Source organism: Pseudoalteromonas sp. NFXS53, assembly GCF_056629255.1.
This window is the reverse complement of the sequence record NZ_JBWVBR010000017.1, coordinates 1-55,586: the sequence shown is the minus strand read 5'-3', so window position 1 is coordinate 55,586 and position 55,586 is coordinate 1. Positions and strand designations below refer to the sequence as shown.

Below are 55,586 nucleotides of genomic sequence, written 5' to 3'. Positions count from 1 at the left end.
ATACCAACCCTCAAAATGATTAAGTATTATTGAGGATTGGTATAACTTCTACCCAATAATAAAAAAGCCAAGCGAGTAGCTTGGCTTTTAAGATCTAGTGCTTAATTTTAGCGAAGCACAACAAAGCAGCCTTCAAACTTAGCAACCAGCTTATCGCCATCGTACACATTCACTGGTACATAGTATTTCGCTTTGCCTTCAGTTTCTAACTCAAGCAATTTGCCCGAACAATCTGCAATGGTCACAGTCGCACTTGGTGCCGTTGTGAGTGGCTTAAGGTATTTGATTTCAGCATCAGCCAACACAATGTTACCTTCAAGGTTGAGCTCTTTAAGCGCCAAATAGGTCGCGCCCCACCCTGTCAGGGTCGCCATGCTGTATACCGAGCCTGCAAACATTGAGTTATGTAAATTTAAATTCGCTTTTAAGTCTGCTTTAGTTGAAAACTGCCAGTCAGTGTAGCTTTCAACTTTAATGCCCATCGCATCACTGATTGGAATAGATTCACGCCATGTATTTTGCAGTACCTGCGTCCAGTCAGGGTGGCGGAACCAACCTGGCTCACAAGGCTTTTGCTTGACCATTTTCCAATGCTGTACGTCACCGTATGCAAGATGTGCTTTTTCTAAGACGGTATAACCATGCTTTTCATAAAAAGAGAGCGCTCGCTCACGGGCAAATAATACTAGTTCATCAGCATTTTGCTGCCAAGCTACCTTTTCAAGGTCATGCAGTAAGCGGCTACCTAAATGTTGACCTCGGTGCTTTTCATCTACCGCCATATAACGCACTTGTGCTTGCTGTTGGTTATTAAAGTGCAAACGTGCAACGGCTAATACATCTCCGTCGTTATTCTTAATATAACGATGCTCCGCTTCTTGCTCTAAATCGTCTTGTTCAGAGCCGCGAGGCTGATCCCACGGGGCGCGTAAAACTTGCCAACGTAATTGATAATAGGCTTGCCAGTCTTCGCTACTTTGTGGCGCACTTACCTGAAACATAGTTACTCCTGTTGAAATGCATCTCTGGCCGTCGATTTACTAACAAAGCAACGGCAACTTGGTGTCGTTTTTATAAACTCACCATACTAGAAAACCGCAAAATAAAACATAGTTTCGCGCTGCTTCAACAACAAACAATGTAAAACTTGGTGGACACACTGGCATTACAGAAAAGCTCAGCTATGATGATGTAATTATGGAAAAATTTTTCACAAGCTCTGACACTTTGAGCACCGACTTTGTTTTTCACTGCCACGATTTTGGACATTTAATTTATTGGCAGAAACATGGCCAGATCAGTATTCAAGTGCGCCAAGAAAAACAGTATCGATGGCTCTTAATCAACGACACTTTACAATCTGTGATTGATAGAGACGATGCCTCGCGCCTATTACTTCCACATTTACAGCAGCTTGCAACGCTTTGGCAACCATTAGCAGCGCCAAAAACCGTATTAGAGTTAGGGCTGGGTGCTGGGGCTATCCGTAACTACTTAGAATCTCAATACCCAGACGTACATGTCACCTCAATTGAAAAAGACCCTGAAGTTATCCGCTGTTATAAGAAGTATTTCGATGGTGATGCACTCAGTGCGCTGATCTGTGATGATGCTGAGCGATTTGTCCAGAAAAGTGCGTTATATGATTGGATTATTTTAGATTTATTTAGCCAAGAAGATGCGCCGAATTTTTTGTTCGACCATAAGTTTTATCAAAATATTCGCAATCGTTTAAATCAAGGCGGCTGGCTGTTTATTAACTTTCTCTCCAGCCACCCCTCACAGTTAGAGCAACTTCAGCACCGACTGATCACTAATTTTGGCAAGAAGCCCAAAGAAGTTGCCATACCTGAGTACTTGAATCACATCATTGCAGTAAGCCGCTAAACCGACAGGTTAAAGGTGACCGGCCCGTCATTACACAAACTCACTTGCATATCTGCTGCAAATTGCCCTGTTTGAACTTTAATACCCGCGGCTTTTGCCTGTGTCACAAAGTAGTCGTATAACGCTTCGGCTTGTGCTGGCGTGCCTGCGCTCGAAAAGCTTGGACGCATGCCCTTTTTAGTATCCGCGGCCAAAGTAAACTGCGATACCACTAAAAGCTCACCCTCAATGTCTTTTAGGCTGAGATTCATTTTGCCAGCGTCATCAGTGAATATACGGTAATTACTCACTTTGTGAAGTAACTTGTCTGCTGTAGACTCATCATCAAGCTTTTCAACGCCCAATAGCAATAAAATGCCTTTGCCTATCGCACCAACGCACTCACCCGACACGTCTACTTTTGCGTGAGTAACTCTTTGAATTAATCCCTGCATTTCATTCTCGAAACTTTATTTTTTAATGTGCTAAATATACCGAATTTAGCCGCTTTCTAAAACGAAAGTCTTTACAGCTTAGAATGTGTAACGCCTGATATAACGCAGACATTAATGCAAGCGACACAGCATTAAGTCAGAAGCACGAATAATGGCATCCATATAGTCACCTTCTCGCTGCGCGTGCCCCGCATTCTCCAATACATAAAATTGCGCTTTATGCTTTTGAGCAAAGCGTTGCACGGGTGCATAACGACACAATAAATCATCTCGACTATGAATAAACCAGCATGGCAAATGACAAAGCGACGCTTTAAATTGAGCGATATCACAGAGCTGGGAAAAATTTTGTTCTTGGAAAAAGTGACACATGATTTTTGCTTGCTGCACAGCGCAATGCGCTTGCTCGATATTGGCCAGCTTGGCTCTTGCGCCTAAAGCTAATTTTGACTCCCAGGCCATCCATAGCTGTGCTGCTTTGTGTTGCTCCAGCTCATCTGTGCCTGTCAAAGACTGATAATAATACTGTAAGATCTCAGATTCGCTCTTGAGGCCATGGCTAAAATCTGAATACAACTCAGGATAAAATTGCGCACCAGCCCCATGTGGTCCATACAACCAAGCGAGATCGGTGTTTTCAGCGAGGAAGCTTGCCCAAAGTATTAACCCTGACACCCTTTCTGGGTGAGATTGATAAAAAAGTAACGCCAATGTCGCCCCCCAAGATCCCCCTGCAATGACACTTTTTTCAATACCAAGATGATTAAGCAGCAAATGCATGTCATCCACCAAATGAGCTGGACTATTATGCGACAGTGAATCAGGGGAAGAGAGGCCGCAGCCCCGCTGACTAAATAAAATAATGCGGTATTTTCGTGGATTAAACAGGCAGCTCATCGCAGGCACAAGACCCGCTCCTGGGCCACCATGGCAAACGACCACAGGCACACCTTGCTCGCACCCATATTCTTCTACATGAATTTGTGCACCTTGCCCTACCGCAAGGTGAAAACTTTGACGCGCCGCTTTGAACTCGTAACCAAGAGACATAAGACCTCCAAGGTTATCGCTTTTCTCACTGCGCTATGTGCTGGCTATCCTCAGTGTGTTGTTCAGGTGCTTGTTGCTGCTCAAGCCTTTCGCTTAAACATACAGTAAACTCAGCGCCTAACAGCACCACAATCCAAGATAAATAGACCCAAACAAATAGGATCGGCACAGTTGCTAATGCACCATAAATCACTTCATAAGAAGGAAAGTGACTGATATACATAGCAAAGCCTTTCTTGGTTAGCTCGAACAGCAATGCCGCAAACAAAGCACCAGGGATCGCAGCTTGAAAAGCAACTCTCTTATTCGGAACTAAAGTATAGAGCATAATGAAGCCGGCCATGGAAATTGCGTAGGGTAAAAGTTTTAATAAAAAACCACTAAACCCTGGAATACCCTGATCGGCAAACGATACCAAAGACACTATATAAGAAGTCACACCAATACTTGCCCCTAGTAAAACCGGGCCCAGTGTTAATACCATCCAATAAATCGCAAAAGAGATCATAAATGGTCGCTTCTCTTTTACCCGCCAAATGCGATTTAAGGCAGTATCTACATTTCTGATCAGCAATAACGCCACAGCCGCTAAGAAGCTAATGCCCACGGCGGTCATTTGATTTGCATTACCCGTAAAGGCGCTGATATGAGACTTAATGGAATCTGTTGAAGTCGGGACAAAGTTAGTGAAAATGAAGTTTTCTATGGCTACTCGGGTATCTTCAAACCCAGGAAAGGCTGAAAATATTGCCACACCAACTGCAATTAATGGCACCAAAGACAAAAGCGTCACATAAGCCAAGTAACCTGCATTGATGGTAATTTGATCTTCTAGGCAGCGCTTAAAATAATGCTGCCACCAACTAGGTTGACGCGCTAAAAACTCTTTCGCTTTGGACTGTAATTGCTGATAGTGCAGTTGCATAGAAATAAAATAAACAGGAAACGTTTTGCACATCATAGCAATCCGCCCCATAATTTACATCAATATAGTTAATAAAATAGGTTGATTATGAAACATTTAGCTCTAGCAGCTGCACTGTGCCTAGGCCTCAGCGCGTGCCAAACCGTTTACTACTCTGCAATGGAAAAAGTCGGTGTCCACAAACGTGAGATATTAGTTGATAGAGTCGAAGCCACAAAAGAGTCACAACAGAATTCACAACAAGAGTTTCAATCAGCACTCGAAAGATTAACCACACTCGTTAATTTTGATGGTGGCGAATTGCAAACTGCCTATGAGCAATTGAATGATGATTATGAATCAAGCCTTTCAGCTGCGAGCGATGTCTCTAACAACATCGACAAAGTAGAAGATGTCGCCGAAGCGTTATTTGATGAATGGCAGGATGAACTTGGCCAATATTCGAATGCCAATTTAAAACGTGAAAGTGAGAAAAAATTAAAACAAACACAAAGGCAGTTCTCTAAGCTGCTTAAATCGATGCGTCGCAGTGAAGCTAAAATGCAGCCTGTTTTAGACTCATTGAAAGACAATGTGCTGTATTTGAAGCATAACCTGAATGCCCAAGCTGTCGCGGCGATCCGAGGTGAGTTTGACTCATTGAAAGTCGATATCCAAAACCTAATCAATGATATGAATCGTTCGATTGCCGATTCGAATGCCTTTATTGAGCAAATGAATCAGAATAAAGTGAACTAGTTTTTATACCTACTCCTCAAGTTAATCGCCTGCCATATAACATTTTTATGGCAGGCCACTCACCAAAAAAGCGTCAATCTCGGCATTTTGTAAATTCCTAAAGTATTTTCTACGCCTATTCTGTTAGGTTCCCCCTGAATGACGCATACTCTTCTACTCTTTATATGTGCAAAATCCAAGCGATGTACAAATTTAGCTAAAAAGGGTACATTCAGGGAAGCAATATTTAAAAACTAGCTGCAAATAATTAAAAATAAGAAAGTCACAATCAGGGGAGATTTTTACGGTGACAACTTTGTTGAACAATTATAAATATGAGCTGCTGTACACCTTTTTGATAGCCACCTATATCACACTAAGCGGCTCATCATCTTTCATACTCACACTATGGATCGTCTCAGTGCCTTTGCTGCTACTTGGTTTGAATTGCTTTTTGAAGCTCAAAACACTGCCAATCAGCAGGAGAAACCAATTAGCCTCGATCGCTTGTCATTTGATTATGTTAATAGTCACTATTTCATTGCACTTTGACATTGGCGGAGTCACTACAGGAAGTTCTACATCAGCAATTGCACTGGTGATGCTACCCATTTTATGTGCCGCAGGAGTGATTATGCTGGTAGCACTTCATTGGCTATTTAACTTTTTAAAACACAAAAATGTGACTTAATAAGTGAAAAATAGCTACTTAAGTAGCTATTTTTCATTCTCTCTTCTCAGCGTAATTAATGACGTGAAAACCAATCCAAAATACGATCTAAACGCTCTACTAAATTTGTTGGCGTACCAGTGCGAGACAGACCATGTGTCTCACCTTTAAAGATCACCATCTCTACAGGAACATCATTCGCTTTTAGCGCATAAAACCACTCTTGGCCCTGCCCGATTGGTGTCACCATATCTTGATCACTGTGGATGATCAGAGTCGGTGTTGAAACCTGATCAGCATACTTCAATGGTGAGCGATCCCAATATCCGGCAAAGTTCGTCCAAAGCGTACCACCAAACTCTTTCGTCATTTGCGCTGGCGTATACTCTTGCGTGCCCGCCTCAGAGATCCATGAGCTGACACTACGTTGCGTGACAGCAGCTTTAAAGCGATCGGTTTTGGTCGTGATCCAGTTAGTTAAAAAGCCACCATGACTGCCCCCTGTGATATACAGCGCATTTTTATTAATCCAGCTATTCTGTGCGATCACCTTATCTAAAAACTGCATATTATCTCTGTAATCTGCGCCACCATAATCCTTTCGAACAGCTTTACTATGTGCAATACCATAGCCGCTACTACCACGGTAATTCACATAAACGACACCATAGCCTTTGGCAGCATACATTTGGTTTTCATGGAACCACTGATGCCCCCACATACCACCTGGGCCGCCTTTAATATTCAATACCAATGGGTATGATTTATTCTTGTCGAAATTAATTGGTTTATGAACGAAACCCTGTACTTTCATTCCCAGCTCATTCTCAAACCAAAATGATTCTGCCGGTGAAAGGGCTTTGCTCGAAATCAATGCATCATTAAATTGTGTGAGCTTTTGCAGTTTTTTCGACTGAATTTCATATCGATATAGTTCTGGGAGTGCAGTTGAACTTTCTAAGGTAAAGACTAGAAACTTGCCGCTGGGTGCAATCGCTAAATTTCTAACCGATTTGTCTATGTCTAATAGTTTTTTGACCGATGCAGCCCCAGTGTCAACTGCGAATAAACGGTGGGCACCATGATCGCTGGTTGTAAAATAAAGCGACTTATTTGTCGGTGACCATAAAGCCCCTGAAGCGCGTCTGTCGAATGCTGCAGTTAAATTTTTTGGCTTACTATTTCCACGCTGTAAAAATAGATCTGCTTGCTCATAGGTGCCTTCTTGGTGGCTATACACGACCGATTTACCGTCATGCGAAACGCTTGCGCTATATTGACTGCCTTGATGTTGAGTCAACGCGACTTGTTGTTTTGTCTTAATGTTTAAGCGATAGATATCGCTATTATCATTACCCTCATACTCGAGCCCTGTTTTATTGGCATGAAAATAAACATATTGACCATCTTTAGACAAAGTTGGGCCATTCACATTCCAATCAGACCCTGCTGTCAGTTGAGTCAATGCTTGGCTTTCTAAATCATAGGTAAATAGATGGCGACGCTTATCACTTAAATAACCTGCACCATCTCCGATATACCTCGCGTTTTTGACAACCACAATATCTGGTTTAGCACGTTTATTTTCAGACTCGCTGTTTAATGCTTCATTTTCTTTCTCGGGACTCACAGTTAATGTGAGCAGCAACTGCTCGCCAGATGGCAACCATTGAAAACTCGACAGACTTTGCTCTAAGAAAGTCACTTGCTTTGCCTCACCGCCATTGGCTGGCATGACAAATACCTGAGATTTACCATTAACCGAACGGATAAAGGCCACGCGAGAAGCATCTGGTGACCACTGAGGCGCGCGATCGCCCGCACCTTGAGTAAACTCAGAAACAACACCCGCGTTGTCTATTTTGAAGATCTGACTATTTCTTCCGCTGGCATCCTCATTGACTGTTCGTTTAACAAATAAAATGTCTTCGTTATTAGGAGATACCTGAGGTGAATTTAAAAAGACAAAATCAAAGTAGTCTTCTGGCACCAAGCCTTTTGACTCTTTCTTTACAGCTGATGCTTCTGCTTGTGTCGTTGTAAATAGGGAAAATAATAATGCCCAAGTTAGTAAGCCACTCAAATGGCGCTTTTAATTCATATCCTTCATTCCAAAGCTCAAAGTCAAAGATCAGAAACAGTGGCATCAACACAATGAGGAAAGTCATTGTTAATGCATGTCCCGAAAGTGGTTTCAAATTGTAGAATACGTGAGCAACCAGTATAAGTCTTAATAAATCGATAAAAAGACGCTACTTAAATATAAAAGACGCTTCATTTCTGTGGTGTTCTCATGAATTGAAACAGGTTTAATACCCGGTTACCAATAGTGCGCTTGATGAATTTGTCATTTGAGTTAAATGAGCTTTAGCTTTATTTTGGAGACACTTCAAACTCTCATTTACTTATCCCCCAAACGACAAAAGCCCCAGCAGATGCCGGGGCTTTTAAGCAATTATAAACTTAGTCTAAGACTAAAATTAAGCTTGCTTAGGACGCTCGATTACGTCTACTAAAGTCCAAGATTTATTCTTAGAAATTGGCGCGCACTCACGAATAGTAACTACGTCACCTGCTTTAGCAGTGTTGCTCTCATCGTGTACTGACAGTTTTGTAGTACGCTTGATGAATTTACCGTAGATCGGGTGCTTAACCTGACGCTCGATAGCAACAACAATTGATTTGTCCATTTTATCGCTTACTACACGACCTTGAAGAGTACGGATCTTATCGCTCATTATGCACCTGCCTTCTGGTTAATAACCGTTTTAACACGCGCAATGTTGCGACGTACTTTTCTCAGTTCGTGAGTTTGAGCTAGCTGACCAGTGCTCGCTTGCATGCGCAGGTTAAACTGCTCACGAAGTAGCTCAAGAAGTTCAGCATTTAGCTCTTCTACGCTTTTGTCTTTTAATTCGCTAGCTTTCATTACATTACCGTCCGAGTTACGAAAGTTGTCTTGAATGGTAGTTTACGAGAAGCAAGGTTGAATGCTTCACGAGCAAGCTCTTCAGAAACACCTTCCATTTCGTAAAGCACTTTACCAGGCTGAATTTCAGCAACCCAGTATTCAACAGAACCTTTACCTTTACCCATACGAACTTCAAGCGGCTTGTTTGTGATTGGCTTGTCTGGGAACACACGGATCCAGATTTTACCTTGACGCTTGATGTGACGAGTCATAGCACGACGAGCTGCTTCGATTTGACGAGCAGTCATACGACCACGACCAGTTGCTTTCAAGCCGAATGAACCGAAGCTAACTTTGTTACCGTTGTTCGCAAGACCACGGTTGCGGCCTTTATGAACCTTACGGAATTTTGTACGTTTTGGCTGTAACATTAATCGCTACCTCTTACTTAGCACTTTTTTTGGCTTTCTTCGGAGCACGTTTAGCTGGCTTCTCTTGCTCTTGTTTCAGTGGAAGACCACCGATAACTTCGCCTTTGAAGATCCAAACTTTAACACCGATGATACCGTAAGTGGTTAAAGCTTCAGAAGTTGCGTAATCGATATCAGCACGTAGTGTATGTAGAGGTACACGACCTTCACGATACCACTCAGAACGTGCGATTTCAGCACCGCCTAGACGACCGCTAACTTCAACTTTGATACCCTTAGCACCTAGACGCATTGCGTTCTGTACTGCGCGCTTCATAGCACGACGGAACATAACACGACGCTCTAGCTGAGAAGAGATACCGTCAGCAACTAACTGTGCATCTAGCTCTGGCTTACGTACTTCTGCAATGTTGATTTGTGCAGGTACACCAGCAAGCTTAGTTACAGCTTGGCGAAGCTTTTCAACGTCTTCACCTTTTTTACCGATAACAACACCAGGACGAGCTGTGTGAATTGTTACACGGATTGATTTAGCTGGACGCTCGATAACGATTTTAGACACAGAAGCAGACTTCAATTCCTTAGTAAGGTATTGACGTACTTTGTGATCGCCAAAAAGCTGTTCAGAGAAATCTTTAGTATTCGCGTACCAAGTAGATACCCAAGGCTTTGAGATACCTAGGCGAATACCAGTAGGATGAACTTTTTGTCCCATTACTTATATCTCCTAGCTATCCGAAACCACAACAGTGATGTGGCTTGTACGCTTAAGGATGCGGTCTGCGCGTCCTTTAGCACGTGGCATAATACGCTTCATTGTAGGACCATCGTCCACAAAGATCGTAGCTACACGTAGCTCATCAATGTCAGCACCTTCGTTATGCTCCGCGTTCGCGATAGCAGACTCTAGTACTTTTTTAACTAATACAGCCGCTTTTTTAGGGCTGTACGCCAGGATTTCTAGTGCGCGATCAACCGGTAGTCCGCGGATCTGATCAGCAACTAGACGTGCTTTTTGCGCCGAACCAGAGGCGAATTTGTGTTTAGCTAATGCTTCCATCATATCCTCCGATTAACGCTTCTTCGCTTTCTTATCCGCAGCGTGGCCGCGGTAAGTGCGTGTAGGTGCAAACTCACCTAGTTTGTGACCGATCATTTCGTCCGAAACAAATACAGGGACGTGCTGACGACCATTATGGACTGCGATGGTCAATCCGATCATATTAGGGATGATCATTGAACGACGGCTCCAAGTCTTGATAGGCTTCTTGTCACCGCTTTCCAACGCCTTCTCTACCTTCTTCAGCAAGTGTAGGTCAATGAATGGACCCTTCTTGAGAGAACGTGGCATGGCAATTCCTCAACTATTACTTAGTACGACGACGTACGATTAATTTATCAGTACGCTTGTTTTTACGTGTCTTCTTACCTTTAGTAGGTACACCCCATGGAGATACAGGATGACGACCACCAGAAGTACGACCTTCACCACCACCGTGTGGGTGGTCTACTGGGTTCATGGCAACACCACGAACTGTAGGACGGATACCACGCCAACGAGTTGCACCAGCTTTACCTAGTGAACGTAGCATGTGTTCTGCGTTACCTACTTCACCTAAAGTTGCGCGACAATCCGCTTCAACTTTACGCATCTCGCCTGAACGTAGACGAAGTGTTACGTACTGACCTTCACGAGCAAGGATCTGAACGTATGCACCCGCTGAACGAGCGATTTGAGCACCTTTACCAGGCTTAAGCTCAACGTTGTGAACAGTAGAACCTACAGGCATGTTGCGCATTGGTAATGTATTACCAGCCTTGATTGGTGCATCAACACCAGACTGAATAGTATCACCAGCTTTTAAGCCTTTAGGTGCGATGATGTAACGACGCTCACCGTCTGCATATAATACAAGAGCGATGTTTGCGCTACGGTTTGGATCATATTCTAAACGCTCAACTTTAGCCGGAATACCGTCTTTAGTACGTTTAAAATCGATTACACGGTAGTGTTGCTTATGACCACCACCGATGTGACGAACCGTGATACGACCGTTGTTGTTACGACCACCTGATTTAGAGTTCTTCTCTAATAGCGGAGCGTATGGCTTACCCTTGTGTAGATCAGGGTTAACCACTTTAACGACGTGACGACGACCCGCAGAAGTTGGTTTACACTTTTGAAGTGCCATAATTCTAACTCCCCTTATTACTCGGCGCCGCCGACAAAGTCTAGCTCGCTACCTTCTTTAAGAGTAACGTAGGCTTTTTTCCAGTCTGAACGACGACCGAAACGCATGCCAGTACGCTTTGTTTTACCCTTAACGTTAAGTGTACGAACACCAGTTACTTCTACTTCAAAAAGCTTCTCAACTGCAGCTTTAACTTCAGCTTTAGTTGCGTCTGTTGCTACTTTGAAAACGATTGTGTTGTTTTCTTCAGCTGCAATAGTGCTCTTTTCAGAGATGTGTGGAGCAAGGATTACTTTTAAAAGACGTTCTTCACGGATCATGCTAGCGCCTCCTCAAGTTGCTTAACAGCACCTGCAGTAATTAATACCTTATCGAAAGCGATTAGGCTTACTGGGTCAATGCCAGCTACATCACGTGTATCAACCTTGTATAGGTTACGTGCAGAAAGGAATAGATTCTCATCTACTTCTTCAGTCACGATTAACACGTCTTTAAGCTCAAGCTCTTTAAGCTTACCAACAAGCTCTTTAGTTTTTGGTGCTTCTAAACCGAAGTTTTCAACAACAACTAAACGCTCTTGGCGTACAAGCTCAGATAAGATGCTTTTGATCGCACCGCGATACATCTTACGGTTAACTTTTTGGCTGTGATCTTGCGGCTTAGCTGCAAAGCTCACACCACCGCTGCGCCAGATTGGGCTGCGGATTGTACCAGCACGTGCACGGCCAGTACCTTTTTGAGCGAATGGTTTTTTACCACCGCCACGTACTTCAGAACGTGTCTTCTGAGCACGAGTACCTTGACGAGCACCTGCTGCGTATGCAACAACTACTTGGTGTACTAATGCTTCGTTAAACTCACGTCCAAAAGTAGCTTCGGAAACTTCAAGCGCACCAGCGCCTTTAATTGCTAATTCCATCACTAAATCTCCAGGACTTATGCTTTAACAGCTGGTTTAACGATAACGTCACCGCCGATAGCGCCAGGTACTGCACCTTTAACTAAAAGCAGGTTACGCTCTGCGTCAACACGAACTAGTTCAAGATTCTGAGTCGTTGAACGCTCAGCACCCATGTGACCGGCCATCTTCTTACCTTTAAACACCTTACCAGGTGATTGGTTTTGACCGATTGAACCAGGAGCACGGTGAGAGATAGAGTTACCGTGAGTAGCGTCTTGCATGCTGAAATTCCAGCGCTTAACACCACCTTGGAAACCTTTACCTTTTGAAGTGCCAGTAACGTCAACTTTGTTTACGTCATTGAATAGCTCAACTGTTAGTTCAGCACCAACTTCAAATTCACCTTCTCCGCCGTTAAGACGGAATTCCCACAGGCCACGACCCGCTTCAACGCCAGCTTTAGCGAAATGACCCGCTGCTGGTTTGTTTACACGGCTTGCTTTTTTCTCGCCTGCAGTAACTTGAAGCGCGTTATAACCGTCTGTAGCGTCAGATTTGATCTGCGTTACACGGTTAGGCGTCGCTTCGATAACTGTCACAGGGATAGATACACCATCTTCAGTGAAGACACGTGTCATACCCACTTTACGACCGACTAGACCTAATGCCATTTTCCTAAAACCTCTCTAATCTTCCGATTAACCCAGGCTGATTTGAACATCAACACCAGCAGCAAGGTCTAGGCGCATTAGAGCGTCTACAGTCTTGTCTGTTGGTTCTACGATGTCGATCAGACGTTTGTGGGTGCGGATTTCATACTGATCACGCGCATCTTTGTTTACGTGCGGTGAAACCAATACAGTGAAGCGCTCAAAACGTGTAGGAAGTGGGATTGGACCACGTACCTGTGCACCTGTGCGTTTCGCAGTTTCCACGATTTCCGCCGTTGATTGGTCAATCAAACGGTGGTCAAAAGCTTTTAGGCGAATACGAATGCGTTGATTTGACATTCTTTAACCTCAATAAAAAGAGCATTTAAAAAGAGCATAAAAAAACCTCCGAAACCACCTAAATAATAGGAAGTCGGGTGTTCTTCTATTTCTACCATTGAACTCCAAATCGGAGTTCCTATTTAATGGCTTGAGATCCAAGCCTTGTTTCTAACTTTCCAGCTAATAATGAGCGGAAAGTTTGCGTATTATATAGAGACTGGTGATAAATGCAACAGTTTATCTTAATAAATATCTTATCTAGCGTTACAGCGAATGAGTCGAGTTCTTTTTGAAAACATCTACACTTAATAGAAGCTTCTGAGATTGATGCTTTTTTGTAAATGGTCAGTCCAGTATTTCCTTGGTATTCTATAGCAAATTTTTTAGCTGGTTATGATATGAACATTTTGACTCGCAGCGCGAACGTAATTGCAGCTGCCGTAAACCGTATTTTGGTTAGGACAAAGCTGCTGCCGGAATCTCCTGTTTCGCAATTTGAACTCGACCCATCTGTGCCTACGTTTTACGTAACGCGTCTAAATTCAAAAGCAGATTTAGCTGCATTGGCAGCAGTATGTAAACAGCTAGGTTTGCCAGATCCAAGAGAGCAACAAACACTCTCAGGAAAACAGATCGACCGTTTTATCCCACTTGCTAACCCAACCCCGCTGTTTGGTGATAAAGCAAAACCCAGTGACGCACTTGAACTGGGTAAACAAATCTTCGATGCGTTTAGTCTCTCTCCTGAACAACGCGCACAAGTTGTGCCTGTTACTATTCTCTGGGGCAGAAACCCAGGCAAAGAAAAACCAGGAATCGGCACACTATTCTCTCACTCAATGACCCCGAGCTGGTTACGAAAGTTTTTTGTTTTGCTGTTCTCGGGTAGAGATAATCTTGTGCGTTTTAGTCAACCCATTGAACTCAATCAGTTGATGACGGATAAAGCGGATGTTGAAGAACTGCCACACAAATTACTTCGCGTGGCACGCGTACACTTCAAACGTCAAAAATTGGCTGCAACAGGTCCCAAGTTACCATCAAGAGAAGCACTGTTCTCGGGCTTACTTGCATCACCAAGTATTAAGAAGGCGATTGCAGACGAAGCGAAAGCAAAGGGGTTAAGTCATCAAGAAGCTAAGTTAAAAGCGAAAGAATTACTTGAGGAGATTGCTGCCAACTACTCTGATGCTATGATCCGAGTCGGTGACCGTATTTTAACTTGGTTGTGGAACAAGCTTTATAATGGCATCGAAGTAAAATACGCAGAGCGTGTTCATGAGCTAACCAATAAAGGCCACGAAATTATATATGTGCCTTGTCACCGCAGCCACATGGATTACCTGTTACTGACTTATGTTATCTATCACCAAGGGCTAGTGCCTCCACATATCGCAGCTGGAGTGAATTTAAACTTCTTCCCTGCAGGAGGGATCTTCCGTCGCTCTGGTGCTTTCTTTATTCGCCGCTCATTTGCCGGAAATAAACTTTACTCAGCCATTTTCAAAGAGTACTTAAGCCAGCTCTTTATGAAGGGCTACTCGGTTAAGTTTTATACTGAAGGTGGCCGCAGTAGAACAGGTCGTCTATTACCACCTAAAACAGGTATGTTAGCGATGACCATGCAAGCTATGCTTCGTGGTATTGAAAGACCAATCTCTATTGTGCCAGTTTATATTGGCTATGAGCATGTCATGGAGATCAATACTTACCTGAAAGAGCTCGCAGGTAATGACAAAAAGAACGAATCCATCTTCGCAGTTTTCAAAGCGATAAAAAATCTCAAAAACTATGGTCGCGGCTATCTGAACTTCGGTGAACCAATCGCACTTCAACAATACCTAAATGAACATCAACCTGATTGGCGTGCGCATATTGGCGATGATAGTGCGAAGCCACAATGGCTTAATACCCAAGTTGCAAATGTGGCACAAGACATCATGACCAATATAAACAGCGCCGCCGCACTAAATGCTGTTAACTTACTCGCCACAACTTTACTGAGTCGCAATCAATTTGCTTTAAGCAAACCAAAGCTACTAAAGCAACTGGATTTTTATTTAGCACTTCAGCAGCAAGCAAAATATAACGATCAAGTCACGCTTCCTTCAGATGGTGCACAATCATTACTAGAGCATGCTTTAAAGTTAAATAAGTTTGATGTGTTAACTGATGAAATGGGCGAAATTATCTCTATTAAAGAGAAAGAGCGCACACTATTTAATTACTATAGAAATAACATCATTCACCTTTTTGCTGTACCAAGTATACTTGCACAGCTAATTTATCAAAAAACAGAAGTCTCTATTGAGTCTGCAAATGAGACAGTGAATGCATTGTATCCACTGTTTGCGAAAGAATGGTTTTTAACAAAACTGTCTGAGGACTATATCGCGAATATCTTAAACTGCTTTGAACAACAGAATCTGATCAGCACGGATAATGGCGTCATCAAGATCACTGCCGACAAGCAAGCGCAAGCTCAATTAGAAATGCTTGGTAACGTGATGCATCTAACCCTTGAACGTTATGCAATTACGACGACGCAGATCATCAATTCAGATGCGATTAAGCGCCAGCAGCTTGAAGCGGATTGTGAAGTGTTAGCCAAACGCTTAGGTACTTTACATGGCATAAAAAGCCCAGAGTTCTTTGATAAGAAGGTGCTTACCAATCTGATATCTGGGTTAAAGGAGCAAAACTATATCAGTATTTGTGAGCAAAACACCATCCATGCCCAAGAGGCCATAGCTAATTTACAATCGCACCTTACTGAGTTATTGCCAGCAAGTATTTGGCAATCCATACATGAACACAGTAGTTGATATAAAGACTCTAAAAGCCGCTTTTAAATGCGGCTTTTCTTTTACTATTATCACGACCAATTTAATAGGTCATAGCCTACCAGTGATACTTCACCTAGCATCATGTCTACTTTCAGCACCAACATTCTTTGACCGAGTTAATCAGTTAATCAGTTAATCAGTTAATCAGTTAATCAGTTAATCAGTTAATCAGTTAATCAGTTAATCAAACTTAGTTTTTAGTAATCGGGAAACTTGAACACCAAAGGAAGGCTCAATTAATAGATATCGGACGGGGTTGAAAATGAAAATATTAGTTTGGGGGTTATTTTGTGGCTTCTACTGAAACTGAGATTGAAATAGGTGTACTTAAAAACAAAAAGGCCGAGCTAATGCCCGGCCTTTTCATGTCTTATAAAGACTTACTCTGCAGACTGTGCGTCTTCTTGAGTTTCTTCCGCAACTGGACGGTCTAGAAGCTCAATGTAAGCCATTGGTGCGTTATCACCAGCACGGAAACCACACTTAAGAATACGAGTGTAGCCACCAGGACGCTCTGAAAAACGAGGACCTAGTTCGCTGAATAACTTACCAACAACTTCATTATCACGCGTGCGAGCAAACGCTAAACGACGGTTTGCTACGCTGTCAGTCTTAGCCAGTGTGATTAAAGGTTCAATTACACGGCGCAACTCTTTCGCTTTAGGCAAAGTTGTTTTGATGATTTCGTGCTTCACCAAAGAACCAGCCATGTTGCTGAACATCGCTTTGCGATGGCTGCTGTTACGGTTTAATTGACGACCACTCTTACGATGGCGCATGACCCTATCCTTCTAACTAAACTAATATAGTAATCTGATTATTCAGCTAGACTTGCAGGTGGCCAGTTTTCTAGGCGCATACCTAGAGAAAGACCACGTGAAGCTAGCACGTCTTTGATCTCTGTTAGAGACTTTTTACCAAGGTTAGGCGTCTTAAGAAGCTCAACCTCAGTACGCTGTACCAGATCACCGATATATTGAATTTGCTCGGCTTTCAGACAGTTCGCTGAACGTACAGTTAGCTCTAAGTCATCAACAGGACGAAGTAGAATCGGATCAAACTCCGGCTTCTCTTCTTTCGCTTCTGGCTCAGAAACATCACGTAAATCTACGAATGCTTCAAGCTGTTCAGCTAGGATAGTCGACGCACGACGGATCGCTTCTTCAGGATCTAGTGTGCCGTTCGTTTCCATATCGATGATTAGTTTATCTAAGTCTGTACGCTGTTCAACACGTGCTGACTCAACCGAGTACGCAATACGCTCAACCGGGCTGAATGATGCATCAAGCAACAAACGACCGATTGGACGCTCATCGTCATCAGAGGATAAACGACTTGACGCCGGTACATAACCACGACCACGCTCAACACGAATACGCATGCTGATCTCGCTATTGTCAGCCGTTAGGTGACAAATCACGTGCTCAGGATTAGCAATTGTTACATCGCCATCATGTTGAATATCTGCCGCAGTCACAGGGCCTACACCAGATTTAGTCAGGGTAAGGAAAACTTCATCTTTACCTTCTAGAGATACTGCTAAGCCTTTAAGGTTTAACAAAATTTCAATGATGTCTTCTTGAACGCCTTCTTTCGCGCTGTACTCGTGTAATACACCGTCAATTTCAACTTCAGTCACTGCACAACCTGGCATAGATGACAGAAGAATACGACGTAAAGCATTACCCAAAGTGTGACCAAAACCACGCTCAAGTGGTTCTAAAACAACTTTAGAACGTGATGGGTTGATAGCGTCGATATCGACTAACCTTGGCTTTAGGAATTCGGTTACAGAACCCTGCATTTTATCCTCTCTTAACTCTTAACTTTACTTCGAGTAAAGTTCGACGATTAGTTGTTCGTTAATGTCCGCAGACAGATCAGAACGCTCTGGTAGGCGCTTGAAGCTACCTTCCATTTTCTTACCGTCAACTTCAATCCAAGTTGGCTTTTCACGTTGCTCAGCCAACTCTAGAGCAGCGATGATACGCGCTTGCTTTTTAGACTTCTCACGAATTACTACTACATCTTCAGGAGTAACTACGAAAGAAGGGATATTAACAACAGTACCATTAACCATAATCGCTTTGTGGCTAACTAGCTGACGTGCTTCAGCACGTGTGCTTGCAAAACCCATGCGATATACAACATTGTCTAAACGTTGCTCTAGAAGCTGTAGTAGGTTTTCACCTGTGTTACCTTTAAGGCGAGCAGCTTCTTTATAGTAGTTACGGAATTGCTTTTCTAGTACACCGTAAATACGACGAACTTTTTGCTTTTCACGTAATTGTAGACCGTAATCAGATAGACGACCTTTACGAGCACCGTGCTGACCAGGTGCTGTTTCAAGCTTACACTTAGAGTCGATTGCTCTAACGCCGCTCTTAAGGAACAGGTCAGTACCTTCACGACGACTTAGCTTGAGCTTAGGGCCCAAATATCTTGCCATGTTCTTTCTCCTAACCTATTGTTATACGCGACGTTTCTTCGGTGGACGACAACCATTATGAGGGATTGGCGTCACGTCAGTGATGTTTGTGATACGGTAACCAAGTGCATTTAATGCACGAACTGAAGATTCACGACCTGGACCTGGGCCCTTGATGAATACTTCTAGGTTCTTAAGACCGTACTCTTGTGCAGCAGTACCTGCGCGCTCAGCAGCAACCTGTGCAGCGAACGGAGTAGACTTACGAGAACCACGGAAACCAGAACCACCTGCAGTCGCCCAAGAAAGAGCATTACCTTGACGGTCAGTGATGGTCACAATAGTGTTGTTGAATGATGCATGAACGTGTGCCATACCATCAGCAACTTGCTTTTTGACCTTTTTACGACGAATTGGTGCTTTAGCCATAACTTACCCCACCTTATTTCTTGATAGGCTTGCGTGGACCCTTACGAGTACGCGCGTTAGTCTTAGTACGCTGACCACGTAGTGGTAGCGAACGACGATGACGTAAGCCACGGAAACAACCAAGGTCCATTAGGCGCTTGATGTTTAGTGTAACTTCACGACGAAGGTCACCTTCAACAGTGTACTTACCTACTTCTTCACGAAGTACGTCAAGTGTTTCGTCAGAAAGATCACCGATTTTAGTAGTTTCGGCGATACCAGTCGCTGCTAAGATCGCCTTAGCGCGAGTTTTACCTACACCATAGATGCTTGTTAAACCGATAACAGCATGCTTATGATCAGGAACGTTAATGCCTGCGATACGGGCCACTAACATATCTCCTATAATTAAACTTGATCATCATCTTGCTGGAAAGCCCGTATAGGATACCCAGCCGATATTCAAGTTTTACCAATGAAACAGGCTAAGTAATATTACTTAGCCTGCATGACTTTTATTAGCCTTGCCTTTGCTTGTGCTTTGGCTCACTGCAAATCACACGTACAACGCCTGCACGCTTGATTACTTTACAGTTACGGCAAATTTTCTTAACGGAAGCACGTACTTTCATTGCTCAACTCCGTAAACTAGCCTTAACGACCGTAGCCCTTAAGGTTTGCTTTTTTCAGCACAGAATCATACTGATGAGACATCATATGAGTCTGTACTTGTGCCATAAAGTCCATGATTACTACAACGATAATCAAGATTGATGTACCGCCGAAGTAGAATGGCGTTTGCCACGCCATAGTCATAAACTCGGGCACTAGACAGATAAAGGTTATATACAACGCGCCCGCAAGGGTTAAGCGTGTCATCACTTTATCAATGTATTTTGATGTCTGTTCACCCGGACGAATGCCTGGAATAAAAGCGCCAGACTTTTTAAGGTTATCTGCTGTCTCACGCGGGTTAAATACCAACGCAGTGTAGAAGAAGCAGAAGAAGATAATAGCCGCAGCTAATACCATCGCATACAGAGGCTGACCAGGAGTCAACACTGCAGAGATAGCTTGAAGCACATCAGCGACCGGACCTTCACCTTGGCCGAACCAGCTTGCAATTGTACCAGGGAACAAAATGATACTGCTAGCAAAGATTGGTGGAATAACACCCGCCATATTAACTTTTAATGGTAAGTGCGTGCTTTGAGCAGCAAATACCTGACGACCTTGTTGACGCTTTGCATAGTTAACAACGATACGACGTTGACCACGCTCAAAGAACACAACAAGATAAGTTACAGCGAATACGATTACCGCAATCATTAGCAGTACAAAAACATTCAAATCGCCTTGGCGCGCCATTTCGGCTGTCGAGCCAACAGCAGACGGCAGGTTAGCTACGATACCAACAAATATTAGAACTGAGATACCGTTACCGATACCACGCTCTGTAATTTGTTCACCCAGCCACATAAGGAACATAGTACCAGTTACTAAGCTCACCACAGCGGTGAAATAGAAACCAGGACCTGGGTTAACAACTAACCCGTCCATCATACTTGGTAAGCCAGTGGCGATACCAATCGACTGGAATGTAGCAAGCACGAGCGTACCATATCGAGTATATTGGCTGATTTTCTTACGACCTTGCTCACCTTCTTTCTTAAGCTCTATCATCGCAGGATGTATGTGCGTTAATAGCTGCATAATAATCGAAGCTGAGATATAAGGCATAATACCCAGCGCTAATACCGAAGCACGCTCAAGCGCACCACCACTGAACATGTTGAACATCTCAACAATGGTGCCCTTTTGTTGCTCGAAGAACTCGGCAAGTACAGCGGCGTCAATCCCAGGGATCGGCACGAAAGAACCTAAACGGTAAATAATAATTGCACCTAATACAAATAGTAAACGGCGCTTTAATTCCGCTAAGCCACTTTGTGCACTTTGCATATCTTGACCTGGTTTAGCCATTGTGTACTTCCTTAGTCTTCTACCTTGCCTCCGGCAGCTTCAATAGCTTCGCGTGCACCTTTAGACACTTTCATGCCTTTAACAGTAACAGCGCGTGAAACTTCGCCAGATTTAACTACTTTAACGAACTGGATGTTCTTTTTAACTAGACCAGCTGCTTGTAACGCGTTCAGATCTACCACATCGCCTTCAACTTTAGCGATTTCGTATAGGTTAACTTCAGTAGATACTAGAGATTTACGTGAAGTGAAACCGAACTTCGGTAGACGACGTTGCATAGGCATTTGACCGCCTTCGAAACCAACGCGAACTTTACCGCCAGAACGTGATTTTTGACCTTTGTGACCACGGCCGCCAGTTTTACCTAGACCAGAACCGATACCACGACCAACACGTTTACCAGCAGACTTAGAACCTGCAGCAGGAGAAAGAGTATTCAAACGCATCGAATTAGCCCTCTACCTTAACCATGTAAGAAACTTGGTTGATCATACCACGTACACATGCTGTATCTTCTAATTCAACAGTGTGGTTGATACGACGTAAACCAAGGCCACGTAAAGTTGCTTTATGCTTCGGTAAACGACCGATAGAGCTCTTTACTTGAGTAACTTTTACAGTATTTGCCATGGTTAATTACCCCTGAATTTGGTCAACAGTTAGACCACGCTTAGCAGCGATCTTCTCTGGAGAGTTCATGTTCTCAAGAGCAGCTACTGTAGCGCGAACGATGTTGATTGGGTTAGTTGAACCGTATGCTTTCGAAAGTACGTTCTGTACACCAGTTACTTCTAGTACTGCACGCATCGCACCACCTGCGATGATACCTGTACCTTCAGATGCTGGCTGCATGTATACTTTAGAACCCGCGTGGCGACCCTTGATTGGGTGCTGTAGCGTGTTGCCATTTAGGTCAACAGTGATCATGTTACGACGTGCTTTTTCCATTGCTTTTTGAATCGCAGCTGGAACTTCACGTGCTTTACCGTAACCAAAACCTACTTTACCTGCGCCATCACCAACTACTGTTAGTGCAGTGAAGCTAAAGATACGACCACCTTTAACTACCTTAGACACACGGTTTACCGCGATTAGCTTTTCAGCTAATTCTGGCTGTTGTGCTTTTGCTTCTACGTTAGCCATTGTCTACTCCTAGAATTGCAAGCCAGCTTCACGCGCTGCATCAGCAAGCGCCTTCACACGGCCGTGATATTTAAAGCCACTACGGTCAAAAGCAAGTTTTTCAATGCCTTTGTCTGCAGCGCGCTCAGCAATTGCTTTACCTACAGCTTGTGCTGCAGCGATGTTGCTAGTGCCTGTTAGGGCTTCTGCAATTGCTTTCTCAACAGTAGAAGCAGCAGCCAGCACAGTACCTTCAGCGTTTACTAGCTGAGCGTAAATGTGACGTGGCGTGCGGTGGATAACAAGACGCGTTGTGCCTTGTTCAATAAAATTTCTACGAGTGCGCTTAGCACGACGTAGACGAGCTGTTTTCTTATCCATCGTCTTACCTTACTTCTTCTTAGCTTCTTTACGACGCACGTGCTCATCAGCGTAACGTACACCTTTACCTTTATAAGGCTCTGGCTCACGGTATGCGCGGATGTTAGCAGCAGTTTGACCAACTAATTGTTTGTCAGCGCCTTTAACTACTAGTTCAGTTTGGCTAGGAGCTTCGATTGTGATACCCGCTGGGATCTCGAAGTTCACTGGGTGTGAGAAGCCAAGAGTTAAGTCTAATACTTTACCCTTAACTGCAGCACGGTAACCAACACCTACTAATTGAAGCTTTTTCTCGAAACCTTCGTTAACACCTTGGATCATGTTGTTGATCAGTGCACGTGCAGTACCAGCTTGAGCCCAAGCATTTGCTACGTCACGTGGTGCAGTAGTGATAACGTTGTCGTTTAAAGCAACTTCAACAGCATCGTTAACTACACGAGTTAATTCGCCGTTTTTGCCTTTAACTTTGATTTCCTGGCCAGCTAGTGTAACTTCAACACCGGCAGGAACTGCAATAGGAGCCTTCGCTATACGAGACATAGTTCCCCTCCGATTAAGCTACAAAGCCAATGATCTCACCGCCAATACCAGCACTACGTGCAGCACGGTCAGTCATTAAGCCTTTAGAAGTTGATACGATAGCGATACCTAAACCACCCATTACCTTTGGTAAGTCGTCACGTTTCTTATAGATACGTAGACCAGGGCGGCTAACACGCTGGATATTTTCGATTACAGCTTTGCCTTCGAAGTACTTAAGTTCGATAGTCAATTCTGGTTTTGCGTCGCCAGCTACTGCGAAGTCAGTGATGTAACCTTCTTCTTTTAGTACTTTAGCAACTGCTACTTTCAGCTTTGAAGTTGGCATTGAAACTGATACCTTCTTCGCAGACTGACCGTTACGGATACGTGTGAATAAATCCGCAATAGGATCTTGCAAGCTCATGTCTTACTCCCGTGATTCTATTACCAAGAAGCCTTTTTAAGGCCAGGAATTTCACCGCGCATAGCAGCTTCGCGAACTTTGATACGGCTCATGCCGAACTTGCGAAGGAAACCATGTGGGCGGCCCGTGATGTTACAACGATTACGTTGACGTGCAGGGCTTGAATCACGCGGTAAAGACTGAAGCTTTAATACCGCGTCCCAACGATCATCTTCAGATGCGTTAACATCGCTGATGATTGCTTTTAGTGCAGCGCGCTTTTCAGCGTACTGAGCAACTAATTTAGTGCGCTTTGCTTCGCGCGCTTTCATTGAATTCTTTGCCATAACCCTACCCTTACTTTTTGAATGGGAAGTTGAACGCTTCTAATAACGCACGGCCTTCATCATCTGTTTTCGCAGAAGTAGTGATCGTGATATCCATACCGCGAACGCGGTCTACTTTATCATAATCAATTTCTGGGAAGATGATTTGCTCACGTACGCCCATAGAGTAGTTACCGCGACCGTCAAAAGACTTTGCGCTAACACCGCGGAAGTCACGAATACGTGGCATCGCGATAGAGACTAAACGCTCTAGGAAATCCCACATACGCTCGCCGCGTAGGGTTACTTTACAGCCGATTGGGTAACCTTCACGGATCTTAAAGCCAGCAACTGATTTACGAGCTTTAGTCACTAGAGGCTTCTGACCAGAGATTGACTCAAGGTCGCGTACAGCGTTCTCAAGGATCTTCTTGTCAGCTAGGGCTTCGCCCACACCCATGTTAAGTGTGATCTTTTCGATCTGAGGGACTTGCATGACAGAGCTGTAACCGAACTTTTCAAAAAGTTCTTTTACTACTTTGTCTTTGTAAACTTCATGCAGTTTCGCCATCGTCTACTCCAACTAATTAAATAGCTTTTCCGTTAGACTTAAAGAAACGAACTTTTTTGCCGTCTTCAAATCTAAAACCTACACGATCAGCCTTGCCAGTTTCGGCATTGAAGATCGCTACGTTAGAAGCGTCGATTGATGCTTCTTTTTCAATGATACCGCCAGCTTGTTGAAGCTGAGGAACTGGTTTTTGGTGCTTCTTGATAAGGTTTACACCTTCAACGAAAACACGACCAGTTTCAGTAACAACTGAAAGCACTTTACCGCGCTTACCTTTGTCTTTACCGGCTAGTACGATTACTTCGTCATCACGACGGATTTTTGCTGCCATGATCGACTCCTTATAGTACTTCTGGTGCTAGTGAAACGATCTTCATGAACTTGTCGTTACGTAGTTCACGAGTCACAGGGCCGAAGATACGAGTACCAATTGGCTGTAGGTTATCATTTAAGATAACAGCCGCATTGCTATCGAAACGGATTAAAGAGCCGTCTGGACGACGAACGCCTTTTTTAGTACGCACAACTACTGCGTTTTTAACATCACCTTTCTTCACTTTACCGCGAGGAATTGCTTCTTTAACAGAAACTTTAATGATGTCACCAACTGCCGCGTAGCGACGGTGCGAACCACCAAGGACTTTAATACACTGCACTTTGCGAGCGCCGCTGTTATCAGCAACGTCCAGCTGAGTTTGCATTTGGATCATTTTTGATGCTCCGGTGTAGTTAAACTTCGCTTCAAATTTGTATAAATATGAAGCAGTTAGATTGTTAATCACTCAAAAAACGTGGAGTTCGTCTTTCAAGGGCGGGCAATTGTAGCAATAAACATGAGGGATGGATAGTTCAATTTTTAATTAATTGTGCTATTCCACCAAGTTTTCTAGATTGCATTTCTGATATGGAGACAAGCAGTTAGTTTTTCAAGCGCAAAAACTAAAACAACTTCAACTGATTAAATAACAAACAAGTAAAAATAGCGGTGATAAAATAAAATCGTCGTTTATTTAATCTATTTCATGTTTTTCTATCGTAAATAGTTCGAATTCTCAAACTCGAACCGATACACTAACTCTAGAACTAATAATAAAGCATTTTATCGTGATACAACTCGAGCAATTTTACCAACAAATCACCCCATTAGGACAAGGCGGCATGAGCCGTGTTTTTTTGGCCGTGGATGCAAAGTTAGAGCGTCATGTTGCGGTAAAAGTGCTCGACGTAAATAAAGTAGATAAACAGCAGGCTTTGAACGAAGCGAAAATACTGGCCCGCGTTAATCACCCAAATATTGTGCAAGTATATAAAGTGCACGAAAGTGACACCCAGCTCGCCATCGAAATGGAATATGTACAAGGCGCTACGCTTAAACATTTTTTAAAAACCCGTCATCTCGAGTCTGAGCAAAAGTTACAGTTATTAGTTGATATAGCCCAAGGCTTATCAGAAGCGCACAAAAACGACATTCTGCACCTTGATTTAAAAGCCGATAACATTTTAATCAACGCCCAAGGTGTGGCGAAAATCGCTGACTTTGGCATTGCCCAACTCGGTGATGAGCAACGCAGTCACCATTCAAGCTTTGGTAGCTTAACGGCAATGTCACCAGAGCAGTTAAATAAGCAGCCGTTAGATCAGCGTGCCGACTTATTCGCGTTTGGCTTACTGGCCTATCAGCTGTTTACAAATGAGCATCCTTATTTAGCCCAAGCCAAAGACGCCGCGCCCGATGCCATTGCTGAGCAAATCAAGCATGTTCCTTGTCAAAGTGATGCAAGCAAATTACTCGACATACCTACGCAGCTTGGTGCCCTAATCAATTCGCTATTGGCATTCGACAAAGCAGCGCGCCCAAATAGCTTTCACCAAGTCATTAGTCAGTTAAAGCAATTACAGCAAAATATTGGTTATGCACAATGCGATGACACACAAGATATTGATGCAGTAGACCTACAAGTACCCGCACCTTCTGAATCTGTACTTAGCGCAAAACCAAGCTTCTGGCAAAAATATGGCGCTGCCATGTCGTTTTTGTTTGCTGTTTGCCTTATCTGCGCCGGTTATTGGTTTTGGCAAAGTAATCAACCAAAAAGTTATATTGCTGCCCTGCCCATTACCTTCGACGGACAAACAGAATTAACCGATACCCAACAACGCATTGCCACCTTGGGGCTTGAAGACGCCATCAGTAACTTTATTTTGCAAGACACCTCAAGCTTGCAGGTATCGAACTCAGAAGTAACCAGCACCCTTAAACTCATGGGTGAACAAGCATCGCAAACTGACATCGGCAAAGCCCTTGGCGCCGACGTGCTGCTTGAATCGGTATTTAACTGTCGTAATTCATTGTGTGAAGTCACACTTAATGCCATTGATGCACACACAGCCACTTTGCTCGATACCACCCGCTATAGTGTCGATACCGAAAGCTTTTCTGAGGCCTATCACAATAGCTTGGTGAATATTGAGGCATTATTCGACAAGCGCTTTACCAGCCAAACCTATAGCAATGCGTTTTACGAGAAATATGTAGCGCAGGTTGAAGCATTTCAAAGCGGCTCGCAAGACATTGCGGTGACACTGACTGAAGTGAAGTCGCTGATCCGCCAAGAGCCGAATTTTATGCCGTTATATCGGTTTTACAGGAAGGTGGCAGTTGAAGAGCATCGTATTCAACAAAACAATAATGTCATTTGGGATTTGTTAGACATTTTAGAACAAGCTCCTGAGACCTATAAAAGTAGTCATAACTTTCTGATTGACAGTGTTGAAGCTTATCAGGCTATTAAAGACTGGAAAAAAGCAGAGTCACTAACTGTAGAACTTACAGAAACAGACATAGACACGTATGAATTATATAGTGTGAAAGCAAGCCTTTACCGTAATAAAGGTGCATACACTCAAGCGCTAGACAATATTCTCAAGGCGTACCAGCTGAAACCATCACTTCAAATTACTCGTAATGCTGCCATTATCCATTTGCTAAATGGTAATTATAAGGAAGCAACAAAATACTTAAACCTAGTCATAAAAGCTGCAGAAAATGACTTTTGGGCGATCAAAGCATATGCTGATTTATCATTAGTTAATGGAGAAGCAAAAGCAGCTATTAAGGCATATACAGATTTGTTAAAAAATACACCAAATGATGCTGTTATTTTATCAAACTTAGCCATTGCATACTCTTTAACTGGCGAGTTCGAGCTTTCAAACCTAAATGCAAAACAAGCTTTTCAACTTAGTACCACCAATTTGAATTTCACCCTTAATTTAGCCGACAGTTATTCATATTTAGGCCAGAAAAGTAAGGCAAAACTTTTATACGAGCAATTAATCAAACAAACACAGAATGCTACAAACCTTGATGAATTGATGTTACGTATACAAGCACTTGCCCATACTGGAAATGCAGTGGAAGCGTTAAGGCAAATTAATAAAATAGAAGCTGAAAATGAAAATGTCTATGATTTGCTATTCATCAAAGCTATGGTTTTAACCGAACTTGGAGAAAACCAATCAGCCATGCTGGCTATTGAAAAGAGCATACAAGAAGGTTGGAGTAAGACATTTTTTGCTCTTCCTTGGTTTAAACCCTTGTGTAAGAATGAAAAGCAATTGTCAGCGATAATAGGTGCTATAAGTATAAATACGTTATGCACCTATTAAACATGATAATGTGGGAATTATTTCCCTATGGCGGAGTGCCACCGATTATCACTCTTGGGTCTTGAGAAATATAAAGTTTACCTTTTTTACCCTCTTTCTCTGCAAGTAATCTAAAGTCAATCTCGTAATTGGTATTGGCTTCAAGCTCAACTTTAGAGAACACCTTGTCTTTGTTCTTAGACTTCACTAACTCTTTGATCACATCAGCTGGAATACTGGCATCAGGTTCAATATTCATTACCGTCACGACTAAAGAAGTGCCGCCATTGAATACTTCGCTGCTAAGCTGATAGTTAAAGTTATCACGGGCATCAGTGAACAAGGTGCCGTTGCCAGCAAAGCGGAAACCTTTGTCTATGCTTGACTGAGTTAGCACATACACAAGGTTTACCGGCTCATCTTCTGGGAACTGTGCAAGATCGACCGATACATTATCGGCAGGGTTGCCGTCTGTGTCTAAAATAACCCAAGGCGTGTCGTCACGGCTTGGTTTAACGGTATACGTTAATTGTTGCGTCATAGTAATGTCCTTTAGAAGTACTAAGCCCATAAGAACACAGACAATTATTGAAAACAACTACTTGAGATTACACCCGATTACACGGGCTTACCGTGCAAAATACACGTTGCGAAGCAAGGTTATTTTTGCGCAAGGTGAAATGAGCAACATTCACAGCTGCAATGGGGTACTCAATCTATCGTTTTTACGCCATTTATCACGACAATTTAAAAGACACATTCGGTAGCACCGACTTGTCGTGCAAAATACACGTTGCGAAGCAAGGTTATTTTTGCGCAAGGTGAAATGAGCAATATTAACGGCTGCAATGGGGTACTCAATCTATCGTTTTTACGTCACTTATGACGACAATTTAAAAACAGTGTTGTGCTAAAGCACACTCTTTCCCAAAACAAGTCGCGAAGTAAATTCGCTGCTACCAAGGGTGCAAAATACACGTTGCGAAGCAAGGTTATTTTTGCGCAAGGTGGAATGAGCAACATTTACAGCTGCAATGGAGTACTCAATCTATCGTTTTTACATCATCTATGGCGACAATTTAAAATACACATTCGGTAGCACCGACTTTATGTCGGGTTTATTAACCCTGCACATCTCTCCTTTCCCAAAACAAGACGCGAAGTAAATTCGCTGCTACCAAGAGTGCAAAATACACGTTGCGAAGCAAGGTTATTTTTGCGCAAGGTGGAATGAGCAACATTCACAGCTGCAATGGAGTACTCTTTTTATGCTAAACAAAAAAGCCAGTGCATTGCGGCACTGGCTTTTGCTTGTTCGAACACAAAGCTGTTAACCAAAGAAGCCTTTTAATTTGTCTTTCAGCTTATCTTTTACTTTCTCTTTCGCTTCTTCTTTGGCTTTGTCTTTTGCCGCACTGCCAAAGTCGAGTTTGTAATCGACCTTGTGGAATGGGCCTTTAATACGCAGCGGTACTTTAAAGCCGGTGCTGTCATCGCTACTTGCTTGACCTTCAATGGTGTCAACCAAACCCGTCACTAGGCGGTAATTCACATAAGTCTTAGGTAAATCGACCTCACCGCTGCCCGTAATTCGTAACAGTGGGCTGGCAAGGTTTAGGTCGGTATTGGTGCCGATACCATTTTTAAAGGTAAAGGTGCCTGTCAGTGCCGAGAAATCGGTTTTCTGATTTGGATCGAAATCGGCGTTTAAACCCTCTTTTAATGATGAGAAGTCACCTTTGAGCATTTCGCTGCCTTTGCGCATCATCTCTGCGATATTAGCCCCTTTTACGCCACCATCGATAAAACTAAACGCCAGATTACCAGCTAATGCCGACACAAACTGATTCTGACTTTGACCTTGGGTGTTCAGCGCCCAGCTGATGCTGCCTTTACCTAATACCTTGTCAAACCCTACCGCGTCAGTCAGTAATGGTTCGGCGTTGATATCGGTTAAACTGAAATCGGTATTGATCTGATAAGGGGCACGCTTGGCATTCACCACCACTTTACCCTGCCCTTTACCTTCGTAAGCGTTGAATTTATCTAAGCCTAAACGTGCTTTACCGTCTTTTAGATTAACTGAGAATTGGTTTTCACCCAGTTTGATCTCTTTGGCAATGAGGCCCGTTGAACGCACTTTAATGTCGGCGTCTAAAGCATTTAGACCCGATAAATCAATTGGAGTGTCATCCCATACAATTGGCTGTGGCTCACCTGGTTCTGCAGGCTGTGCAGGTTCGGCTGGTTTTTCTGGACTTTCCGGCAGGTATGGGTTGAGGTCTAACATGCCCAGATCAATGTCGGCCATGACATTTAAACGCGCGCCTAAATCAATTTGGCTTTGCCCTTTAATTTTCAGTGCATCGAGTTTGGCTTCGAATGCGCTCAGCTTAAAAGTCTCTCCAGCTAGGTGCATCTCACCAGCGACACTAAACTGGTTAAAAGCATTGTCTTTGGCTTTGAGGTCAATGCCCTGCCATTGAGAAATGGCTTTTACTGAATCGCCTGCCAGTTTCAAACTACCTTTAATGTCTTTGCCTTGCTGAGCAATGGCACCACTAAATTCAAGATCTAATAACGCTGACGCTAAAGTTTGTGTGACATTAAAGGTTTGCCCTTCAATGGCTTTTGCTGGCGTGTCGACTTGGGTATTTAATTCAAAACGCTGTTGTTGGTAGGTTAACCCCCCTTTCACATCGAGCGGCTTGAATAAAGAAGGCAGCGCTACAATTAATTCAAAGTCACTCACTTGCTGTTTTGCGCCAGTCACGCCATCAAGATAAGTCAGTTGCCCCCCGTAAATCGCCACTTCACCTAAGCTGACATCGAACCCTTTAGGTAATTTTACTGGGCCAGCGGCGGCTTCATTCGTTTGAGCTGTTGGCGCAGCAGCAGTGGTTGGCATGATCTGCCAGTTCGCTTTGCCTTGTTTGTCTGTTTCTAGCAAGATGTTTGGATTGCGGATCACAAAACGCTCTAACTTGGCTTCACCACTTAATAATGACAACCAAGGAATATGTACGGCAAGCTGTTCCATACTTACCATATTTTCAGCACTACCCGAGGCCATATTGGCAAAAGCAACGTCGTTCAGTTCTATACTCAGGCTTGGAAACACCGTTAGCTGGCTTTCGCCGGCAATGCTGAGTTTACGACCTGTGGTATTTTCGACTTGTTCTGAAACCTGCTGAATAATGGTGTCGGTTGGGATCAAAAATGGCGCCGCAACCACAGCACCAACGGCCACAACAACCACACCACCAATGATTTTTACAAAGCGATTCATTGCTTTTCCTTACATTTGCAATTGATGTTACTAATCATAACGGCTGAGACGAAAAAAATCTGCACACAAAGCCAATGAAATTAGCATGATACCTAGAGGTTACAAAAAAACGTTGACCTTATGATACCTACAGGTTACATTGATACCCGTAGGTTACATTACGAAGGAAACCATGGCATGACAAACCTAGAAGTTAAAAATGAAGAGAAGCACATTACATTAAGTGGTTGGTTTTGGCTGGCACTTGGCACAGTATTAATGTTCATGGTGATCACTGACGCGTTCAAAGACAGTGAAAATCAACAATTCTTCAATATCGGCTTTGTGGTGCTATTTGTTGGCATAGCTGTTTTTTACAAAATTAAAGCGTTCTTCAATTCAAAAAAATACACTGACGGCTATCAGGACGAGTTTATAAAGCAAATGAATCATAACGCTTGCCGCCATGCTTTTTATTGCACTGTCGGTGTCATTTTTGCAGTTTGGGTGATTGGAGATGCCATTGCCATTCCATTTACTCATGAAACAATGTCACTTGTGTACTTGGCCACTGCCAGCTTAAGTTATGATGCATCGATAATTTGGCAAAATAGAGACTAACAACTATGCAAGTTAAGGTTGCTGAATTAAGAAAGCTCAACAATTTATCTCAACAAGAGTTAGCCGATTTAATTGGTGTTTCTCGCAAGACCATTAGCACCATAGAAACGGGCCGCTTTACCCCCTCGGTGGTGATTGCATTAAAGATTGCGCGCCACTTTGAGCAACCTGTTGAGTCACTCTTTGAGTTAGAGACAAGTGATTAACGCTAAAGAAGGACACTGACTATGAAAAAACAAATAACCGAGTACTGGGCTACCTTGCCCAAACACACACAGTATGAAATAGAAACACACCTTGCCATTGTGTTACCAGCGATAGGGTCAATACTTGGCGCAGCTTTGGTTTTAGCCTTTTAATTTCGCCTCCAGAAACTCAGCTTGTAAGCTCCTGCAGATACTGAGTTTTCTTATCTCTTGCAATAAATAAGCGTTTCTTCGATTGCATCCACGTCTCACTTAGGTATGATCCACGCCCTCATTTGTGTAGCACAAGTTCTGCTACACTTATGTGGTTAGCAAATTAACCCCTAATAACTTAACCCGTGGAGACACCAACCCCTATGAAAAAGCTGCTCATTTCCCCGTCAAAAATGGCATTGGGTGAACAAGAAAGTCAGATTTACCAAAACATTCTTAAGCAATCTACCGATATAAGTTTGAATCTGATGGCAGTCAAAGTAGAAAACCACCCAGAAGACTTCTTGGGTTGGTGCTATGAGTTATTAGATGTTGCAAAAAACCGCATCAACTTCGACTTACTCGACGACCACCAGCTTCCAACGGTTAAGAAACTACAAGATTTGTTAATTTCTGCCATCAGCTTTTTACAGCTTAAAACGCTACGTATTGCACCTTGGCCTGTGATCTGTGGCTTTATCGAGCAACATAAAGACGTATTAGCCCTTGAAGAACAGTTAAAGCTAACCAGCTACCTAGCACCAATGCGCAGCACGCCATTAAAAGAGATGATCGCCGAAGACCGTTTAGCGTTCACGGGTAAGCATGCTGCAAGTTTAGATACCAGCGTGTACAACTTCGATGTTGAATGGTTTGCTTCAACTAAGAGTGCGAAAGGGTTCCACCAGCTATTAGCAGATTTACCAGGGGCGTTTGATGACGCCCTTGCGAACATTCCAGCTGAAGGTGACGTAAGCGAGCAAGACTATCAAGCATTTATGATTGGTTACTTAAGTGCATTTGCGGGCACAGATGAAAAGCCAACCCTTGCGCCTGCTACACGCCTATTAGCGATGCGTCGTCCAGATGTGTTCACACCTATTAGCAACAATCGATTAGATGCGCTTTGCCAAGCATTGGGTATTAGCCGTTTAAATAACCGTGACTTCGAGCGTTATTGGTCAGATGTTGTGATGAGCATCCGCACTATGCCTTGGTTTGCAATGACGACCGAAAACGGTGAATTAGAAGAGCAACTCGCCAGCATCAAAGCACTATTACCTTGTTTCTTCTATTATGCTGACAAAGACACAGCTGATAACTCTAACTATATTAAGTTATTAAATAAGCCTGTACGTAGTAGCCGCAGTGGTGGCACTAAAACCGTTCGTCGCGGTAAAGAGTCAGCAGAGGTATTGGTTGATCGCGCACTTGCTGATGAGAGTATTCCTGAGCATATTCGCGATAAGCGTGACTCAATCATCGCAGAGGTTGAAAAAGGCCGCAGCGTAGACGAGACCATCGGTTTAATGCGCGCTATCTTCGGTTAATTAACCAAAGCTCAGGTTAATTGGCTCTACACAACCCTCTTATAGAAATATTTATCTAAATTTGCACGGTATGTTCAAATATCGTGCAATTCACTCATTTATCGCACTAATATTGTGCATAAAAATTCTAACCAAAAACTACTCGTTATAAAAAAACATTAATAATCAAAGGGTAAACTACATTACTATGCAGCCTGAAAAGTGGTGCACGCATTGCTTTTAAGATTAGGAAAATTTAGCGCACATAGGAATGAAGATGAAAAAGACAACCTCTCTCTTACTTAGCTCACTATTACTCGCAACTTCTACTGCAAGTTATGCTGAAGTCACCGCAAACATTGCAGCAAGCTCAAACTATTTCTGGCGTGGTATTACGCAAACCGCTGATGGTGCAGCCGTATCGGGTGGCATTGATTATGGAAACGACTCAGGTTTTTACGCTGGCACTTGGGTATCAAATATCGACTTTGGTGGCAAAGAAAGCTACGAGATGGATTTTTATGCGGGCTTTAGTGGCTCTGCAGGTGATATTGGCTACGATGTGGGCTATGTCTATTACGCTTACCCAGATGCCGAAGGCAGCATCGACTTTGGCGAACTTTATGGCGAGGTCAGCTATGACGTATTAAGTGCGAAAATCAGCTACCTAAGTAATGCGCAAAGCGGCTCAACTGCAGAAGAAGACATGCTATATATTGAGCTGAACGCCGCATTTAGCGTATTCAATGACACTGAACTTGGCTTACATTTAGGTCACTCAAGCGGTGACACAGTGACCGAGTGGTATTCAGAAGATAACTATATGGATTATGGTTTTAGCCTAAGCAAAGATGGCTTTACTTTTGGTGTGATCAAAACTGATTTAGACGCCGATGACGATATGAAAGCATACGTCAGCTATGCAATGGATTTTTCTTTGTAATTGCTTGCTATTCAAGAAGTGACAACCCGCTTGTCACTTCTCACTTTTTGCAAAATCTAGTTTCGCGCTTTGCACGCTACGCCCTCAGTGAAAAGCAACTCACCGTTGTCTTGATAATAAGATACATAGCACTTTTGATTTGATTTACTTGCTTTAGGGGTCAAATGCTTTTGAAACTGCTTTGACGCGCACTCATCTACCTCCCAAAGAATACCCGCTGAACCATATGCATCAAGCGAAATGCCATCGATCACAGTGAGTATTGGATTTACATCAACCTGCAAGAGGTTGTTGTTCCAAAAAGTTGTATAGGTGACATAGTAATCTGGACCAAGTACTCGTTCAATATGTCTCCAACTTCCCTCATATTTGCTATCGTTAAACCGCAGCGAAAAGTTGCTTTGATTAACCTCGGCCGAATTAAAAAAACTTTCAGGATCTTCAATCTCTCGTTCTGCTTTACTTCTTATTTCTGACCGAATTTCATTGATAAACTCTTGGTCATACACAGCCGAAAACGTAGCTTCGATATAGTTAGGACAAACTAGCTGAACTTCTTCCTTTGTAATATCCGCCTTATTCACGGTAACTTTTGTCGCACCGAAAGCATCCGCGCTAACGAATGAACTAAAAGCAATTGCACACACAGTTAGCAGGCCTTTTAATAATGCCTTCATTTCTTACCATTTTCCTTTTTCTTTTTTAGAAACAAAGTAAAGCTATTAAAAAAAGGGTTAAATTGCAACCAGTGGGGCTTACACGTTACTGCTAAACGATTGAAGTAAATGCGTCTATCTCAGAACAACCCTAGCATTTATCGGCGTTTGCTCCTGATACTGCAATTGCAGCTCATCACCATGATTTAACACTCCTACTCCTTCTGGTGTCCCTGTTAACACAATGTCACCGGGGTTCAGGGTAAAGCTTTCGCTGATTTCTGTGAGTAAACGCTCGATGTTAAATAGCATGAGTTCAGTTTTGCCATGCTGCTTTAATACCCCATTCTGCCAATACTTATATTCAGTGCTAGCGAGTTCAGTCGGAGATTTCAGCGGGTAAAATGGCGTGACTGGACAGCTGCCATCATAAGCTTTGGCGCGCTCCCAAGGATGGCCTTTGCTTTTAAGCTCGCTCTGCACATCACGTAAGGTTAAATCGAGGGCGAGCCCAACCCCGGCAATTTTTGTTAGCACATCTTGATCGCCGTATGAAATCGTTTCGCCAATTAGCAGGGCCAATTCGGCTTCGTAATGATGCTCACCTAAACGTTTAGCGAGCGTAATCTCTTTGAAAGACTGTAAACATGTACTGGGTTTAATGAACAGAATTGGTCGGCTCGGAATAGGGTTATTCAACTCTTGTGCATGCGCGGCGTAGTTGCGCCCAATACAAACTATCTTGCCCGCCGGTAGATTAATGGCCTCGCCTGTGTGCCATTGATGTTGATACATACATGCTCCTTATTTGATTCCTGTTATTTTCGCGCAAAGATTAACATAACAGGTTTATTTATAATCTTTATTTATTGAACCTTAAGCATTCACCAAATTTATATTCTAAAAAACAAAAGGCCTCTTTGAGAGAGGCCTTTAATGATTTATTTGAGCTGTAAATAACCAAAGCTCAGGTTAAATAAGTTAGCTCATACAAATTACAGCGACTTAATATTATCGGCTGCTTCTTTGTCGATCAGTTTTACAAATGGGTCAATACCCGCAAACTTAGGTAAGTCTTTTACTTTCAGTTTGATCACATTATCACCCGTCGTAATACTGTGCTTTTGTAGATACATCACATTCTCGCCTTCATTGATGTCATCAGGATCGGCTTTGAACAGGGCAATGTCTACCATTTGCTCAAGTGGTACATCTTCTTCGTTACCTTCACCATCAGCATGCTTTTTCGCCGCTTTTACGGTAAGCGTAATAGTATGAAGTTCACCTTCAGACGTAGCCTCTTCAATTTCAACATCAGCCAACTTTAACTCGTATAATGTAATTGAGTTAAATTGGTCTTCGATGAAAGCTTGCTCTTGCGCCGTTGCATCTGACTTCAAGTATGTAATGAAATCAAGCGTGGTTGGGAAAACATCACTTCTGAAGCGATAGTCATCAATGAAGTTACGCAATGCTTTATTCAGACGCGCTTCACCCAGTAGGTCATACAATGCCAACATTACGACTGAGCCTTTATTGTAATGAATATGCTGCTGCCCCACTGTTCTAGCAAGCGTTCGCTCTTCATGGGCTTCTGTTGTACGACCACGCAGATATATATCAAGCTCATACTTCAAGAACTTACGTAGGTTGTGCTCGCCATACTTCTCTTTCATCACCATAATGGCCGCATACTGAGACAACATTTCAGATAGAATATTCGAGCCCTCTACGTTTGCACCGATTACCTGATGCGCCCACCATTGGTGTGCCAGTTCATGAGCAGTAACATAGTAAGGTAAATTTATATTCTCAGGATTACGGGTATCGGTTAAGAAACCCATCTCTTCTGAGTAAGGTACAGTATTGGCAAAACTCTGCGCAAACGAGCGGTAACGCGGGAATTCGATAATACGCATTTGCTTATGCTGATAAGGGCCAAACTCTCTTGAGAAGTAATCAATTGAATCTTTTGTTGATTCGAGCATGGTATCTACATTCCACGCATGATCTTTGTGATAATAAACCTCAAGCGCAATGCCTTTATACTCTTCACGTTTCACTTCTAACTCCATCGACAGCATGGTGTAGAAGTGCAGCATAGGCGCATCCATCTCGTACACATAAGTTGTACGACCATCTTTGGTTTCTTTTGACTGCAGGTAACCCGGCACCATAGCCACTTGCGATTCATCGGTCGTAACTCGAGCTGCAAAGGTAATAAAGTTATCAGCAAATAGAGGTTGATTATGGTACTGCGTCTCTTCGATTTTGTTACCAAGTTTTAGCGGCTCAAGGCCACGTTTACGGCGCTCATTTTTATCAAAGATCTGCTTGCGTTCACTATAACCAAAGGTTGGGAATAGATCGCTATTATCAATGAAAGTACCGTTATGTACCAATCGGGTATCACTGCCTCGGTCAACAAACCCTAGAGTTTGACGTACTACAGACATAGTTAAGGTACGGCGCTCGCCCGGCAGCATAGGTTTAGATAAGTTCATCCAAGCATGCGAATAATCTGTGTTTAATTCGCCAAGTGTTGCACCTGACATTTCAACCGACCACTCAAGTGTGTGTGCAGGTTTATTCACCAAGAAGCGCTCTATGACTTCTTTACTCTTGTTTTCGACTTCTAAAACAACCGTTGCTTCAATACGGCGTGTTTTCGGGAAAATCTCTGCATCAAGTTTCACATCAAGTGGGATCGGCACTGGCGCATCTCTGAATTGTACAAACTCACGTTCGTACTGCTCAGAAAGATCTTCTCTGTCATCTTGCGTGATAAACTCATTAACGACTTGAGTGTTGTAGTAGATATAACTACCACTTCCCACAAACAGGGCTGCACCCGCAACAATCACAGCTTTACCTGCATGGCCTAGCTGATAATTCACCTGACTTAAACGCGCTTTGAAAGTTTGCCCTGCGCCACGCGGCCATAGTGCATAGCTAAATGCAGCCAAAATCATGGCAAAACCAAACCAATACACGTTATACCAATGTGCTGCACTTAAGAAATGGCCGTAGCCGTTAATATCTGAATATGGCGTGCTTGGTGTGCTACCGATGTGCCATAAATTATGCTCAAAGCCATAACTCGAAATGACTTGAGAGGCAATGAAGTAAAGTACAAATAGACCCATACCCATATATTTACTCGGGCTAACGACTTGTAATAAGAACGCCACAGAACCCAAAATAAACAGCCCAAATGAAAATAAATAGCCAAGGCGTATCGCATACTGTGAAATTTCAATATGTTCTATGCCTGAAATGAGCTGATAACTCATGGTGATCAACGAACCAAATACGCATAACAAAGTAATGACAAGTACTAAGGCACAATATTTAGAGCCCCAGAACACCCAATTCGCAACCGGATAAGAGTCAACAATCTCACTCATTCTCGCTTCGCGGTCATGCCAAACTAATTCCGCGCAGTAATAGACCAGAACGATGATCATCAAAATTGAAAAACTACCTTGAATCAGCTCGACCATTCTAAAAGTAACAGGCCAAACATCTGTGCCATATCCGCCAATTGAACTGACAAGGCCAGGAATTAACATACCAAGACTTAAAATAACCAAGACTAAGAATGAATAGCTAAAAATAACCTGCTTCACTTCAAAACGAGTACGCATTGAAAAGTGTGCCCAAGCACTGCTGGCACTGGCTTTGAAATCAATACGATTTAACAGCGCTTGCGCTTGACCGTTTTTCGCATCGCCTTTCGCCTTACTTTTGGTTTTTTGTTTTTGCGGAAGATAATGTGTTTTATCTAGTACCAAGGTCAGTAAGCCAGCAACCGCCAACACACACCAAAGGATACGGTTATAGAGTAAATCACCGGTTAAAGTAAGTATTGAGACATTGCGATCAGCAATCGTCCAGTACTCGGTTTGTGCATTCGCTGCCGACAACGCAAACATATCTATGTATGTAGACAATGTGCGGTATTCGATATCAGAAAATAGATTACGAGAGATTAAATAACCAATCAGAAGGGCCACCGCAACTAGGTACATGGCAGGCATACTTCTGAATTTTTTCGCAACCACGACGAATAAACTAGAAATGAAGAATAAAGTCGGCGCTGCAAGATAGAGATACGGCGTTAGATAATAAGAGAGCTTATTTGGGCCAATCATCTCAGGGTCAAGCCATTGCATTAAACCGCCAAAACCAGATCCTATCCAAATACCGAAAAGGCACATAGAAAAAACGATCATAGTAACAATGTAAGCACCCAAAAAGCGCCCTAGTCGGTACTGTACTATGTCTAAAGGTTTACTAAGCGCAAGCTCGCTGAATTTGCTTATTTCGTCACGAATTGCTGCACTACCAACAAAATTAACCACTAAGAAAATGCCGAATACAGACATGGTGCCAACCACCTGCATAATGGCAAATGGCGAGTTCACGTTCACATTACCTGCACCACCTATTTGTACGGTGTCAGACACTGACGCCAAAAAGGTCAGTAAAAATAAGATAAGTGAAGTGACATAAAACGAGGGCTGACGAATAAAGAATCGCAGCTCAGATTGCATCATTTTAAATAGCATTAACCGACTCCTTATGCAGCTTGGCTATTACGGTGTTGATGCAATGTCGAGAAATACACATCTTCTAAGTCTGCAGGTACTGCATTGAAGCCTTCTGGTGCTTCATCAGCAAATACATTAAGCAAAGTATTACCCGCAAATAAGCGCTTAGAAATAACCGGTAAGACTTCTTCTAATTCTTTTGCCTCAGCTAGGCTCACCGACTTACGCCAGATCTTACCTTGTAGCTGCTCAGTTAAATCAATCGGGTTGCCTTCAAGTAAGATTTGACCACTTGCCAATACTGCCATATTCGGACAAAGCTCAGACACATCTTCTACTATGTGCGTCGATAAGATAATGACCTTACTTTCACCTAAGCCCACTAATAAATTGTGGAATCGGTTACGCTCTTCTGGATCAAGACCCGCTGTTGGTTCGTCGACAATCAGTAAGTCAGGGTCGCCAAGTAGTGCTTGCGCAATACCAAAACGCTGACGCATACCACCAGAGAAGCCACTTACAGCATTTTTACGGTGGTCATATAAATTGGTTTGGGCCAGTAAGCCTTCAACCGCTTCTTTGCGTTCTGCTTTATTATTTAAGCCTTTTAGCACTGCCATATGATCAAGTAAGTCATAGGCACTGACGCGTGGATACACACCGAAGTCTTGTGGTAAATACCCTAAACGCTCACGCAGCGCTTTTGGCTGTTCGAGTACGTTAATCCCATCAAACTCAATACTCCCCGAATCAGCGGATTGTAATGTTGCAATTGTACGCATAAGTGAAGACTTACCTGCGCCATTTGGCCCCAGTAATCCATACATACCTTTTGGAATATCTAAATTCACCCCGCGTAACGCGTGAACGCCATTGTCATATGTTTTTGAAAGCCCAGTTATTTTAAGCATTTACATTCCCTTCTATTGAACAAATAAGCAACGCTGTTATAGCAGCTTTACATTACAGGTACAATTAATACCCTGCTAACAATTGCAATAATTTGTAAACACTGAAACACTAACGACAATTAAGAATATCAAGGGGATGAACATGCAAGACCATGCAAACCGACCGCTAAGCGATTTTATAGAATACCCACAAGACGAGATGCTGAGCCGCGCTGAAAGCTTTTTAGACAACTGTAAGCGTCGCCACTCAATTCGCAGTTTTAGCGACCGCCCTGTGCCAAAAGAAATCATCGAAGCCTGTATTAAAACCGCAGGCACAGCGCCAAGTGGTGCCAATCACCAGCCTTGGCACTTTGTTGCGATCCACTCAGCCGATGTAAAAAAGCAAATTCGCCAAGCAGCGGAAGATCTAGAGCGCTCTTTTTATGAAGGTCGTGCAGGTGAAGAGTGGCTAGATGCCCTAAAGCCATTAGGCACAGATGCACAAAAACCGTACCTTGAGCACGCACCTTGGTTAATTGCCGTATTCAGTCAAAAGAAAGGTGGTATTCACACTGAAGATAAGAACACCAACTACTATGTGCATGAGTCTGTGGGTTTAGCGACTGGGTTCTTAATTCAAGCATTACATAATGCGGGCTTAGCAACACTGACTCACACGCCAAAACCGATGAGCTTCTTAACCGATATTTGTGGCCGTGACCGCGATAATGAACGCCCTTATATGTTGTTGATTGCGGGTTACCCGAGTGAAGATGCGACCGTGCCAGAGCACGCTTTAGTGAAGAAACCAATGGAAGAGATTGCAACGTTCTTATAATTAAAACCTCTTCAAAGTAAAGGCCACATTAAAGTATGTGGCCTTTTTCTTATGTTGCCGTTCCGTCTCTTAAATCGCAGGCTTCAATGCGATTTTCTCGCCCGCTTCTAACCCTGCCAGTACTTGCACGTCACTGTTATTTACGGCTTCACCTAAGCGAACATAGCGCTTTTGCAATTGTCCTTGCTCAACCACTTCAACCATAGTCAATTGCCCATAGCGTTTCACCAGTTTACGAGGGATCACAATGGTGACTTGCTCTTCACCCGGCAGAAAGACTTGTGCATACATGCCTGGTTTGACTTCTTTGGCAAAACCGATATCAAGTTTGATGGCAAAACGGCGCGCTTGCTTATCAGCAACCGGTACAATTTCACTAATTTGCGCATGCTCGGTTAAGCCAACGGCAGGCACAAACACTTTTAATTTATCGCCGACTCGTAAAAAAGCAGCTTGTTGTTCACGCACCGGCGTATGAACTTGTAACTTAGTCGGGTTATATAAAGACACAATCGCCATGCCAGGGCTCAGCATAGTGCCAGGCTCTTGTAAGCGCTCTACCACTTTGCCATCGATTGGCGCATGAATTTTGGTGTATCCCAAGGCAACTTGTGTGCCTTCCAACTGCTGAACCAAAGCCGCCGACTGCGCTTCTAGTTCATTCACTTTGGTTTGCCATTCATCAACCTGATTTTGTGCCACAAGCCCTTGGACTTTTAGTGCAACCACACGTTCTAATTGCTTTTTAGCTTGTGCAAGCTGGGCGTCATTGGCGCTTTGCTGAGCCTTAACTTGCTGAACTTGTGTTTTTAAGTCAGCATCTTCAAGGGTTGCGATTAACTGCCCCGCCGATACAGTATCGCCCGCACGTACGTGCAAGGTTTTTAACTGCGCCAGCACCCGGCTCGACACGCGCGTATTAAACTTGGCATCGACACTGCCGCTAACAACTTCGGCGCTTTTTACAGCTTGTAAACTCACGGTATGAGTTTGACCATTATATTCTTCAGCAAGGGCTTTTGTGCCCGCGGGCATTTTTTCGTTAAACACCCCAGCCATGGCCGCAATGGCAATCGCTAACACACCCATCGCCGCACTGATCCCTGCAATTTTAGTTACTTGTTGCATCTTGCTGCCCCTGTTGCTCGGTTGATTTGAAAACTAAGAAATACACCACTGGCACCACTAACAACGAGAAAATAGTTGAAGCGATAATGCCAAACATAATGGCCAAAGCCAGCCCACTAAATACGGGGTCGAGGATGATCACCGCATTACCCAATAAAGTCGTGCCTGCGGTGAGTAGCACTGGGCGCATACGCACTTCACCTGCGCGCACCAAAGCCGCTTTTAATGCCATGCCTTCAGCTCGAGCCTGATTGATAAACTCAACTAAAATAAGTGAATTACGAATGACGATACCTGCCAGCGCTATCATGCCTATCATGGCCGTGGCGGTGAATAAAATTGGCTCAGGTGCGCCCGCAATCACGCGTTCGCCAAATTGATTCAGTGCCCAAAAACCCGGCATAATGCCAATCATGGTCAATGGGATGGCCGACATAATTATCAGCGCCAAACGGTTCGAGCCCGTTTGCATACGCAGTATGATAAATATCGCTGTGAGTGCAAAAGCAAAGGCAATACCCATATCTCTAAACACATCAACGGTAATGCGCCACTCACCTTCTCCGCCAAAGCTATAGCTGGTACCTGCAAGCATTTGCCACCCTTGTGTGCCGCCTGAGTTTATGAAAGTGCGCGTTTGCCAAGGTTGATACTCTTCCTCAGTGCGATTCTCATCTGCAACCACATCGGCGATGACTTCTGCAGGCGTACGACCATTTAACTCCGCCATCACATACACCACAGTTTGCAGGTCTTTGCGCATAATCGGCTGTTCAACATGATGCTGTTGCCACTGACCAAGTTCAGACAGTGCAACCAAAGGTCGTGCCGCACTATCTAAGCCATAATCATTGGCGACTTTACTTAAAGCCTGTTGACCCGTTAACTGCACGGCCGCCAAAGACTGCCATTGATTGCGCACTTCATATGGTACTTGCAGTTGCACCGGTACTGGCATGGCTTCATACGGGGTATATAGCACTCCCGCTGGCATACCTTGGCTGGCTATCTGTAGGGTTTGGCTGATATCTTGGGTGCTAATGCCTGATAACGCTGCTTTCTCTTTGTTCGTCACAAAACGCGCTAAAGGGGCGAGCTCAGCAATAGAGGTGTCGACTTCAACCACATGAGGCTCTTTTGCTAAACGTTTAGCCAGCGCATTTGCCGCCTCATGATGCACTTGCGTATCTACAAATGGGTCGGCGGTGACTTCAGCCACTAAGGTGTTTAACACTGGCGGACCCGGTGGCACTTCGACCACTTTGACCTTGATACCATTTTGATTGAACCCTGCCAGCGCCTGACGTAAACGCAATACCACCCCATGAGATTGGTGGTCACGCTCGGTTTTATCGTTCAGTAATACGCGCAAGTCAGCTAGATGCGAAGCATGGCGACGGTAATAACCGCGCACCATACCATTAAAGTCCATACTCGAAGGTTGACCGACATAAGCGGCAACCGCAGTAATCTCATTAAGCTGCCATGCTGCTTGCTGTACTTGACGCGCCACTAAGCTGGTTTGCTCCAGCGAACTGCCCTCTGGTAGCTCAACCAATATTTGCACTTCATTCTTGTTATCAAACGGCAGCAACTTAAGCGGCACCGCCCTAAATACCGGTAAACTCGCACTCAGCATAAACAGCACCAATACCGACCACAGCAACCACTTTGCTTTCTTATTCGAGTCTAATAGCGGCATCACTAACTTGCTGTAAATACTCTTACCTTCACCGATTTCTGGCTCTTCGATTTCATGACCTTTAAGCAGCTTTTTGGCAAGCCAAGGCGTGACAAAGAAGGCCACGACGGTTGAGACCACCACACTCACCGGCACATTAAACGCCATCGGTGCCATGTAAGGCCCCATCATGCCGGTGATAAATGCCATTGGTACAAATGCCACCGCAATGGTTAACGTCGACATCAACAACGCCACTTTAATCTCACTCATCGCGCCAAGAATACGCTTGCTTGACGAGTCTGATTTCTTGCCATGCTTTAAGAAGCGGCTGATGTTATCGACGCCCGTAATTGGATCATCAACTAATAAACCTAAAGACAAAATAAGCGCGAATAAGGTGACGCGATTAATGGTATAACCAAAGGCAAAATCTAGTGCCAGTGTAATGCCATAACAAATAGGCACAGCTAAGCCAACCACAATCGCTGGGCGCCAGCCTAGAAAGACCCCGACAAAGACCACTACAGTAAAGACCGCAAAGGCCAAACTCGCAGTGAGATTATTTACTTTCTCATTGGCCGTTTCGCCATAATTACGCAGCACTTTGAAATCCACTTCATCGGGCAGTAACTCGGCTTTAAGCTGTGCCATCTTTGCCAGTGTTTGCTCGGCTACCGCCACGGCATTACTGCCTTTTTGCTTGGCAACACTGAGGGTAACGAGAGGTAAATCTTGCTGCACATCATCAATGGCAAGCCACTGATATTGATTTGGCTCGCTTGGGCCATCGGTGACTGTTGCAACATCTTTTAATAATACTTGCTGACCGTTCACGACATTCACCGGCAGGCTCGCCACTTGTATTACATCGCGAAGCACATCGCCCGCTTGAAGTTGAATTTGCTGTTTGCCCGTCACCAGATGACCGACTTGCTGTAATTGATTCGACACTTGCAGCGCGTGTAATACATCTAAAGGCGTGGTTTGGTGTGCAGACAGCGCACTAATGTCTAAATTAACTTGAACTTGACGGGTACGACCTGCGAGCACTTCAATGGCACTGGTATTAGGAATTTGTTGCAGGTGATTAGATAACTCTTGAGCAAAGCGCGTGAGTTCATAGTCGCCATATAAACGGGGGTCTTGCGAGTACAAGCCCAACATTAAAATGGGCACATCATCGACTTCTATGGGCTTGATCTGCCAATTACTGATCACCGGTGCCATCTGCTCTTGGTGAGCATAAAGCTTACTGTAGGTATTGAGAATGGCGTTTTCTCTGTCTTCACCAACATGAAAGCGCAGCGTCACAACCGCTTGGCCGGTTTGTGTAGTTGAGTAAACGTGCTCAACACCGGGGATTTGTCGCAATAACTTTTCGAGTGGCTCCGTCACCAAACGTACCACTTCAGGCGCACCTATGTTTGGCGCCTGCACATGAATGTCGAGCATAGGCACCACAATTTGTGGCTCTTCTTCACGCGGCGTAAATTGCAGGGCCATTGCCCCCATCACCAGCGATAAGAACAAGATCATTACGGGGATACGACCCTGTAAGCTTGCCGAAATGGCTTTTTCTAATCCCATCATTATTCACCCGGTTGGCAAAAGAGTTGATAAAGCTGCTGCAAAATCGCCTCAACCTTAGGATCGGTAAGGCGATAGTAAATCGTTTGCGCATCTCGACGCGTAGCAACACATTCGGCTTTTCGTAAGGCGGCTAAATGCTGAGAAAGTGCCGATTGAGTTAACGGTATCGACTCATTTAACTGCGTCACACTCATTTCACCTTGCAACAAACTGCATAAGATCATCAGGCGGTTTTTATTCGCCATCATTTTTAATAACTGCTCTGCTTGCTCTGCGTTATGCGCCATATCTTCAATTTGCATACATGTCCCCACGGTCGATTTTCAACAAGTATAAACCATACATTAGAAAAGTCTAATATTAGAACTTGCTAATTTAGATCTTTCTAATAAACTAGTTATGACTGATGTCTTCTGTTCTGAATTTTTGAGGTGAGCTATGACTATGCATCCATTACTGCGCTTAATCGCAGGCACTATGGTGTTAATTTCTTTACTGTTAACCTACTTCGTACACGAAAACTTTGTGTGGTTTACGGTATTTATTGCTATAAATTTAATTCAATCATCTTTCACGCTTTGGTGTCCGATGATCACTTTTTTAAAACGACTCGGTATTAAGGAATAGTTCAATGTTGACTCCTGTTCAAGATGTATTAAAAACAGTTCGTCCTAACCAGCGCTGCATTAGCGCAGAGCAAGCAAAGCAAGAAATTCAAGTCAATGAGGGGGTACTTGTTGATGTACGCGAGCCTCAAGAGCACGCGCAAAAAGCAGCTACTGGCGCAATCAATGTGCCACGGGGTTTACTAGAATTTAAATTACCTGAAATCGTGAAAGATGCCGAAAAACCCATTTATGTGCACTGCGCTGCAGGCGGTCGTGCAGTATTTGCCGCAGAGCAGTTGACTCGTATCGGCTATCAAAATGTGACGGTGATCACCTGTAAAGCCGACGATATTTGCAATATTTTCTAACCTTTTGCGCTTTGCCCCTGTGCAAAGCGCTCTTTCACTCTGCCACCTCACTGTCATACCACTCTTTAATGTAATTTTTATTAGCTTATAAATTAATAGGTTAGAACATATGACAGCCGCTGTCTTATGACAAAAAAGGCACTGACATATTGCTGTCGGCGCTTTATACTGACGTACCGAATATGCTTATCCCAACTTAATCAAAACAACTAAGGGAATATGCACAATGACTCATAGCATCAACAATGAAGAAAAAGCACTACCTAAGAAACTACCTTTTGAATTGTATTTTCAGGATGGGGATAACCAAATAGCTTGTAAAGCCAATTTCTTAAACGGCAAAGAGTATGTCTATATCAATGATGAGTTGGTTTCTGAGAAACGTAACTTAGGCTTTAAAAGTAAGCATACTTTTGAGTATGAAGGCGCTAATTGGACCGTTATCTATGATGTATTCGATATGCTCACTTCTGAAACTAAATGTATAGTAAAGAAAAATGACTCAGTCATTGGCGAGAAAACATTAAAGCCATTTGAACAAAACACAAAACTTATGGTGAAAGCATTTGCCACCTTCTTTTGTTATGGCCTCGTTTTTGGCGCAGCCTTCGTTGCAGCAGGCTACTTTCTTGGTCGCTGGTACGGCAGTACGCTTTAGGAGACTGCCATGCAACTAAACCAAAAAACCATAAAACAGCTAAGAGATGACAAAAATTGGACCCAGCAGTCATTGGCAGATGCGTGTGGCTTGAGTCTTCGCACTATTCAACGGGTTGAAAAAGAGGGCGTAGCCAGCCGAGAAACCATGATGAGCTTGTGTGCGGTATTCGAAGTAAAGCAGTCATCTCTTATCAACCTTGATGAGGCTGAGGCTAACAATAGCAACCAAACAACCGTTAACATGAAACTACATTTAATGATGTTAGGTGCTGCAGCCCTATTTGGTGGGCTTGTGGGCGCAGGTATTTTGTATTTATTCATTGCTTAAACAGACCTGTACAGTAACCATCACTATATAAAGGAGTAGGTCATGGACAGAATCATCATGAGCTATTACACAAGCAGCTTATTATTGACGACGGTTGGGACTTTACTAAGCATCCAGACGCCACCTTTTTATGCTGACATCATTATTGTGTGTGCCGCTTTATTGTTTGCCATAGCTGGCGCACTAAAAACGAGAAAAGGCATTTAGCCTAAACCTGACACCTTAATTCTGAGGATCTCATGACAGACATTGAACTGACTACCATTGCCATCGTTGATAAACAACTCGACGCCTATAACAACCGTGATATCGTCGCCTTTGCTGCGACATATCACGATGATGTTGAAATTCATGCCTTCCCTGGAGGGTTACAATATCAAGGTAAAGATAAGCTGATTGAGCGATATGGTCAGAAGTTCGCCTCTTTGAAATATCTTAATGCTAGCTCACTAAAACGCATGGTAGAAGGCAATGTTTTGGTGGATCACGAGCTGGCTGAATCAGCCAGTGAAGATGCAAATGTAATAGACAACAGCGTAACCGTAATAGCCGCTTACGAGGTGATTGACGGCCTTATTAAACGCGTGACTTTTATGGGCCGCTGATGGTTACTCTGTGATTAAAGCTGATGGAATAGCCGGTAACTGGTATGGGGCAACCAATTTATTGAGTTGCCCTGATTTAGCCAACTTTATCATTTTTCTTTGCAGCTTTATCGCCAGCTTGGTTTTTGCAAAGCGTTGGCTAAACGCCATATGACCATAGATGTTGTTGGTATGGCGATAATTCACTTTCTTTAATTGCTCAAACGGTTGGTTCAATGTTCTCATCGCCACTTCTGCGGTTTCTTCAACCGACAACACTAAATCAACCCGCCCTTTCAGTAGTAAATCAAACGCCACATGCTCAGAATTCACTTGCACTCGATTGAGTGTTTTGTCTTCATCAAACTCTTTGTAATAGGCGCCTCCGCGCATTACCGCAATACGTTTGCCATGTAATTCGTCAAAGTTGTTCACTTCAATATCACTGTTTTTATTGGCATAAAAAACAAAAGAAGACGACAAGACCATATAGGGCGGTTGCACAAATGCCATGGTTTGTTCACGGCGATTGGTTTTAATCAGGCCGCCCATGACATCAACTTGCCCTTGGGCAAGCATACGTACACAACGAGAAAACGGGCATGGAACGGGTTTAATTTTGTAGTCTGAGTGAGCGTCTTTCAGTAACTCAGAGACAATATCGATGATCAAGCCTTGGCTTTCACCTTGACTATCTATTTCACTAAAAGGAGGCGCGTGGTCAATAGCCACATGTATGGTGTGATCAGCCCAAGCTGCTCGGGCAAACAACAAGAAAAAAACTGTGATAGCTGTATATTTCGTCAAATCAAATTACCTCTATTCACCTCCCTATTGCTTTGCGTGATTTCTAACTCCGTATCAAATGCCACAAAAAAACTATACGACTTCGTATAGCGCAACAGGCGCACTGTACCATATGCACAGTTCAAATTATGCACTTTATGACAATTTTTTTACGACTCAATATGCTAAAAAATTATATCAACCGACTATTTAAATAAGTGGTCAATTCAATCATTTTTAAGAACACACCCGCTTTCAAACAATTATAAGTATTAGCAAGGCATTAAGTTAGTCAAGTTTTAACTGGCCCGTGACTGCTTGGAAAGGGCGTAATTCAAAATCAACTAACTTAGCAACTAGATACTCGATAATCTCAGCTTGCAATTGCTCATAGGGCACCCACTGCGTGTTGCTACTAAAGCAATACACCTCTAACCCCAGCCCTTTTTCACTGGGCGCTAAAGAGCGCACCATGAGCACACACTCTTTACTAATTTTAGGGTGAGACCTTAAATAATGCTCAGCATATTTACGAAATACAGACACATTACTCAGGGGTTGACCTGCATCTATCTCAAAACCTAATTCGTTCGCTTTGCTGGTAATTTGTTCTTCTGACCAAGTTTGCAAGCTATGCATATCAATATAGATAGGGCGTTTTATCCGTCTGCCCGACGATTGCTGCATAGCACGCCAATTCTTAAATGAGTCTGAGATAAGCTGATAGGTAGGGATAGTCGTTATGGTGTTGTCCCAGTTTCGCACGCGTACCGTATTTAACCCTAAGTCAAGCACTTCGCCGTCTGCGCCAAAGGCATCGACCTGGATCCAATCACCAATGCTCACCAAACGATTGGCTGCAATTTGAATGCTCGCCACTAAACCTAAGATAGTGTCTTTAAACACCAATAGCGTCACCGCTGCAATGGCACCAAAACCCGATAAAATATAAGTGGGTGATTTATCAATTAACAGGCTGATTGATAAAATGGCACAAACAATAAAAGTAATTAATTTCGCAACCTGCACTAAGCCTTGGATAGGTACCTCTTTGGCAAATTTCAGTTGCTGATAAATACCATGACCCAAATTAATAAAGGCGCTAAACAGCAAACCAGAAATAATCACTAACAGAATTTGCCCAACCACTTTACCAATGGCAAATAGCCATTCAGGCGCAACAAATACCCGCTCAAAGAAGCCTAAAAACAGCACACAGCAAATAAGTGCCGAAAGACGCCCAGATAGTTTATTAAGTTGTAGACTCAACTGCCCAATACGACTGGGAGAGAAGCGTGTGATGATATTTTGTAGGCTAGGTAAAACCAATCGGCGAGTCACTAAATACAACAAGCAAAGTGCACATAAACCAGTTAGGTTTGCCACGGTATTGGTTAACCACTGTGACGCCATTGAGCTATCAAACCAAGGCTCTATCAGTTGCGTCAAATGTATGTCTGTCATAGTTGCGAAGCTTCCTTCTCTGTCGCGCTACTACTGGTTTGCTGAGTTGATAATATATCTATCTGCGTGTCTTTTTTCTGCCACTGTGCGTTTAGGTACTGCTGAAAAGTGACGCGATAGGCTTTATCTTGTTGATAATCACCCTGCGGCACTTGCGCTAATGGCACAAAATCTAGCTTAACATCAATGGCTGACAATTTGCCTAACATAAAGCTTTGAAAAATTTTCTGGCTGTCAGAACGGTAAACCAAAGTAGTGCTGATCAAGCCATCTAACTGCTCAGCCAATACTTGCAGTGCGAAGGCCGTACCGCCCGCTTTTGGCTTCAAGAGATTCTTAAACGGTGAGCTCTGTTTGCTATGCTTTTTAGTGGTAAAACGTGTGCCTTCGGCAAAATTAATCACAGTTGTAGGATGGTGTTTAAAGTTCTTACAACTTTTTTGTGTGCGCGCCACGTCCATGCCCTTTAGCTTGGGGTTTTTCGCGATTTGCGCTTTGCTTGCTCGCTTCATAAATGGCATGCCTAGGGCCCAAGCACCTGAGCCAATCAGCGGCACATATTTCAATTCGTCTTTTAAGAAAAATTTCGGTGCTGGCAAGGCATCAATGGCTGTGAGAACAATAATGTCTAACCAACTAATGTGGTTTGCCACCAACAAGTACCAGCCTTGTGCATTAACCTGAGGTGCGATATCTGTCGAAAACTGTACGCCACTGAGTTTGAGTGCAAAATAATTGCCTCGACACCAGCATTTATAAAAACCATGAAGCGTATGAGAAACCAACGCCAAGGGCACAACCAACTTCACCAGTCCAAGTAAAAAGATCAACGTGCCCCACAATGCGGTATTAAGCACTAAAACAGCTGTCGCAACTGCTCCTCTAATTAATTGCATTACATTTATTAGCACACGCATCTCCAAAGCCTATTTCAGCTTTTCTAATTGAGCGTCTTTTTGCTCCCAAAGCGTATTAAGCTCCGCTTGAAACTGCACTCTAAACTGATTATCACCACTGTAGTCGCCAACCAGTTTGTCATCTACGCCTTGTGTTTCAACATGGACTTGCACTCGCTTTACTTTGCCTGAGGCAAAATCCATAAAAGTAGGAATGCCATCTGGATAATGAATGGTGACATTCACGATCTGATTGATTTGCTCGCCCATAGCTTGCATTACAAAGGCGATACCGCCTGCTTTAGGCTTAAGTAAATTCTTAAACGGACTTTTCTGACGAGTGTGTTTATCAGGTGTAAAACGCGTACCTTCAACAAAGTTCACTATGCTCACTGGCATGGTTTTAAACTTTTCACAGGCTTTGCGCGTGGTCTCGATGTCTTTGCCTTTAAGCTTAGGGTTTTTCTTTAGCTGGCTTTTACTGCTGCGCGTCATAAACGGAAAGTCCAGCGCCCACCAGGCAATGCCTAAAAATGGCACATACAATAACTCTTTCTTTAAAAAGAAATTTAAGAATGGAATTCGGTTATGGAGTACGCGTTGCAGCACCAAAATATCCACCCAACTTTGATGATTTGCAATCACCAGATACCAGTCTTTACGCTTTAAAGTATCAAGCCCTGTTAACTCTATTTTGTACGGCGTGAAAAGGTTTTGGATCAGGCTATTGCAGGCAACCCAATTGCTGGCACAGCCTTTGGCTAACGCGCCAAATAAGGTCTGTAGTGGTTTTATTGGGATCAGCTTGATCACCCCAAAAACAAAAATTGGGACGCACCAAAACAAGGTGTTCAAACAATAGAATAATAAACTAAAGATACTGCGAAAAAACGACATGAATGACTTCCTTTACCACAACACGAGTATGGCGATACACCTTATATCGCCATATAGCGTGTGAATAATACCGTTTTTTAGGCAAACACAAAAGTGGAGGCTAAAACTCGCACTAGTCTTCGAAGTAAGTGTAGCCTTCTAGACCCGCTTGTAGTTCAGCTAAATACTGCTGTTTTTGCGACTCAGGAATAGTTAACTCAGACACTAATTGCTGGAAGTTCTCAGCAAGCGAACTCGGCTCATAATGCACAAACTTCAATACATCGGTGACGCTATCACCCTTAATGGCATTGGTTAACTGATAACCGTTTTCAGTCATTTCAACATGTACAGAGTCGGTATCACCAAATAAGTTATGCAAGTCACCTAAGATCTCTTGATATGCGCCGACCATAAACATCGCAATATGATATTGGTCACCGGTATTGTATTGCGGAATAGGCAAACTCGCTTCGATGCCCGTCCCTTCAACATATTCTCTGATCTGACCGTCTGAATCACAGGTAATATCTTGAATAATCGCGCGTTGAGTCAATGGCGTATGCAAGTTTTCAATTGGCATCACAGGGAATAGCTGTTGAATACCCCATACATCTGGCAGCGATTGGAATAAAGAGAAGTTAACAAATAGCTTATCGGCTAACTTTTCATTTAAGTCGTCTAGCACTTCGCGATGTGCGCGCGATTTACTGTCTAGCGCGCTGCGAACTTTATGCAGAATCGTAAAGTACAGCTGCTCAATTTGTGCCCACTGCAACATACTCACTAAGCCATGCACATACTGACCATGGGCTTCGCTGAATAAGTGCATCGCATCGTGGTAGCTTTCTAGTGCCATACGCGGTGACACTTGCTGAAAGACACCATATAGCTCTTGTAGAATTGTGTGTGCGTCGGTATCCGGTTGACTGACTTCAACTTGATTCGGGGCTTTTTCAACGTCAATGACATCAGTGATCAACACTGCGTGATGCGCTGTCAGTGCGCGGCCTGATTCCGTAATAATTGCAGGCTGCGTTAAACCATGCTGCTCACATACATCCGCAAACGCAGACACCACGTTTTTCGCATACTCTTCAACCGTGTAGTTCATCGAGCAAGCACTGCGCGAACCCGAGCCCTCATAGTCAACACCTAAACCACCGCCTACATCAACGGTGCAAAGTGGTACGCCTATTTTAGAGAGCTCTGCAAAATGACGAGCACATTCAATCAACGCACGTTGAATGTCGCGGATATTGGCGATTTGCGAGCCGATATGAAAATGCACTAACTGCATTAAGTGTAATTTGCCCGCAGCTTTGAGCATCTCAACTGCTTCAAGCACTTGACCTGCAGTAAGACCGAACTTACCTTTTTCACCACCGGTATTTTGCCATTTGCCTTTACCAACTGAGTTGAGGCGAATGCGAATACCAATTGCAGGCTCAATGCCTAAGTCATCGATTTCTTTCAGTAGAGTTGTTAACTCAGAGAGCTTTTCGACTACGATATTAACGTGATGACCCATCGCTTGACCAATACATGCCAAGCGCAAAAACTCACTGTCTTTATAACCGTTACACACGATTTTAATCGGTTTTTTTGCTAGTCCTAAAATAGCCATCAACTCAGGTTTAGAACCTGCCTCTAAGCCCACTTTACCACTTGGATGAGCAAGCAGCTTACTTACGACCGAGCGCTGCTGATTTACTTTTATTGGATAAACGCACGTGTAGTCGCCCTGATACCCTTTATGTTCGCATGCTTTTGCAAACGCATTGGTCATGGTATCGACTCTGTCTTGCAGAATGTCGGTGAAACGAACAAGCACAGGTAAAGTTAAACCTTGTGCTTTAAATTCTTCAGTTAACTTTGTAAAAGAGATCGGTGCCTTGCTTTGGCACTTATCAGGAAACGCAACCAGCTCACCTTGCTCGTTGATATCAAAGTAGCCATCGCTCCAATGGGCTACGTTATATGTTGCTCGCGCGGTATCTAAACCCCAAGTCATCTCGACCTCTTAAACAAACTAGCAAAACATGCATTTTAATATGCAGTTTGCGCATTTGCGACTGTATTTTTACTCATTTTGCTCAGTTGCAGCTAAGCTATAAATTAACAATCTATATTTAACGCTACCACGTATTGAAATAATGTGTTTTTAATTGCAGATCTAGAGTAAGACGCCACAAATTGAAAATGGAAAACACTGGGGAAGATTGAAGTATAAAAAACTGCCCCAACATCATTAAATAAAGATTGAGCATAAACTCGGGCGCTGGCAAAATGCGCCGTTAACAATTTACAGTGTGATTTAATTCTTATGTCGAATTTAGAAGCAAACCGTTGGTTTACCGAGATCAGTGATCGCGATGGCAGTGCGTTTTCTTTACGCATCAATAAAAAGCTTGATGAAATTCAGTCTCCTTTCCAAAAAGTTGAGATGTTTGAAACAACTGATTTTGGCAACCTGATGATCATCGATGGTTGTACTATGGTAAGTACTCGTGAAAACTTCTTCTATCACGAGATGATGAGCCACCCTGCGCTATTCTCTCACCCTGCACCTAAAAACGTGGTGATTATTGGTGGTGGTGACTGCGGTACATTACGTGAAGTACTAAAACACCCAGGTGTTGAAACAGTAACGCAAATCGACATAGACGAAGTAGTGACTCAAATGTCACTGAAATACTTCCCAGAATTATGTGAATCAAACAACGACCCTCGTGCAACAGTGATGTTTGATGATGGCATCAAGTACATGCGCGAAGCGACACCAGAATCAATTGATGTGATCATTGTTGATGGCACAGACCCAGTGGGTCCAGGTGAAGGTTTATTTAACCACGCTTTCTATACAAGTTGTCTAAATGCGCTGCGCCCAGGCGGAATCATGATCCAGCAAAGTGAATCACCACTTATGCACATGCCACTGCTGCTAGAAATGCGCGATGCGATGAAAGACGTCGGTTTTACTGATTTACAAACACTGCCTTTCCCGCAACCAATTTACCCAAGCGGTTTATGGTCTGCAACTATGGCCCGTAAAGGTGAACAGTTCAATGGTTTCCGTGAGCAAGATGCAGAATCAGCACCTTTCGATACTGAATACTATAATGTCGGTATTCATCATGGCGCATTAGCTACACCTAACTTTATGAAGCGCGCGTTCGACAAGTAATGAGCCTTTATTGAAGCAATAAAAAAGCCCGATTAACTCGGGCTTTTTTTATGTGTCTTGCTAATTCAAAATTATACCAATCCGCTTAACTAAGTGGTCTATTTTGAGGCAAGAAAACCTTGTGGTAGCAAGGCAAATATTTCGTTATTTAGTTGTTCTAAATGAGAAATCTTTAACGCAGCTATCATCAGGTTTAATC

66 protein-coding genes (1 of these 66 running past the window's edge) are annotated in these 55,586 nt (G+C 43.4%); 19 read left to right on the top strand and 47 right to left on the bottom strand.

The window, feature by feature from the left end:
- Position 1: a 1-nt sliver of a phospholipase A gene (locus AC1HJP_RS16650; protein ID WP_480362782.1), read on the top strand. Its footprint begins 977 nt before the window's first position; a 1-nt sliver of its 978-nt coding sequence is all that appears in the window; its start codon lies beyond the left edge, outside the window; the stop codon is cut by the window's left edge — 1 of its three bases falls inside, at position 1.
- Positions 2–107: 106 nt separating this feature from the next.
- Here the strand turns inward: AC1HJP_RS16650 and AC1HJP_RS16645 are convergent, their stop codons facing one another.
- Complete coding sequence (locus tag AC1HJP_RS16645; RefSeq protein ID WP_421964894.1) at positions 108–1,001, bottom strand: bifunctional GNAT family N-acetyltransferase/hotdog fold thioesterase; 894 nt, start codon at positions 999–1,001, stop codon at positions 108–110.
- A 196-nt stretch (positions 1,002–1,197) separates the two neighbouring features.
- On the opposite strand from AC1HJP_RS16645, the gene AC1HJP_RS16640 reads away from it, so the two are divergent.
- On the top strand, positions 1,198–1,887 hold the full coding sequence (locus tag AC1HJP_RS16640) for a spermidine synthase (protein WP_480362739.1): 690 nt from the start codon (positions 1,198–1,200) through the stop codon (positions 1,885–1,887).
- Here AC1HJP_RS16640 and dtd read toward each other — a convergent pair.
- From dtd to AC1HJP_RS16625, 3 genes are all read right to left on the bottom strand, one after another.
- Positions 1,884–2,321: a D-aminoacyl-tRNA deacylase gene (dtd, locus tag AC1HJP_RS16635; RefSeq protein WP_480362738.1), complete on the bottom strand. Its 438-nt coding sequence runs from the start codon at positions 2,319–2,321 to the stop codon at positions 1,884–1,886. The two genes, AC1HJP_RS16640 and dtd, sit on opposite strands and share 4 nt — an antisense overlap.
- Before the next feature lie 111 nt (positions 2,322–2,432).
- Positions 2,433–3,371 carry an alpha/beta fold hydrolase gene (locus AC1HJP_RS16630; RefSeq protein WP_480362737.1) on the bottom strand — a complete coding sequence of 313 codons (939 nt, stop codon included), beginning with the start codon at positions 3,369–3,371 and terminating at the stop codon, positions 2,433–2,435.
- Between the two features lie 25 nt (positions 3,372–3,396).
- Positions 3,397–4,296 carry a virulence factor BrkB family protein gene (locus AC1HJP_RS16625; protein ID WP_138477903.1) on the bottom strand — a complete coding sequence of 300 codons (900 nt, stop codon included), beginning with the start codon at positions 4,294–4,296 and terminating at the stop codon, positions 3,397–3,399.
- A gap of 87 nt (positions 4,297–4,383) precedes the next feature.
- Here AC1HJP_RS16625 and AC1HJP_RS16620 point away from each other — a divergent pair, with 87 nt between their 5' ends.
- Positions 4,384–5,034 carry a DUF2959 domain-containing protein gene (locus AC1HJP_RS16620; protein ID WP_480362736.1) on the top strand — a complete coding sequence of 217 codons (651 nt, stop codon included), beginning with the start codon at positions 4,384–4,386 and terminating at the stop codon, positions 5,032–5,034.
- A gap of 725 nt (positions 5,035–5,759) precedes the next feature.
- On the opposite strand, the gene AC1HJP_RS16615 is transcribed toward AC1HJP_RS16620, so the two are convergent.
- The 12 genes from AC1HJP_RS16615 to rpsJ form a co-directional block, all read right to left on the bottom strand.
- Positions 5,760–7,766 carry an alpha/beta hydrolase family protein gene (locus AC1HJP_RS16615; RefSeq protein ID WP_480362735.1) on the bottom strand — a complete coding sequence of 669 codons (2,007 nt, stop codon included), beginning with the start codon at positions 7,764–7,766 and terminating at the stop codon, positions 5,760–5,762.
- A gap of 397 nt (positions 7,767–8,163) precedes the next feature.
- Positions 8,164–8,421 carry a 30S ribosomal protein S17 gene (rpsQ, locus tag AC1HJP_RS16610; protein WP_404392075.1) on the bottom strand — a complete coding sequence of 86 codons (258 nt, stop codon included), beginning with the start codon at positions 8,419–8,421 and terminating at the stop codon, positions 8,164–8,166.
- Complete coding sequence (gene rpmC, locus AC1HJP_RS16605; RefSeq protein ID WP_058031280.1) at positions 8,421–8,612, bottom strand: 50S ribosomal protein L29; 192 nt, start codon at positions 8,610–8,612, stop codon at positions 8,421–8,423. Before rpmC ends, rpsQ begins: the two co-directional genes overlap by 1 nt.
- Positions 8,612–9,025, bottom strand: a complete 414-nt coding sequence (gene rplP, locus AC1HJP_RS16600) for a 50S ribosomal protein L16 (protein ID WP_058031281.1) — start codon at positions 9,023–9,025, stop codon at positions 8,612–8,614. The genes rpmC and rplP overlap by 1 nt, the downstream gene beginning before the upstream one ends.
- A gap of 13 nt (positions 9,026–9,038) precedes the next feature.
- Complete coding sequence (gene rpsC, locus AC1HJP_RS16595) at positions 9,039–9,740, bottom strand: 30S ribosomal protein S3 (RefSeq protein WP_058031282.1); 702 nt, start codon at positions 9,738–9,740, stop codon at positions 9,039–9,041.
- A gap of 12 nt (positions 9,741–9,752) precedes the next feature.
- Entirely contained in the window at positions 9,753–10,085 is a 333-nt protein-coding gene (rplV, locus tag AC1HJP_RS16590; protein ID WP_058031283.1) for a 50S ribosomal protein L22, read from the bottom strand.
- Between the two features lie 12 nt (positions 10,086–10,097).
- Entirely contained in the window at positions 10,098–10,376 is a 279-nt protein-coding gene (gene rpsS, locus AC1HJP_RS16585; RefSeq protein ID WP_010561269.1) for a 30S ribosomal protein S19, read from the bottom strand.
- Between the two features lie 16 nt (positions 10,377–10,392).
- On the bottom strand, positions 10,393–11,217 hold the full coding sequence (gene rplB, locus AC1HJP_RS16580; RefSeq protein WP_138477773.1) for a 50S ribosomal protein L2: 825 nt from the start codon (positions 11,215–11,217) through the stop codon (positions 10,393–10,395).
- 17 nt (positions 11,218–11,234) lie between these two features.
- Entirely contained in the window at positions 11,235–11,537 is a 303-nt protein-coding gene (rplW, locus tag AC1HJP_RS16575) for a 50S ribosomal protein L23 (RefSeq protein WP_058031285.1), read from the bottom strand.
- Positions 11,534–12,136 (bottom strand): 50S ribosomal protein L4, encoded by a 603-nt coding sequence (gene rplD, locus AC1HJP_RS16570; protein ID WP_130254432.1) that lies wholly within the window; start codon positions 12,134–12,136, stop codon positions 11,534–11,536. The genes rplW and rplD overlap by 4 nt, the downstream gene beginning before the upstream one ends.
- 17 nt (positions 12,137–12,153) lie before the next feature.
- Positions 12,154–12,789: a 50S ribosomal protein L3 gene (gene rplC, locus AC1HJP_RS16565; RefSeq protein WP_480362734.1), complete on the bottom strand. Its 636-nt coding sequence runs from the start codon at positions 12,787–12,789 to the stop codon at positions 12,154–12,156.
- Positions 12,790–12,816: 27 nt separating this feature from the next.
- The gene (gene rpsJ / locus AC1HJP_RS16560) at positions 12,817–13,128 is read right to left on the bottom strand and encodes a 30S ribosomal protein S10 (RefSeq protein ID WP_058031288.1); all 312 of its coding nucleotides are present in this window, start codon (positions 13,126–13,128) and stop codon (positions 12,817–12,819) included.
- A 380-nt stretch (positions 13,129–13,508) separates the two neighbouring features.
- On the opposite strand from rpsJ, the gene plsB reads away from it, so the two are divergent.
- Positions 13,509–15,935 carry a glycerol-3-phosphate 1-O-acyltransferase PlsB gene (gene plsB, locus AC1HJP_RS16555; RefSeq protein ID WP_480362733.1) on the top strand — a complete coding sequence of 809 codons (2,427 nt, stop codon included), beginning with the start codon at positions 13,509–13,511 and terminating at the stop codon, positions 15,933–15,935.
- A 401-nt stretch (positions 15,936–16,336) separates the two neighbouring features.
- Here plsB and rplQ read toward each other — a convergent pair whose 3' ends face one another.
- The 17 genes from rplQ to rplN form a co-directional block, all read right to left on the bottom strand.
- Entirely contained in the window at positions 16,337–16,735 is a 399-nt protein-coding gene (gene rplQ / locus AC1HJP_RS16550) for a 50S ribosomal protein L17 (protein ID WP_480362732.1), read from the bottom strand.
- Between the two features lie 38 nt (positions 16,736–16,773).
- Positions 16,774–17,760: a DNA-directed RNA polymerase subunit alpha gene (locus tag AC1HJP_RS16545; protein WP_058031290.1), complete on the bottom strand. Its 987-nt coding sequence runs from the start codon at positions 17,758–17,760 to the stop codon at positions 16,774–16,776.
- A gap of 24 nt (positions 17,761–17,784) precedes the next feature.
- A complete protein-coding gene (gene rpsD / locus AC1HJP_RS16540; protein ID WP_058031291.1) occupies positions 17,785–18,405 on the bottom strand; it encodes a 30S ribosomal protein S4 in 621 nt (206 codons plus the stop codon).
- Positions 18,406–18,426: 21 nt separating this feature from the next.
- Positions 18,427–18,813 carry a 30S ribosomal protein S11 gene (gene rpsK, locus AC1HJP_RS16535; RefSeq protein ID WP_010562279.1) on the bottom strand — a complete coding sequence of 129 codons (387 nt, stop codon included), beginning with the start codon at positions 18,811–18,813 and terminating at the stop codon, positions 18,427–18,429.
- 13 nt (positions 18,814–18,826) lie between these two features.
- Entirely contained in the window at positions 18,827–19,183 is a 357-nt protein-coding gene (gene rpsM, locus AC1HJP_RS16530; RefSeq protein WP_058031679.1) for a 30S ribosomal protein S13, read from the bottom strand.
- 127 nt (positions 19,184–19,310) lie between these two features.
- Complete coding sequence (rpmJ, locus tag AC1HJP_RS16525) at positions 19,311–19,424, bottom strand: 50S ribosomal protein L36 (protein ID WP_002959476.1); 114 nt, start codon at positions 19,422–19,424, stop codon at positions 19,311–19,313.
- 22 nt (positions 19,425–19,446) lie between these two features.
- Positions 19,447–20,775, bottom strand: a complete 1,329-nt coding sequence (gene secY / locus AC1HJP_RS16520) for a preprotein translocase subunit SecY (protein WP_138477766.1) — start codon at positions 20,773–20,775, stop codon at positions 19,447–19,449.
- A gap of 11 nt (positions 20,776–20,786) precedes the next feature.
- Positions 20,787–21,221, bottom strand: a complete 435-nt coding sequence (gene rplO, locus AC1HJP_RS16515; protein WP_058031293.1) for a 50S ribosomal protein L15 — start codon at positions 21,219–21,221, stop codon at positions 20,787–20,789.
- Between the two features lie 4 nt (positions 21,222–21,225).
- Positions 21,226–21,405 carry a 50S ribosomal protein L30 gene (gene rpmD / locus AC1HJP_RS16510; protein ID WP_058031294.1) on the bottom strand — a complete coding sequence of 60 codons (180 nt, stop codon included), beginning with the start codon at positions 21,403–21,405 and terminating at the stop codon, positions 21,226–21,228.
- A 6-nt stretch (positions 21,406–21,411) separates the two neighbouring features.
- Positions 21,412–21,918 (bottom strand): 30S ribosomal protein S5, encoded by a 507-nt coding sequence (gene rpsE, locus AC1HJP_RS16505; protein ID WP_058031295.1) that lies wholly within the window; start codon positions 21,916–21,918, stop codon positions 21,412–21,414.
- Between the two features lie 9 nt (positions 21,919–21,927).
- Entirely contained in the window at positions 21,928–22,278 is a 351-nt protein-coding gene (gene rplR / locus AC1HJP_RS16500) for a 50S ribosomal protein L18 (protein ID WP_058031296.1), read from the bottom strand.
- 9 nt (positions 22,279–22,287) lie between these two features.
- Positions 22,288–22,818: a 50S ribosomal protein L6 gene (gene rplF, locus AC1HJP_RS16495; RefSeq protein WP_130256638.1), complete on the bottom strand. Its 531-nt coding sequence runs from the start codon at positions 22,816–22,818 to the stop codon at positions 22,288–22,290.
- A 13-nt stretch (positions 22,819–22,831) separates the two neighbouring features.
- The gene (rpsH, locus tag AC1HJP_RS16490; protein ID WP_058031298.1) at positions 22,832–23,224 is read right to left on the bottom strand and encodes a 30S ribosomal protein S8; all 393 of its coding nucleotides are present in this window, start codon (positions 23,222–23,224) and stop codon (positions 22,832–22,834) included.
- Between the two features lie 20 nt (positions 23,225–23,244).
- Positions 23,245–23,550 (bottom strand): 30S ribosomal protein S14, encoded by a 306-nt coding sequence (rpsN, locus tag AC1HJP_RS16485; RefSeq protein ID WP_058031299.1) that lies wholly within the window; start codon positions 23,548–23,550, stop codon positions 23,245–23,247.
- Between the two features lie 10 nt (positions 23,551–23,560).
- Complete coding sequence (gene rplE / locus AC1HJP_RS16480) at positions 23,561–24,100, bottom strand: 50S ribosomal protein L5 (protein WP_058031300.1); 540 nt, start codon at positions 24,098–24,100, stop codon at positions 23,561–23,563.
- Between the two features lie 16 nt (positions 24,101–24,116).
- On the bottom strand, positions 24,117–24,431 hold the full coding sequence (gene rplX, locus AC1HJP_RS16475) for a 50S ribosomal protein L24 (protein WP_058031301.1): 315 nt from the start codon (positions 24,429–24,431) through the stop codon (positions 24,117–24,119).
- Positions 24,432–24,441: 10 nt separating this feature from the next.
- Positions 24,442–24,810, bottom strand: a complete 369-nt coding sequence (gene rplN, locus AC1HJP_RS16470) for a 50S ribosomal protein L14 (RefSeq protein WP_058031680.1) — start codon at positions 24,808–24,810, stop codon at positions 24,442–24,444.
- Positions 24,811–25,204: 394 nt separating this feature from the next.
- Here rplN and AC1HJP_RS16465 point away from each other — a divergent pair, with 394 nt between their 5' ends.
- Positions 25,205–27,769 carry a protein kinase domain-containing protein gene (locus AC1HJP_RS16465; protein ID WP_480362731.1) on the top strand — a complete coding sequence of 855 codons (2,565 nt, stop codon included), beginning with the start codon at positions 25,205–25,207 and terminating at the stop codon, positions 27,767–27,769.
- 25 nt (positions 27,770–27,794) lie between these two features.
- Here the strand turns inward: AC1HJP_RS16465 and AC1HJP_RS16460 are convergent, their stop codons facing one another.
- The gene (locus tag AC1HJP_RS16460; RefSeq protein ID WP_480362730.1) at positions 27,795–28,289 is read right to left on the bottom strand and encodes a hypothetical protein; all 495 of its coding nucleotides are present in this window, start codon (positions 28,287–28,289) and stop codon (positions 27,795–27,797) included.
- A 493-nt stretch (positions 28,290–28,782) separates the two neighbouring features.
- On the opposite strand from AC1HJP_RS16460, the gene AC1HJP_RS16455 reads away from it, so the two are divergent.
- On the top strand, positions 28,783–28,914 hold the full coding sequence (locus tag AC1HJP_RS16455) for a hypothetical protein (RefSeq protein ID WP_480362729.1): 132 nt from the start codon (positions 28,783–28,785) through the stop codon (positions 28,912–28,914).
- Positions 28,915–29,078: 164 nt separating this feature from the next.
- Here the strand turns inward: AC1HJP_RS16455 and AC1HJP_RS16450 are convergent, their stop codons facing one another.
- A complete protein-coding gene (locus AC1HJP_RS16450; RefSeq protein WP_480362728.1) occupies positions 29,079–31,037 on the bottom strand; it encodes an AsmA family protein in 1,959 nt (652 codons plus the stop codon).
- 177 nt (positions 31,038–31,214) lie between these two features.
- Between AC1HJP_RS16450 and AC1HJP_RS16445 the strand changes: the two genes are divergently transcribed.
- From AC1HJP_RS16445 to AC1HJP_RS16425, 5 genes are all read left to right on the top strand, one after another.
- Positions 31,215–31,637 (top strand): hypothetical protein, encoded by a 423-nt coding sequence (locus tag AC1HJP_RS16445; RefSeq protein WP_480362727.1) that lies wholly within the window; start codon positions 31,215–31,217, stop codon positions 31,635–31,637.
- Positions 31,638–31,642: 5 nt separating this feature from the next.
- Positions 31,643–31,843: a helix-turn-helix transcriptional regulator gene (locus tag AC1HJP_RS16440; protein ID WP_138477750.1), complete on the top strand. Its 201-nt coding sequence runs from the start codon at positions 31,643–31,645 to the stop codon at positions 31,841–31,843.
- A gap of 21 nt (positions 31,844–31,864) precedes the next feature.
- Positions 31,865–31,996, top strand: coding sequence for a hypothetical protein (locus AC1HJP_RS16435; protein WP_276609812.1), 132 nt, complete (start codon positions 31,865–31,867; stop codon positions 31,994–31,996).
- Between the two features lie 203 nt (positions 31,997–32,199).
- Positions 32,200–33,366, top strand: a complete 1,167-nt coding sequence (locus AC1HJP_RS16430) for a hypothetical protein (protein WP_480362726.1) — start codon at positions 32,200–32,202, stop codon at positions 33,364–33,366.
- 256 nt (positions 33,367–33,622) lie between these two features.
- Complete coding sequence (locus AC1HJP_RS16425) at positions 33,623–34,288, top strand: TorF family putative porin (protein WP_480362725.1); 666 nt, start codon at positions 33,623–33,625, stop codon at positions 34,286–34,288.
- A 56-nt stretch (positions 34,289–34,344) separates the two neighbouring features.
- Here the strand turns inward: AC1HJP_RS16425 and AC1HJP_RS16420 are convergent, their stop codons facing one another.
- The 4 genes from AC1HJP_RS16420 to AC1HJP_RS16405 form a co-directional block, all read right to left on the bottom strand.
- On the bottom strand, positions 34,345–34,965 hold the full coding sequence (locus AC1HJP_RS16420; RefSeq protein WP_480362724.1) for a hypothetical protein: 621 nt from the start codon (positions 34,963–34,965) through the stop codon (positions 34,345–34,347).
- A 114-nt stretch (positions 34,966–35,079) separates the two neighbouring features.
- The gene (locus AC1HJP_RS16415) at positions 35,080–35,739 is read right to left on the bottom strand and encodes a fumarylacetoacetate hydrolase family protein (protein WP_480362723.1); all 660 of its coding nucleotides are present in this window, start codon (positions 35,737–35,739) and stop codon (positions 35,080–35,082) included.
- A gap of 200 nt (positions 35,740–35,939) precedes the next feature.
- Positions 35,940–39,515 (bottom strand): ABC transporter permease/M1 family aminopeptidase, encoded by a 3,576-nt coding sequence (locus tag AC1HJP_RS16410; RefSeq protein ID WP_480362722.1) that lies wholly within the window; start codon positions 39,513–39,515, stop codon positions 35,940–35,942.
- An 11-nt stretch (positions 39,516–39,526) separates the two neighbouring features.
- The gene (locus tag AC1HJP_RS16405; protein ID WP_480362721.1) at positions 39,527–40,408 is read right to left on the bottom strand and encodes an ABC transporter ATP-binding protein; all 882 of its coding nucleotides are present in this window, start codon (positions 40,406–40,408) and stop codon (positions 39,527–39,529) included.
- A 142-nt stretch (positions 40,409–40,550) separates the two neighbouring features.
- Between AC1HJP_RS16405 and AC1HJP_RS16400 the strand changes: the two genes are divergently transcribed.
- Positions 40,551–41,228 carry a nitroreductase family protein gene (locus AC1HJP_RS16400; RefSeq protein WP_480362720.1) on the top strand — a complete coding sequence of 226 codons (678 nt, stop codon included), beginning with the start codon at positions 40,551–40,553 and terminating at the stop codon, positions 41,226–41,228.
- A 69-nt stretch (positions 41,229–41,297) separates the two neighbouring features.
- Here AC1HJP_RS16400 and AC1HJP_RS16395 read toward each other — a convergent pair whose 3' ends face one another.
- The 3 genes from AC1HJP_RS16395 to AC1HJP_RS16385 are packed head-to-tail and all read right to left on the bottom strand — an operon-like array spanning position 41,298 to position 45,932.
- Positions 41,298–42,356, bottom strand: a complete 1,059-nt coding sequence (locus tag AC1HJP_RS16395) for an efflux RND transporter periplasmic adaptor subunit (protein ID WP_480362719.1) — start codon at positions 42,354–42,356, stop codon at positions 41,298–41,300.
- The gene (locus AC1HJP_RS16390; protein WP_480362718.1) at positions 42,340–45,630 is read right to left on the bottom strand and encodes an efflux RND transporter permease subunit; all 3,291 of its coding nucleotides are present in this window, start codon (positions 45,628–45,630) and stop codon (positions 42,340–42,342) included. Before AC1HJP_RS16390 ends, AC1HJP_RS16395 begins: the two co-directional genes overlap by 17 nt.
- Complete coding sequence (locus AC1HJP_RS16385; RefSeq protein WP_421964918.1) at positions 45,630–45,932, bottom strand: ArsR/SmtB family transcription factor; 303 nt, start codon at positions 45,930–45,932, stop codon at positions 45,630–45,632. Before AC1HJP_RS16385 ends, AC1HJP_RS16390 begins: the two co-directional genes overlap by 1 nt.
- A gap of 136 nt (positions 45,933–46,068) precedes the next feature.
- On the opposite strand from AC1HJP_RS16385, the gene AC1HJP_RS16380 reads away from it, so the two are divergent.
- From AC1HJP_RS16380 to AC1HJP_RS16355, 6 genes are all read left to right on the top strand, one after another.
- Positions 46,069–46,257, top strand: a complete 189-nt coding sequence (locus AC1HJP_RS16380) for a YgaP family membrane protein (protein ID WP_138477730.1) — start codon at positions 46,069–46,071, stop codon at positions 46,255–46,257.
- Positions 46,258–46,261: 4 nt separating this feature from the next.
- Entirely contained in the window at positions 46,262–46,606 is a 345-nt protein-coding gene (locus tag AC1HJP_RS16375) for a rhodanese-like domain-containing protein (protein ID WP_480362717.1), read from the top strand.
- Positions 46,607–46,832: 226 nt separating this feature from the next.
- A complete protein-coding gene (locus AC1HJP_RS16370) occupies positions 46,833–47,264 on the top strand; it encodes a hypothetical protein (RefSeq protein WP_480362716.1) in 432 nt (143 codons plus the stop codon).
- A 9-nt stretch (positions 47,265–47,273) separates the two neighbouring features.
- A complete protein-coding gene (locus AC1HJP_RS16365) occupies positions 47,274–47,594 on the top strand; it encodes a helix-turn-helix domain-containing protein (protein ID WP_480362715.1) in 321 nt (106 codons plus the stop codon).
- A 42-nt stretch (positions 47,595–47,636) separates the two neighbouring features.
- Positions 47,637–47,801, top strand: a complete 165-nt coding sequence (locus AC1HJP_RS16360) for a hypothetical protein (protein ID WP_480362714.1) — start codon at positions 47,637–47,639, stop codon at positions 47,799–47,801.
- Between the two features lie 32 nt (positions 47,802–47,833).
- The gene (locus tag AC1HJP_RS16355; protein WP_480362713.1) at positions 47,834–48,199 is read left to right on the top strand and encodes a nuclear transport factor 2 family protein; all 366 of its coding nucleotides are present in this window, start codon (positions 47,834–47,836) and stop codon (positions 48,197–48,199) included.
- Between the two features lie 3 nt (positions 48,200–48,202).
- On the opposite strand, the gene AC1HJP_RS16350 is transcribed toward AC1HJP_RS16355, so the two are convergent.
- The 5 genes from AC1HJP_RS16350 to speA form a co-directional block, all read right to left on the bottom strand.
- Positions 48,203–48,985, bottom strand: coding sequence for a substrate-binding periplasmic protein (locus AC1HJP_RS16350; protein WP_480362712.1), 783 nt, complete (start codon positions 48,983–48,985; stop codon positions 48,203–48,205).
- Positions 48,986–49,252: 267 nt separating this feature from the next.
- Positions 49,253–50,428, bottom strand: a complete 1,176-nt coding sequence (locus AC1HJP_RS16345; protein WP_480362711.1) for a mechanosensitive ion channel family protein — start codon at positions 50,426–50,428, stop codon at positions 49,253–49,255.
- A complete protein-coding gene (locus tag AC1HJP_RS16340) occupies positions 50,425–51,324 on the bottom strand; it encodes an acyltransferase (protein WP_480362781.1) in 900 nt (299 codons plus the stop codon). The genes AC1HJP_RS16345 and AC1HJP_RS16340 overlap by 4 nt, the downstream gene beginning before the upstream one ends.
- A 30-nt stretch (positions 51,325–51,354) precedes the next feature.
- Positions 51,355–52,221, bottom strand: a complete 867-nt coding sequence (locus AC1HJP_RS16335) for an acyltransferase (protein WP_480362710.1) — start codon at positions 52,219–52,221, stop codon at positions 51,355–51,357.
- Positions 52,222–52,333: 112 nt separating this feature from the next.
- Entirely contained in the window at positions 52,334–54,214 is a 1,881-nt protein-coding gene (speA, locus tag AC1HJP_RS16330; protein ID WP_480362709.1) for a biosynthetic arginine decarboxylase, read from the bottom strand.
- A gap of 312 nt (positions 54,215–54,526) precedes the next feature.
- Between speA and speE the strand changes: the two genes are divergently transcribed.
- Entirely contained in the window at positions 54,527–55,387 is an 861-nt protein-coding gene (speE, locus tag AC1HJP_RS16325; RefSeq protein WP_480362708.1) for a polyamine aminopropyltransferase, read from the top strand.
- The last annotated feature ends 199 nt before the right edge of the window (positions 55,388–55,586 follow it).

Bases quoted from the DNA above. Each gene is read 5' to 3' on its own strand.
- AC1HJP_RS16335 (WP_480362710.1), bottom strand. From the start codon at position 52,221: ATGTCGTTTTTTCGCAGTATCTTTAGTTTATTATTCTATTGTTTGAAC.
- rplW (WP_058031285.1), bottom strand. From the start codon at position 11,537: ATGATCCGTGAAGAACGTCTTTTAAAAGTAATCCTTGCTCCACACATC.
- AC1HJP_RS16450 (WP_480362728.1), bottom strand. From the start codon at position 31,037: ATGAATCGCTTTGTAAAAATCATTGGTGGTGTGGTTGTTGTGGCCGTT.
- plsB (WP_480362733.1), top strand. From the start codon at position 13,509: ATGAACATTTTGACTCGCAGCGCGAACGTAATTGCAGCTGCCGTAAAC.
- rpsD (WP_058031291.1), bottom strand. From the start codon at position 18,405: ATGGCAAGATATTTGGGCCCTAAGCTCAAGCTAAGTCGTCGTGAAGGT.
- AC1HJP_RS16345 (WP_480362711.1), bottom strand. From the start codon at position 50,428: ATGACAGACATACATTTGACGCAACTGATAGAGCCTTGGTTTGATAGC.
- AC1HJP_RS16390 (WP_480362718.1), bottom strand. From the start codon at position 45,630: ATGATGGGATTAGAAAAAGCCATTTCGGCAAGCTTACAGGGTCGTATC.
- rplB (WP_138477773.1), bottom strand. From the start codon at position 11,217: ATGGCACTTCAAAAGTGTAAACCAACTTCTGCGGGTCGTCGTCACGTC.
- AC1HJP_RS16340 (WP_480362781.1), bottom strand. From the start codon at position 51,324: ATGCAATTAATTAGAGGAGCAGTTGCGACAGCTGTTTTAGTGCTTAAT.
- AC1HJP_RS16385 (WP_421964918.1), bottom strand. From the start codon at position 45,932: ATGCAAATTGAAGATATGGCGCATAACGCAGAGCAAGCAGAGCAGTTA.
- rplC (WP_480362734.1), bottom strand. From the start codon at position 12,789: ATGGCATTAGGTCTAGTCGGTCGTAAAGTGGGTATGACACGTGTCTTC.
- AC1HJP_RS16625 (WP_138477903.1), bottom strand. From the start codon at position 4,296: ATGCAACTGCACTATCAGCAATTACAGTCCAAAGCGAAAGAGTTTTTA.
- rpsE (WP_058031295.1), bottom strand. From the start codon at position 21,918: ATGGCTAACGTAGAAGCAAAAGCACAACAGCCAGAATTAGCTGAAAAG.
- AC1HJP_RS16355 (WP_480362713.1), top strand. From the start codon at position 47,834: ATGACAGACATTGAACTGACTACCATTGCCATCGTTGATAAACAACTC.
- AC1HJP_RS16430 (WP_480362726.1), top strand. From the start codon at position 32,200: ATGAAAAAGCTGCTCATTTCCCCGTCAAAAATGGCATTGGGTGAACAA.
- AC1HJP_RS16395 (WP_480362719.1), bottom strand. From the start codon at position 42,356: ATGCAACAAGTAACTAAAATTGCAGGGATCAGTGCGGCGATGGGTGTG.
- AC1HJP_RS16405 (WP_480362721.1), bottom strand. From the start codon at position 40,408: ATGCTTAAAATAACTGGGCTTTCAAAAACATATGACAATGGCGTTCAC.
- rpsJ (WP_058031288.1), bottom strand. From the start codon at position 13,128: ATGTCAAATCAACGCATTCGTATTCGCCTAAAAGCTTTTGACCACCGT.
- rplF (WP_130256638.1), bottom strand. From the start codon at position 22,818: ATGTCTCGTATAGCGAAGGCTCCTATTGCAGTTCCTGCCGGTGTTGAA.
- secY (WP_138477766.1), bottom strand. From the start codon at position 20,775: ATGGCTAAACCAGGTCAAGATATGCAAAGTGCACAAAGTGGCTTAGCG.
- AC1HJP_RS16365 (WP_480362715.1), top strand. From the start codon at position 47,274: ATGCAACTAAACCAAAAAACCATAAAACAGCTAAGAGATGACAAAAAT.
- AC1HJP_RS16440 (WP_138477750.1), top strand. From the start codon at position 31,643: ATGCAAGTTAAGGTTGCTGAATTAAGAAAGCTCAACAATTTATCTCAA.
- AC1HJP_RS16640 (WP_480362739.1), top strand. From the start codon at position 1,198: ATGGAAAAATTTTTCACAAGCTCTGACACTTTGAGCACCGACTTTGTT.
- AC1HJP_RS16630 (WP_480362737.1), bottom strand. From the start codon at position 3,371: ATGTCTCTTGGTTACGAGTTCAAAGCGGCGCGTCAAAGTTTTCACCTT.
- AC1HJP_RS16415 (WP_480362723.1), bottom strand. From the start codon at position 35,739: ATGTATCAACATCAATGGCACACAGGCGAGGCCATTAATCTACCGGCG.
- AC1HJP_RS16425 (WP_480362725.1), top strand. From the start codon at position 33,623: ATGAAAAAGACAACCTCTCTCTTACTTAGCTCACTATTACTCGCAACT.
- rplN (WP_058031680.1), bottom strand. From the start codon at position 24,810: ATGATCCAAATGCAAACTCAGCTGGACGTTGCTGATAACAGCGGCGCT.
- AC1HJP_RS16435 (WP_276609812.1), top strand. From the start codon at position 31,865: ATGAAAAAACAAATAACCGAGTACTGGGCTACCTTGCCCAAACACACA.
- rplV (WP_058031283.1), bottom strand. From the start codon at position 10,085: ATGGAAGCATTAGCTAAACACAAATTCGCCTCTGGTTCGGCGCAAAAA.
- rpsC (WP_058031282.1), bottom strand. From the start codon at position 9,740: ATGGGACAAAAAGTTCATCCTACTGGTATTCGCCTAGGTATCTCAAAG.
- rplR (WP_058031296.1), bottom strand. From the start codon at position 22,278: ATGGATAAGAAAACAGCTCGTCTACGTCGTGCTAAGCGCACTCGTAGA.
- AC1HJP_RS16445 (WP_480362727.1), top strand. From the start codon at position 31,215: ATGACAAACCTAGAAGTTAAAAATGAAGAGAAGCACATTACATTAAGT.
- AC1HJP_RS16375 (WP_480362717.1), top strand. From the start codon at position 46,262: ATGTTGACTCCTGTTCAAGATGTATTAAAAACAGTTCGTCCTAACCAG.
- rplX (WP_058031301.1), bottom strand. From the start codon at position 24,431: ATGGCAGCAAAAATCCGTCGTGATGACGAAGTAATCGTACTAGCCGGT.
- AC1HJP_RS16620 (WP_480362736.1), top strand. From the start codon at position 4,384: ATGAAACATTTAGCTCTAGCAGCTGCACTGTGCCTAGGCCTCAGCGCG.
- AC1HJP_RS16545 (WP_058031290.1), bottom strand. From the start codon at position 17,760: ATGCAGGGTTCTGTAACCGAATTCCTAAAGCCAAGGTTAGTCGATATC.
- AC1HJP_RS16360 (WP_480362714.1), top strand. From the start codon at position 47,637: ATGGACAGAATCATCATGAGCTATTACACAAGCAGCTTATTATTGACG.
- rpmJ (WP_002959476.1), bottom strand. From the start codon at position 19,424: ATGAAAGTACGTGCTTCCGTTAAGAAAATTTGCCGTAACTGTAAAGTA.
- AC1HJP_RS16370 (WP_480362716.1), top strand. From the start codon at position 46,833: ATGACTCATAGCATCAACAATGAAGAAAAAGCACTACCTAAGAAACTA.
- speE (WP_480362708.1), top strand. From the start codon at position 54,527: ATGTCGAATTTAGAAGCAAACCGTTGGTTTACCGAGATCAGTGATCGC.
- rpsK (WP_010562279.1), bottom strand. From the start codon at position 18,813: ATGGCTAAAGCACCAATTCGTCGTAAAAAGGTCAAAAAGCAAGTTGCT.
- AC1HJP_RS16380 (WP_138477730.1), top strand. From the start codon at position 46,069: ATGACTATGCATCCATTACTGCGCTTAATCGCAGGCACTATGGTGTTA.
- rpsH (WP_058031298.1), bottom strand. From the start codon at position 23,224: ATGAGCTTGCAAGATCCTATTGCGGATTTATTCACACGTATCCGTAAC.
- AC1HJP_RS16455 (WP_480362729.1), top strand. From the start codon at position 28,783: ATGGAGTACTCAATCTATCGTTTTTACATCATCTATGGCGACAATTTA.
- rplP (WP_058031281.1), bottom strand. From the start codon at position 9,025: ATGTTACAGCCAAAACGTACAAAATTCCGTAAGGTTCATAAAGGCCGC.
- AC1HJP_RS16410 (WP_480362722.1), bottom strand. From the start codon at position 39,515: ATGCTATTTAAAATGATGCAATCTGAGCTGCGATTCTTTATTCGTCAG.
- rplD (WP_130254432.1), bottom strand. From the start codon at position 12,136: ATGGAATTAGCAATTAAAGGCGCTGGTGCGCTTGAAGTTTCCGAAGCT.
- rplQ (WP_480362732.1), bottom strand. From the start codon at position 16,735: ATGCGCCATCGTAAGAGTGGTCGTCAATTAAACCGTAACAGCAGCCAT.
- dtd (WP_480362738.1), bottom strand. From the start codon at position 2,321: ATGCAGGGATTAATTCAAAGAGTTACTCACGCAAAAGTAGACGTGTCG.
- AC1HJP_RS16645 (WP_421964894.1), bottom strand. From the start codon at position 1,001: ATGTTTCAGGTAAGTGCGCCACAAAGTAGCGAAGACTGGCAAGCCTAT.
- AC1HJP_RS16460 (WP_480362730.1), bottom strand. From the start codon at position 28,289: ATGACGCAACAATTAACGTATACCGTTAAACCAAGCCGTGACGACACG.
- rpsS (WP_010561269.1), bottom strand. From the start codon at position 10,376: ATGCCACGTTCTCTCAAGAAGGGTCCATTCATTGACCTACACTTGCTG.
- rpsN (WP_058031299.1), bottom strand. From the start codon at position 23,550: ATGGCAAAGAATTCAATGAAAGCGCGCGAAGCAAAGCGCACTAAATTA.
- rpsQ (WP_404392075.1), bottom strand. From the start codon at position 8,421: ATGAGCGATAAGATCCGTACTCTTCAAGGTCGTGTAGTAAGCGATAAA.
- AC1HJP_RS16400 (WP_480362720.1), top strand. From the start codon at position 40,551: ATGCAAGACCATGCAAACCGACCGCTAAGCGATTTTATAGAATACCCA.
- rplE (WP_058031300.1), bottom strand. From the start codon at position 24,100: ATGGCGAAACTGCATGAAGTTTACAAAGACAAAGTAGTAAAAGAACTT.
- speA (WP_480362709.1), bottom strand. From the start codon at position 54,214: ATGACTTGGGGTTTAGATACCGCGCGAGCAACATATAACGTAGCCCAT.
- rpmD (WP_058031294.1), bottom strand. From the start codon at position 21,405: ATGGCAAATACTGTAAAAGTTACTCAAGTAAAGAGCTCTATCGGTCGT.
- AC1HJP_RS16420 (WP_480362724.1), bottom strand. From the start codon at position 34,965: ATGAAGGCATTATTAAAAGGCCTGCTAACTGTGTGTGCAATTGCTTTT.
- rplO (WP_058031293.1), bottom strand. From the start codon at position 21,221: ATGCGTTTGAATACTCTTTCTCCTGCTGCAGGTTCTAAGTCTGCTGGT.
- rpmC (WP_058031280.1), bottom strand. From the start codon at position 8,612: ATGAAAGCTAGCGAATTAAAAGACAAAAGCGTAGAAGAGCTAAATGCT.